This is a genomic window from Sinorhizobium sp. KGO-5, from assembly GCF_036245905.1.
Classification (GTDB): Bacteria; Pseudomonadota; Alphaproteobacteria; order Rhizobiales; family Rhizobiaceae; genus Sinorhizobium; species Sinorhizobium meliloti_A.
Map to the genome: position 1 here is coordinate 67,501 of NZ_BDIZ01000001.1, position 57,671 is coordinate 125,171.

The window sequence follows — 57,671 nt, forward strand, 5'->3', positions numbered from 1 at the left end:
AGTGTGACATGCAAGCTTAAGCCGGTAGGTGTAGGCGTAGCGAAAGCGAGTCTGAACAGGGCGTTTAGTATGTCGCATTAGACCCGAAACCGAGTGATCTAGCCATGAGCAGGTTGAAGGTTGGGTAACACCAACTGGAGGACCGAACCCGCATCTGTTGCAATAGATTGGGATGACTTGTGGCTAGGGGTGAAAGGCCAATCAAACTCGGAAATAGCTGGTTCTCCGCGAAAACTATTTAGGTAGTGCGTCGACCGAATACCCTCGGGGGTAGAGCACTGGATGGGCTATGGGGACTCACCGTCTTACTGATCCTAACCAAACTCCGAATACCGAGGAGTACTAGTCGGCAGACACACGGCGGGTGCTAACGTCCGTCGTGAAAAGGGCAACAACCCTGACCTCCAGCTAAGGTCCCCAAGTCATGGCTAAGTGGGAAAGGATGTGAGGATCCCAAAACAACCAGGATGTTGGCTTAGAAGCAGCCATCATTTAAAGAAAGCGTAACAGCTCACTGGTCTAAATAAGGGTCTTTGCGCCGAAAATGTAACGGGGCTGAAGCCATGCACCGAAGCTGAGGCTTATACACTTAGGTGTATAGGGGTAGCGGAGCGTTCCGTAAGCCAGTGAAGGGATACCCGTGAGGGGTCCTGGAGGTATCGGAAGTGCGAATGTTGACATGAGTAACGATAAAGAGGGTGAGAGACCCTCTCGCCGAAAGACCAAGGGTTCCTGCTTAAAGTTAATCTGAGCAGGGTTAGCCGGCCCCTAAGACGAGGCGGACACGCGTAGTCGATGGGAACCACGTTAATATTCGTGGGCCTGGTGGTAGTGACGGATTGCTCAACTTGTCCGGACTTATTGGATTGTCCGGGCGGGGACGCGGTTCCAGGAAATAGCTCCACCGTATAGACCGTACCCGAAACCGACACAGGTGGTCAGGTAGAGTATACCAAGGCGCTTGAGAGAACTATGTTGAAGGAACTCGGCAAATTGCACGCGTAACTTCGGAAGAAGCGTGACCCTTTTCTACGCAAGTAGGATGGGGTGGCACAGACCAGGGGGTAGCGACTGTTTATCAAAAACACAGGGCTCTGCGAAGTCGCAAGACGACGTATAGGGTCTGACGCCTGCCCGGTGCTGGAAGGTTAAGAGGAGGGGTGCAAGCTCTGAATCGAAGCCCCAGTAAACGGCGGCCGTAACTATAACGGTCCTAAGGTAGCGAAATTCCTTGTCGGGTAAGTTCCGACCTGCACGAATGGCGTAACGACTTCCCCGCTGTCTCCAACATAGACTCAGTGAAATTGAATTCCCCGTGAAGATGCGGGGTTCCTGCGGTCAGACGGAAAGACCCCGTGCACCTTTACTATAGCTTTACACTGGCATTCGTGTCGGCATGTGTAGGATAGGTGGTAGGCTTTGAAGCGGGGACGCCAGTTCTCGTGGAGCCATCCTTGAAATACCACCCTTATCGTCATGGATGTCTAACCGCGGTCCGTCATCCGGATCCGGGACAGTGTATGGTGGGTAGTTTGACTGGGGCGGTCGCCTCCGAAAGAGTAACGGAGGCGCGCGATGGTGGGCTCAGAGCGGTCGGAAATCGCTCGTCGAGTGCAATGGCATAAGCCCGCCTGACTGCGAGACTGACAAGTCGAGCAGAGACGAAAGTCGGTCATAGTGATCCGGTGGTCCCGCGTGGAAGGGCCATCGCTCAACGGATAAAAGGTACGCCGGGGATAACAGGCTGATGACCCCCAAGAGTCCATATCGACGGGGTTGTTTGGCACCTCGATGTCGGCTCATCGCATCCTGGGGCTGGAGCAGGTCCCAAGGGTTTGGCTGTTCGCCAATTAAAGCGGTACGTGAGCTGGGTTCAGAACGTCGTGAGACAGTTCGGTCCCTATCTGCCGTGGGTGTAGGAATATTGACAGGATCTGTCCCTAGTACGAGAGGACCGGGATGGACATATCTCTGGTGGACCTGTTGTCCTGCCAAGGGCATAGCAGGGTAGCTATATATGGAAGGGATAACCGCTGAAGGCATCTAAGCGGGAAACCCACCTGAAAACGAGTATTCCCTTGAGAACCGTGGAAGACGACCACGTTGATAGGCCGGGTGTGGAAGTGCGGCAACGCATGAAGCTTACCGGTACTAATCGTTCGATCGGCTTGATCGTTCCCATTGCTTATGCTCATCAAAGATGAGCATCATTCTTCTGTCCTCACGCTGTCGCGATCGCAAGATCGCTGCGCTGCGGACGGCGCGCCGGACAACCGGCGGCTCGGCTCTGCCGGCTGCTGGAATGATCCGGACAAGACATCAAAAAGACGTGTTCAAAAGAAGTCGAGCGTTAAACCGCCCGCTTCACCAGCTTCTCAATTCGGTTTGCGCCCATAAGGCGCAAATCTTGCGCTTTGCCGACCTGGTGGTTCTGGCGGGGTGGCTGCACCCGTTCCCATTCCGAACACGGCCGTGAAACGCCCCAGCGCCGATGGTACTTCGTCTTAAGACGCGGGAGAGTAGGTCGCTGCCAGGTCTGCAAATCGCAAGAGAAACAAGCCGATCATCTTCTCTCACACGGCCGAAACAAAACGGCCAACAAACCGACCTTTTTACTGCGCAAAACTCGGACGAATAACGAGATTTTGCCGCGCAAAACTCGGATAACGCGGGGTGGAGCAGCCCGGTAGCTCGTCAGGCTCATAACCTGAAGGCCGCAGGTTCAAATCCTGCCCCCGCAACCAAACACATATACATACGCATACACACAAAAAGGCCCGCATCAGCGGGCCTTTTCGCGTTTTGGGTTTCCCCAGCGCCAATGCGGCGGCCGTCTTGCAATGCGGATTCCAGTCAATCACCTCTGCAGCATCGCCATGGCGCTGTCGGCGTCGGTGATCATGATCGTCGGCAGCCTCGCCCGTGCCAGGGCCAGGAGAATGTCGTGCTTGTGCGAACCGCCCGAGGCGACGATGCGGCAGGGGATGCGGCGGTATTCGTCGAACTCGGGCGAGAGCACCTGACGGTTGAGCGGGTGATCGACGGGATTTCCTTCGGAGTCGACATACCGGCCGAGGAGATCGCCGACCGCACCGAGGGCTATGAGGTCGCTGACCTTCGTCCCCTCCGGGAGGCCATAGCGCACCTGCAGGGAGTGCTGCGACATGTCGCCGGCGCTGAGATAGGATATGTCGACGTCGCATATCTGGCGGAAGGTCTTGCGGAACACCGACTGGGCAATCACGGCCTCGCGCGATTGCGGCGTTTCGGCATAGATCGGCGCAACGAAATAGTGGCATTGCGCCTTCAGCACCTCCGCGAAGCCGCGGACGATCTCGAAGGTGTTGATCTCCGAACCATGCGTCAGCCCGCCCATCATCGATCGGACATCGATCCGGGGCTCGTTGGCGGGCGTCATATGCTGCATCGTCTCGCGCAAGGTCGCGCCCCAGCCAACGCCAATGGAGTGTGGTTTCCGCGTCTGGATCAGGCGATCGAGATAGGCGGCGGCTCCGCGCCCGATAACGGCATGAACAAAGCGCGGATCGGCAGGGGTGGGCATGACCACGGCATCATCCAAGCCGAAACGGTCACGCAGCCGCGATTCCAGTTCGACACTCTCGACAAGGGGCGAACTGAAGCTGATCCGGACGACGCCCTGCTCCAGCGCCGCGGCAAGAAGCTCGTTCACCCTCCGGCGTGTGAGATTCATGCGCTCGCCGATCTGGGCCTGCGTCAGTCCTTCCACATGGTAGAGCCAAGCGGCCTTGGCCATCAGTTTCTGCTGCCCCATGCACCCCCCTGCAACGTTGCGCGTCTGTTCAGACCGCATGTCATCCTTAATCGGGCAAGGTGACATGGAGAAGAGTTACATACGTCACATCAGTGTTACACATGTGAACTAAACGGCTTCTGACGAATTCAGTTGGACGCCTTACTCCCCATGACTGCAGCTTCATTCCCTGTCGCTTTGCACCGCGCGTCGACCGGCTGCGCGAATGCGCAGGCGATGCCTCCGAAGGAGCTGAGGTGCCTCACAGTTCGCCGTCGAGCCCTTGTCACGAAAGTTTCACCCAAACATCAGGAAGACGACGTCTGGCGGAACTAGACCCGACGCTGAACGGCATCCGCGCGGGTGCTCGATTCCATCCAAAAGGAGAGTCTCATGCTTTCAATCAATCGGCGAGCCGCGCTCGGCCTCATGGGCGCGGCTGCGGGCAGCTTGATCTTGCCGCGCTTCGCGTTCAGCCAAGGCAAGCGCCCGTCCGTCACCATCGCGGTGCAGAAGATCACCATCAACAATACGCTCGACGTCTGGAACGAGCAGTCGAATGTCGGTGAGCGCGTGTTCTTCCCGAACCTTTGGGAGGGCCTGATCCTGCGCGACTGGATGGGCAATCAGGGTCCGGTCCCCGGCCTTGCGACGGAATGGAAGCGTATCGACGACAAGACTCTCGAGCTGAAGCTGCGCCAGGGTGTGAAATTCCACAATGGCGACGAACTCACGGCCGACGACGTCGTGTTCAGCTTCTCCGCGCAGCGCGTGTTCGGGGACACTCAGCCCGCAGGAGGCAAGACCGTTTTCGAGGATGAGCACAAGCCCGCAACCGCCAAGGAGCTGCCGGCAGTCGTGCCGGGCACCGGGCGGCGCCTGTGGCCGGCGCTTGCAGGCGTGGAGGCCGTCGACAAATATACCGTTCGCTTCCACAACGCGACGCCGGACGTCACCATCGAGGGCCGCCTTTATGCCTTCGGCAGCCAGATTGCCAACCGTCGCGCATGGGACGAGGCGGCGACCTATATGGACTGGGCACGCAAGCCGATCACCACCGGCCCCTATATGGTCGGCGAACATAAGCCGGACGTTTCCCTGACGCTCGTCGCCTTCGACGACTACTGGGGCGGCCGCCCCCCGCTGGAGCAGATCCGCTTCGTCGAGGTTCCGGAGGTTTCATCCCGCGTCAACGGCCTGCTCTCCGGCGAATACGACTTCGCCTGCGACCTGCCGCCGGACCAGATCGCCGCGGTTCAGGCCGCACCCGGATATGAGGTCCAGGGCTCGACGATCCACAACCACCGCATTTCCGTCTTCAATGTCCAGAACCCGACCCTTCAGGACCCGCTCGTCCGCCGGGCGATGACCCATTCGATCGACCGCCAGGCGATCGTCGATGCGCTCTGGTCCGGTCAGACGACCGTGCCGGCCGGCCTGCAGTTCCCCTTCTACGGTGATATGTTCGTCGAAGGCTGGACGGTTCCGGAGTATAATCCGCAACTCGCCAAGGACCTCCTGAAGCAGGCCAATTACAAGGGCGATGCGATCCCGTTCCGGCTTCTCAACAACTACTACACGAACCAGACTGCCAACGGCCAGATCATGGTCGAGATGTGGAAGCAGGTCGGCCTCAATGTCGAAATCCAGATGAAGGAAAACTGGGGCCAGATTCACGACCCGTCCGGCACGAAAGGCGTGCGCGACTGGTCGGCCGGCGCCTCCTTCAGCGATCCGGTCTCCTCGATCGTCGCCCAGTTCGGCCCCAACGGCGAGGTTCAGCAGAAGAAGGACTGGGCAAATGCCGAGGCCAACCAGATGGCCCAGATCCTCGAAACGGAAACCGATCATGCGAAACGCAAGAAGGCATTCGCCCGCATGCTCGAGATCTGCGAGCGGGAGGACCCGGTCTATCAGGTGCTTCACCAGAACGCGGTCTTCACCGGCATGAAGTCTTCGTTGAAGTGGAAGGCGGCGCCCGCCTTCGCCATGGACTTCCGCGCCGCCAACTGGGCGAGCTGAATTCGATCCAGCCGTGTTCCGGCAGCCCGGCGGCTTCCGGAATTCCTTGAGGACCGAGCGGCGATGCCGCGGTCGAAACACCGGGAATGACAAATGGGCGCTGCCAAGCCGGATCTCGTAGCGTTGCGGGACCTGAAGGTCGCTTTCGATGGCGTTCAGGTTCTGCATGGCATCGATCTCAATGTTGCCAAAGGAGAGGCTGTCGGCCTCGTCGGCGAGTCGGGATGCGGCAAGTCCGTGACCTGGCTCGCGGCTCTCGGGCTGCTTCCGGGCAAGGCGGCGGTCACGGGTTCTGTCCGGATCGACGGCCGGGAACTGTGCGGGGCACACCGCGCGGCTCTCGAGGAGGTCCGCGGCGGGCGGATAGCAGTGATTTTCCAGGACCCTTCGAGCTCTCTCAATCCCGTATTGCGCATCGGCCGCCAGATCGCCGAGGCGCTTTACATTCACCGCGGTCTTCGCGGGGATGCGCCGCGCCTTGAGGCCCTGCGGCTGATGGACATGGTCGGCATTCCCGATGCGGCGCGGCGCTTCGATCTCTATCCGCACGAATTTTCCGGTGGGCAGTGCCAGCGCCTGATGATCGCGATGGCGCTCGCGGGCCAGCCGGACCTGCTGATTGCCGACGAGCCGACCACGGCGCTCGACGCGACCATCCAGGCGCAGATCCTCGATCTTCTGAACACGCTTCGGGCCGAGACCGGCATGGCGCTGGTCTTCATCAGCCATGATCTGGGCGCGGTCTCGCAGGTTTGCGATCGCGTATGCGTCATGTATGCCGGCCGGATCGTGGAAGAGGGAAGCGTGGCGCAACTCTTCTCGGAGCCGCGGCATCCCTATACGCGGGGACTGTTCGATGCCATTCCGCGCATCGACGGGCCGCGCGACCGGCTGATCCCTATCCGGGGGACTGTACCGAACCCGAAACATCTGCCTGCGGGCTGTTCCTTCTCGCCCCGCTGTCCCCGCGCCGTCGACGCCTGCGGGAGAGATTACCCGCATCTCGAGCCCCAGGGCGACGGGCGCCGCCTTGCCTGCATGCGCCCCGTACCGACGGTCACGCGCGGCGACGCCGAGAGAAGAATTCCCGAAGGGCTGATGTCGTGACTGCGCTCATCGAAGCGGACGAACTCGTGCGCATCTACGAAGTCCGACGCGGGCTCTTCGGCCGCCCAAGCCCCGTGCGTGCCGTCGACGGAATTTCGCTCGCGGTCATGCCCGGCGAGACGCTCGGGATCGTGGGCGAATCGGGGTCCGGCAAATCGACATTGGGGCGGATGCTTCTGGGGCTCGATCCGGCGCAGGCCGGCGAGGTGCGCTTCGCGGGAAGCCCTATGCCGAAATACGGCACCGCCGGGTGGCGGGCGCTGCGTGCCAAGATGCAACTCGTCTACCAGGATCCGCTTGCGGCACTCGACCGGCGCCTGACGATTGCCGCGCAAATCGGCGAGCCGCTCGATATTCACGGGCTCGTCCCGAAAGAACACCAGGCCGCCCGCATCGCCGAGCTGATGGCGGCTGTCGGGCTTCGTCCCGACCAGGCCGGGCGCTTCCCGCACGAGCTTTCCGGCGGCCAGCGGCAGCGGGCCGTCATCGCCCGCGCCCTTGCTTCGCGGCCGAAGCTCCTGGTCTGCGACGAGCCCGTCTCCGCCCTCGACGTTTCGATCCAGGCGCAGGTCGTCAATATGCTGCGCGACCTCCAGGAAAAGAACGGCATCGCCATGATCTTCATCAGCCACGATCTGAAGGTCGTACGCAACGTCGCCGATCGCGTCGCGGTCATGTATCTCGGCCGGATCGTGGAGGAGGCTTCTTCCGACGTGATCTTCCGGTCGCCGCAGCATCCCTATACGAAGGCGCTGGTTTCGAGCGTCCCGGTCCCGGGCAAGCCGCTCGAAGGCCGGGTGATCCTGCAGGGCGAGCCGCCGAACCCGGCCGACCGTCCCTCGGGCTGCGCCTTCCATCCCCGCTGTCCCGTTGCGCGCGACATTTGCCGCACGAGCGTGCCTTCACTTCTCCGGACCGGCAACGGCCGGACGGCCGCCTGTCATGGCGTGGCGGGCGAAACCGCCTCGGTCGAGACCATGAGGAGACGGGCATGATCCGCTTCGTTCTCGTGCGTCTGATGCGCGCCGTGATTACCATCCTGGCCGTGGTGACCTTCGCTTTCGTCGTGCTGCGCATGTCGGGCGATCCGGCCCAGGTGATGCTCGGTCCCGATGTGCCTCAGGACGCCGTCGATGCGTTCCGCAAAGCCTGGGGCCTCGACCAGCCGATCTGGATACAATACCTCGCCTATATCAAGTCGATCTTCACCGGAGATTTCGGCGTGTCCATGCGCGACAAGGCCTCGGCGCTCCACCTGGTTCTGGAGAGGGTGCCCGCGACGCTGCAATTGACGCTTCCGGCGCTGATCCTGAAGCTGATGATCGGTATCCCCGCCGGCGTCTATGCCGCGCTCCACCGCCAGAGCTTCGCCGATCGCGGCGTGATCACGCTGGCGATCATCGGCTTTACCGTTCCGTCCTTCGTCATGGGCCTCGTGCTCGTACTGATCTTTTCGGTTCTTCTCGGCATGCTGCCCTCCGGGGGCCAGGATACCTGGATGCATGGAATTCTGCCCACGATCACGATGAGCATCGGCGGGATCGGCATTCTTGCCCGTTTCTCGCGCAGCGCCATGATCGAGGTGCTTGGGCAGCCCTATATCCGCACGGCCTCGGCGAAGGGGCTGAAATGGCGCGACGTCATCTGGAGCCATGCGCTTCCCAACGCCGCAGTCCCGATCGTCACCATCGTCGGCTTCATGGTCGGCTCGCTGATCGCCGGCGCGGTGGTGGTGGAGTCGATCTTCTCCTGGCCCGGTATCGGGCGGCTGCTGATCGTCTCGGTCAGCAACCGCGACCTCGCCGTCGTTCAGTGCATCCTGCTGATCATCGCTGCAGCAATGGTGATGTCGAACCTCGTCGTCGACCTGCTCTATGGCTGGCTCGACCCGCGGCTGCGTTCGCATGCCGGGCATTAGATCCAAGGAGATGCGCTATGGCTTCCATTGATCTGGCAGAGAGATCGCCTCTTGCAGGATGGCTACGAGGCTCCCTTTCCTTCCTTCGCCGCAAGGTGCCGCTTTCGGTGGCCTTCGGCTTCCTCTGGCTCGCGGCGATGATCGTCATCGCGCTTTTTGCCGGCTATCTGCGGCCCTACGACATTACGGCGATGGATCTGACGAGCCGGCTGTCGGCCCCCGGAACGCTCAAGCACTGGCTCGGCACCGACGAGCTCGGCCGGGACGTGCTGTCGCGGCTGATCCAGTCGATCCGCGTCTCGCTGATCATCGCCTTCGGTGCGACGCTGCTTTCGGCGGTCTTCGGCACGGCGCTCGGTTTCGCGGCAGCGCGGTTTCGGGGCGTGACCGAGCATCTGGTCCTCGCGCTTGCCGATTTCCAGGCGGCCCTGCCATTTCTCATCATGTCGCTGGCGGTGCTGGCCTTCTTCGGCTCCTCCATGGTGCTGCTCGTCTGTCTCATGGGCTTCTACGGCTGGGAACGCTACGCGCGCATCGCCCGCGGCCTTGCGATCTCGGCCGGGGCGCAGGGCTATGCTGCCGCGGTGGTCCAACTCGGCGCCACCCCGGCGCGGGTCTATCTTCGCCATATCCTGCCCAATGTCGCATCGACGCTGATCGTGTCGATGACGCTGACGTTTCCGGAGATCATCCTGATGGAAAGCGGGTTGTCATTCCTCGGTCTCGGCGTGCAGCCGCCGGAAACGAGCCTCGGCAACATGGTCGGCTTCGGGCGCGAATATCTGACCCGCGCTCCCTGGATCATGCTCGCTCCGGCTGCCGTCATCATGCTCACGACCCTTTCCATCTCGCTTGTCGGCGACTGGCTTCGCGACAAGCTCGATCCCACCGTGCGTTAAGGACCAATCCCATGACGAAAATCATCGGCCACCGCGGCGCCCGCAATCTCTGGCCGGAAAACTCGCTGACGGGTTTTCGCAATGCGCTGCGGCTCGGCGTCGATGCAATCGAGTTCGACGTGCACCTGACCGATTCAGAAGAGCTGGTCGTCATCCACGACGCCACGCTGGACAGGACGGTACACGCGACCGGGCCGGTGCGCCGGATGACACCCGCGATGCGGCTCGCGACGCCGTTGCGCGATACGGACGAGAGTATCCCGACCTTGAGCGACGTGCTGGGCATACTTGCAGCCAGGGACGGACTTCACTTGCATGTCGAGATCAAGTCCGACGAAACGGGAACGCCTTACCCTGGCATCGCCGCCCGAGTAGCGCAGGAGCTGCGCCGCTTCGGCGTCGACCACCGCTCCCATCTCACGTCTTTCGACAGATCGGTCCTCGAGGATTGCCGCCTCCATGCGCCGCATGTCGCGCGTCTCGTCTCCGTCAATGCCGACTGGGCGGCGCGGCAAGGCGGTCTCGCTGCCTTTCTCGCGGCTACCGACGGCCTCGTGGATATCGTAGCGATCCACCACGAATTGATGGCGGACGAGTGGGAACTCATCCGTAGCTCGGTGCCTATGGAGCGGCTTTGCGTGTGGACCCTCAACGAGGAAGCGGGCGTCCGCCGCTGGCTCGAAAGGGGAATCGGGCATCTGACCTCGGACAGTCCCGATCTGGCGCTCGCTCTACGTGACGCCGAAGTCGCATCGATGCGCTTAGAGGAAAAGGTGTAGCGGTTTCCGACAGCGTGTATTTTCCAGTCCGGTCGCAGCCGGTCATCTCAATGGGGACAGTCAATGAGCAATATCATCGCAACCGGCTTCAGTTCGGGATCCGTCGACGGCGAACTGGAGAGCCTCGAGGCCGACCTGCGCCGACTGAGGGAACTCGGCGTCGACACGGTCGAACTTGGCCTGACCAGCATCGACCTCATCGCCGGCGGAAGATTGATCAAGGAGCGCGTGGAGCGGCTTGTGGCGCTGACCCGCCGGTTTCCCTTTCGCTACACGGTTCACGGTCTCGTTTCCTCGAACTTCATGGATCCGGCAACGGCGGGCTATCAGCTGGGGGCGGCAAAGGCCCTGGTCGAGATCTGCGATCGCATCGGCGCCGGCATCATCGTTCAGCACGGCGGTCACCTGCGTGCCGAGCAGCTTTTCGAGCGGGCGGAGGCAGACCGGCGCGAGCGTGACGCTTTGTTCGAGCTCGCGGAATTCGCACGGCCCTACGGCGTGCGCATAGCGCTCGAAAATATCTTCTCGACGGCACCGGGACAGTATCGCCAGACACCGGCCGAGATCGCCGAGACGGTGAGAGCCGTCGACCATTCCAACCTGGTGGCGCTGATCGACTTCAGTCATGCCTATATCGAGTCCACCTATCGCGGTTTGAATTTTCGCGATCAGATCCGCGCCATGGCGCCCGTTGCCGGTCATCTCCACGTCCACGATTCCTTCGGCCGCCCGCAGGCCTTTTACCAGGCGTTCTATCCGCAGGAGGCGACGGCACTCGGCATCGGCGACCTGCACATGCCGCTCGGCTGGGGCGACATCGACTGGGAGGATATCTTCCGTGAACTGACTTTCCTCCCGGAGACCGTGTTGATGATGGAGATCGGGCCGCGCTATCGCAACGAACAGGCCGAATGCCTGAAACGTGCGCAAGGGCTGATGCAGTCCAATGACGGCCGTACCGCAACGGCCGCCGAGTGATCCCTATGTGAAGTGCTCGTCACATGTGAGGCGGGGCTCAGGCGGAAGCCGCCCCCCGCCTCTCCGCGTCCACTCCTTGGCGCGCTTTCGGGACAGTGTGTAGAGCCTGCTCCACTCCGTCGCTCTCAACACCGCCTTATCCGTCGCGCTCCGGCGGAGTCCATCACCGATTCGCATCGTCTCATCATTTCGTTTCATGGACCCGTGCGCCATGCGGCCTTGACACCGCGTCAGTAGGATTTACTAATTCAGTTGTCAGACATCTTATAACTGGGAGCACGCTGCATGTTCCGCAGATCATGCAGCAAAGTCGACGTGCTACAGCGACTTTTCCGTGCTTGCGAGGCAAGCGACGCTGTAGGACTGACCGATCGAAGAGGAGGATTGCGTGAAAGGACTAATTGCAAAGGTCGCTATCGGCGTTGCCGCACTGGCGTTCGTAACCGCCGCACAGGCGGGTGAGACGCTCGACCGCGTCATGGGCAAGAAGGCCATGGTGGTCGCCACCAATAGCGGCTGGCCGCCCCAGAGCTATCTCGACGACAGCAACGAGCTGGTCGGTTTCGATATCGACGTCTCGAAGGAGATCGCAAAGCGCCTTGGTGTCGAAGTGAGCTTCGAAACGCCCGACTGGGCGACCTTGACCGGCGGCCGCTGGCAAGGGCGCTACGATTTGGGTGTTGGCTCCGTCACCCCGACAAAGGCGCGTGCTCAGGTCATCGATTTCGTCGGTATCTATTACTTCAGCCCCTATGTTTACGTGCTGCACAAGGACAGCCAGGCGAAATCCGTCGCAGACCTGAACGGCAAGATCATCGGCGTCGAAACGGCGACCACGTCGGAAGATTTCATTCGCCGCCGGCTTGAGATCGATGCGCCGGGCCTGCCGCCGATCGAATACAAGATCGAGCCGGGCGAGGTCCGCACCTTTGCCGATTCCATGCTGCCCTTCGACGATCTGCGTCTTGGCGACGGTGTGCGCCTCGATGCCGTCATCGCGCCGGAGCAGACAGCGCTCAACGCGATGAAAAACGGTTATCCGCTGCGCGTCCTCGAGGGCGAATATGCCTTCAGGGAGCCGTTGGTGGTCATCGCCGAAAAGGTCGATCCGGAGTGGACGAAGAAGGTTGGCGCCATCATCGACGAGATGAAGAAGGACGGCACGCTCGCGACGCTGACCACCAAGTGGTACGGCAAGGACTATAGCGCCGACTGAACCGATACCTGCGGGGGGCGGCTCGCTGCCCCTCCGCCTTGCCACCGCGGTCGACGGGCGAGAGAAAATGTCCTATCCCAATACCTATTACAAACAGACAATAGCCGAAACGAATGTCAGGCCGGCCCTCTCCGGGATGGTCGAATGCGATAGCGTAATCATCGGCGGCGGGCTCGCCGGCCTGACGACGGCGCTGCAGCTGGCGCGCGCCGGACAGTCGGTCATCGTTCTCGAAGCCGAAAGCGTCGGTTTCGGGGCCTCCGGCCGCAATGGCGGTTTCGTCAGCCCGGGTTTTGCCACCGGCAGCGACAACATCGCCCGGATGGCCGGGACCGAAGCGGCGCGACAGATACACCGGCTTTCGATCGAAGGCGTCGAATTCGTTCGCGAAACGATCGAGACGTTGAAGATCGAGGAGGCGAGGCCGCAGCCCGGCATCACGAGCGTATTGCGCTACGACGAGGGCGGCAGCCTGAAGGCGCATGCCGACGAGATGAGACGCATTTACGGCTATGAACTCGACTATCTCTCCACCGACGAGGTCCGTTCGGTGTTGAAGTCGGACCGGTATTTCCACGCATTGCGCGACCGCAAAGCCTTCCACATGCACCCGCTCAACTATCTTCGCGGACTGGCGCGCGAGATCGAACGCCTTGGCGGCCGGATCTATGAGGGGTCGGCCGCGACCGGAAGCGTGCTCGACAGTGCCGAGAAGACGGTGTCCACGTCGGGTGGAAGTGTCAGAGCGCGTCATGTCGTGTTCACCACCGGCGGTTACACGGGTCCTTTGAACGGCCGGCTGAAACGTTCGTTCCTGCCGATCGCGACCTACGTCATGCTGAGCGAGGAAGCGCCGGAACTCATCCGTACCGCCATCGCCACCACGGACGCGATCGGCGACAACCGCCGCGCCGGCGACTATTATCGCGTCGTCGAAGGCGGGAAACGCCTACTTTGGGGCGGGCGCATCACCACCCGCGCGGCTTCGCCGGCAGCCTTGGCCGGCGAACTGCGGCGCGAAATGGTCGGGACCTATCCGCAGCTCAAGGATCTGAAGACCGAGCTCGCCTGGTCGGGACTGATGTCCTATGCGCGCCACCTCATGCCACAGATCGGCGAGATGCAGGCCGGAGTATGGCATTGCACGGCCTTTGGCGGTCACGGGCTGAACACGACCGCCATCGGCGGAAAGCTGGTGGCCGAAGGCATCCTGGGTCAGTCCGACCGCTACAAGCTGTTCAAGCCCTTCGGGCTCGTCTGGGCCGGCGGCTATGCCGGGCTGGCGGTGGCCCAGCTCACCTATTGGAAACTGCAAGCTCAAGACTGGTGGCGCGAGCGCGCGGCCTGAATGCCGGAGAGAACCAAATGATCGGTCGTATGATTCTGACGTATCCGGATGCAGCGCGGCGCACCGGGACGTTTCTCCTGCTCGCGCTGATAACCCTGACGATCTACAGCCTGGGTGTAAGCCCGGCCTGGATCGGGCTCGTGCTGCCGACAAGCTCGGAGTGGCTGGCCGCCAATCCCGCGCTCGGGCGGCTGGTCAGCGCGGTGATGATCGCCGTGATAGCGGCGCTGAACTGGAAGGCCCTGCGGCAGCTGCCTCGCCCCTGGCAGGTGGTCGGCGTCTGGCTGGAGCTCTTCGCGCTGCTGATGCTCTTCTTCTATTCCTTCAATCTTTCCTTTGCCTTCATCGCAAAGAAGATCAGCTTCCTGATTTCGCAGGGCGTCGTCACCACGCTCTACATCTCGGTGATCTCGATCGCCGTCGCGACAGTCATCGCGCTTGTGGGCGCGATTGCGAAACTGTCGAAGAACGGTGTTATCTACGGCCTCGCCACCTTTTACACGTCGCTGTTTCGCGGCCTGCCGCTCCTGATGCAGATCTATATCATCTATCTCGGTTTGCCGCAGGTGGGCTACGTCATCAGCGCCGTGCCGGCCGGCATCCTCGCGCTCTCGCTGTGCTACGGCGCCTATATGACCGAAATCTTCCGGGCCGGGATCGAGAGCATCCCGCGGGGGCAGACGGAAGGCGCGACCGCGCTCGGCTTGAACCCGAGCCAGACGATGGGCCTGGTGATCCTGCCGCAGGCGATGCGTGTGATCATCCCACCGACCGGGAACCAGTTCATCGCGATGCTGAAGGATTCCTCGCTGATCTCCGTCGTCGGCGTCTGGGAGCTGATGTATCTCGCCCGCACCCAGGGACAGACCGAGTTCCGCCACATCGAAATGCTGATCACGGCCTCGATGATCTACTGGATCCTTTCGATCGGCCTCGAATATATGCAATCGCGCATCGAAGCACGGTTCGGACGCTTCAATGTCCGTTGACGCGACGGTCGCGCCGGCCGCGGCCGGCATGCCGCGCAACCTGCGCGCTGCCGCCCTGGGTCTCCTGGCGTTCGCCGTCTTTTCGGGCACGGATGTGCTGGTGAAGCTTCTCGCAGAGCGCTTCGACGTGCCGCAGGTAACCTTCATGGTGACGCTCGCGGCGCTCGCGATGCTTGCCGTCTACGCCGGCGTCACCGGCACCACGGCATCGCTCAGACCGCGTCATCCGGGGCTTGCGCTCTTGAGGGCGTTCCTGCTCGCCGTCGATACGCTTCTGATCCACTACGCATTTTCGGTGCTGCCGTTATCGGAAGCCTATCTGCTCGCCTTCCTCACTCCGGTTCTTGTGGCGGTGCTGGCCTTCGCCCTGCTTGCGGAACGCCTGTCCATCGTTGCCTGGTGTGGCGTGGTCGTCGGCTTCCTCGGCGTTGCGGTTGCGCTCAGGCCGGGGATCGCGCCGCTCAATCCGGGCCACGCCGCGGCGGCGGGGTCGGCTCTCGTCTTTGCGCTCTCGCTCGTGCTGCTGCGGCGCGCCAGGGCGACGGAGAGCGACCTTGCCCTCGTCTCGACGTTGCTCGTCGTGCTCGCGGCGGTCGCGCTGGCGGTTGCGTCGATCGGCGGCGGATTGGCGCCGGTCGGGCCGGGCGATCTGCTGATCGCCTTCTTCGCCGGCCTCTTCATGCTCGGCGGTCATCTGTTGCTGGTGCGCGCCTTCCGCATGGGCGACGCCTCGGTGGTTGCGCCTTTCCAATACAGCCAGATCGTCTGGGGCTGCCTTTACGGGGCGCTGTTCTTTGCCGCCCCCATCGAACTGCACACGGTCGCGGGCGCCCTCGTCATCGTACTTTCCGGCTGGCTCGTCCTGAAATAATCCTGGAGACAACAATGCCCACATCGATCGACATCGCTTCGCCGGAGATCACGCTCAGCGGCGTACATAAGTGGTACGGCCAGTATCATGCCCTTGACGATATCAACCTGTCCATCGCGCCGCGGGAGAAGGTCGTCATCTGCGGACCCTCCGGTTCCGGCAAGTCGACGCTGATCCGCTGCGTCAACCGGCTCGAGGCGCATCAGCAGGGCCGCATCGTCGTCGGTGGCGTCGAAGTCGGCGAAGATGAGCGCAAGGTGGATGCCATCAGGCGCGAAGTGGGAATGGTGTTTCAGCAGTTCAATCTCTTCCCGCACCTGACGATCCTCGAAAACTGTATTCTGGCGCCGATGTGGGTCAAGCGCTTGCCGCGCGCCCAGGCGACGGAGATCGCGATGGACTATCTCAACCGCGTGCGCATTCCGGAGCAGGCGAACAAATATCCGGGCCAGCTTTCGGGCGGACAGCAGCAGCGCGTCGCGATCGCGCGGGCGCTCTGCATGAATCCGAAGGTCATGCTCTTCGACGAGCCGACCTCTGCACTCGACCCTGAAATGGTCAAGGAAGTGCTGGACACCATGGTGGCGCTCGCAAACGAGGGCATGACGATGGTCTGCGTGACCCACGAAATGGGCTTCGCACGCCAAGTCGCCGATCGGGTGATCTTCATGGATCAGGGCCGCATCGTCGAAGAGGGCGAACCGGACGAATTCTTCGCGCATCCGAAGACGGATCGGGCGAGCCTGTTCCTCAGCCAGCTCCTGCACTGATGCATATCGCAGGACTGTGCGCTGCCGTCGCCGCTGGCGGTGCCGGTTGTCGGTGCAGGCACAGAGGGCGATACGGGGTCACGCATCGCCTCCCTCGGACCATGGGTTGAACAAACGCACTCCGGTCGTTTCAAAGTCTTTGGTGTTGCGGGTGACCAGGGTAAGTTGGTGTTGCGCGGCGATGGCGGCGACGCGACCCCATTGATCCGCCGTTCCCGGCGATGGCACCGGCAACGCAGGCAAGCCGACGTCAGATCGATTGCGGTTCCTGCGGGAAGCCGCCGACATGCGTGCAGGTATTCGCGGCCAGGTCCCTGCCGGCTGCGAGGCATGCGGCAAGGGTGCGCCCTTCCAGGCGGGCGGCGATGAAGCCGGCGATAAAGCTGTCGCCGGCGCCGGTCGTGTCCACGACTTCGACCGGACGAATGCCGGCAGATGCGATATTGGTGCCGTCGCTCGCGAGCGAGCCGAGCGCACCACGCGTGACCACCGCAAGGCGGGCTCCCCGCGCGAGAAATTCGCCGGTCAGCCTCTCTGCACTGCTTTCGTCCTCGCCGGCCGAACCGAAGGCGATCGAAAGGCCGTCGACGTCGAGATCTGCAGCTGCCGCATTGACCGAGACGTCCTGGGAGATGCTGACGCCTGCGGCAGATAGCGCACGGCGCAACAGGCCGCCGTCGTCCAGCCAGCCGATATGCACATGGTCCATGGTCTTCAGCAGCTCGATCTCGCCGGCATCGGGGCGGTATCCGGCACAGGCGCCGAAGTCTTCATGAACGAAGATGCGGTCGCCGGCAGGTGTCACGTCGATATCCGTGTAGGCCGTGTTGGTGTCGCGCACGAGCAAGTGGTCGACATTGACGCCGTTCGCGAGCAGCAGGCGGCGAACCTGGGCGCCGTCGGAATCGCGGCCGACGGCGCCGAAATAGAAGGATCCGTGGCCGAGCCTTGCAAGTTGAACGGCGACATTGATAGCGTTGCCGCCGACATAGGATTGGCTAAGCGGCGCGCGATAGCGGTCGATGCAATTGTCGCCGACGGCCGCAAATCGGAATCTGGTCATGGAATTCTCTTGTTTCGCCAGCAGGGCCGCGAATGCCGGAGCAGTCGCGACCGTGCTAGTTCATTGGGCGTCTATGCTCAATAGGCTACGCGCTTGTAGTAACGCCGCGTCGTCAGCGGGTGGTTGCGCATCACTTCGAGATGCGCGCTGATGCGCTCGAGCACGGTTGCGAGAACGATGGGCGAAACGAGGCCGCGCACCTCTTGCGAAATGCCTGGCAGCGCAAAGTCCGCCGTGTCGAGGACGGTCAGCCTGTCCGTGTAGTTGGGCGCGAAATTCTGCACCCGGTCGGCCAGCGGCCGCAGGGCGTCCTCGCCCTTGAAGAGGATGACGCTGACGCCCTTTTCCACGAGCTCGAGCGTTCCATGGAAAAAGTCCGAGGCATGGACCGGGCGTGTCCGGATCCACTGCATCTCTTCGAGGATGCACATGCCGTAGTAGAATGCCTCGGGCCAGGCGTTTCCGGCGCCTGTGATGATGTGGTAGTCGGAGCCTGCCAGAACACGGGCGAAGGCCTCGGCCTTGTCCTCGTAGCCGCGCTTCACTTCGAGGAGAAGCTCAGGAAGTCGTTCCAGTTCAGCGGCGATCTGGTCGTAGTTCTCGATCTCGCCGCGGTGACGCATGATAGACAGCGCGATGAACAGGGACTGCAGGTAGAAGGACTCGCAGGACGTGTCGTCTTCGGCGAAGTTGACGAACGCATGGGTGCCACCCTTGCCGAGGGGCGTTTCCTCGTGACCCACCAGCGACAGGACTGTCGCGCCGGCCTCCTTCGCCTTTGCGAGCAGAGCCACGCTCTCCTTGGTCGTGCCGGAGAGCGAGGGTATGACGACGATCGACTTTTCCGTCAGGTTGACCGAACCGGTAATGAAGAGCTCGGCCGGCAGGTCGATAAACGCCGGAAAGCGCGACCTGCGCTGGAGCAACTGGGCGGCCGGCTGCATGAGAATGGCGGCACCGCCGGTCCCGAGGAAGAAGACGTTCTCCGCGCCCTTTTCAAGGCAGGAGACGACGACGTCGTCCAGGCGTTGACGCAGGGCGACGGCGCCCGACTGGATGCGTAGAAATCTCTGTTCGTCAAAATTCAGCATGGTTCTCTCTCGACAGGTGGTGGCGATCGCCGGCTGCCGCCGACAATGTTGTAAGACAACTGACAACATTGGCTGAAAATGTCAAGGGAGATAATCGGCCGGATGCGCCTTCTGCCAGCGAGCTCCCGCAAGGATATAGGGTAGATGAACTGTCCCTTGACCTTCCTGGATTTGTCAGACAAGAAGGATCATATTTTGCAGTCATTTGGAGAGAGGAATTGCCCGAGCCGCTTCGCGACACGCGCACCCTGGTCATACAGCTTCGCGACCGCATCGCCGATCTGATCCGGGAGCAGGGGCTCGCTCCGGGCGACAAGCTTCCGACGGAGGCGCAACTGACGGAGCGTTTCAGGATCTCCCGCCCGGCGCTGCGGGAGGCATTGAAACTACTGGAACAGGATGGCGTCATCTATGTCGAGCACGGCCGTGGCCGGTTCGTGTCGGCGATGTCTGCGGTCCATGTCGAAAGGCCGATCACCGTCTTCGAGAGCGTCACCGACATGACGCGCCATTATGGCTATGCGACCGTCAACAAGGTACTCTCGATCGCCGAGGAAATGCCCGACGCGGTCACGGCGGCGCAGTTGCAGCTTGCAAATGGCGAACGCGTCATCCGTCTCGAGCGGCTGCGTCTGCACAAGGACGAGCCGATACTCTATTGTCTCGACTACATCCCGCGCAGCATCATTCCAAACCGCCTTTATGACATCGAATGGGGCGGCTCCCTGCTCGATCTGCTCGAGCAGTACAGACACCGGCCGCGCATGTCCGCTGCTACGGTCACGGCAGTGATGCTTCCTGAGGACGTGGTGGAGCGCAACGATCTGCGGGATTTTGGGCCGGCGCTGCTGATCCGCGAGACCTGTTTCAATGCAAGCGGCGTGCCGGTCGTTTATTCCGTCGACTACCACCGCGGCAGCCATTTTTCCTTCAGCCTCGCGCGGAAGTAGCGGCCCGCGGTCGTACAGCGGTTGCGAAGAGGATGGGGGCGTCCCCTCCGCCCTTGCCGGTCGGCCCGATCAATGCGGCCCCGCGCGGGTCCGGCGCTTGTCCGTCGGTGGGGGCGGCTGGAAATTTCGCGCAGGCGCGGGTCGCCCGACATGGAAACCCTGGACGTGGTCGATCCGGAATTGCCGCATGAGCGCGAGCTGTTCCTCCGTCTCGACACCCTCGACCAGGATCTTGTGCCCGCGGTTTCGCACCAGGCCGATAATGTCCCTGAGCATCGCCTTGCCCTTGGGCGTGTCGCAATCGTGAAGGAACGATCGGTCGATCTTCACCGTATCGAAGTCGATCAGGCGCAGCCATGACAGGCCGGCGAAGCCGGTTCCGAAATCGTCGAGCCATATCCTGATGCCCAGCGTCTTCAAATCGGCGATGCAACGCAGGATATCGGAATGCATCTCCATCTCGAGCCCCTCGGTGATTTCGAAGGCGAGCCTGCTGCCGGCCACCCCGGTATCGCCGAGAATGGCTGCGACCGAAGCCGCGAAGCCTGGCGATCTCAGCTGGATCGGCGAGACGTTCACGCTGACGACGGGCACATGCTCGCTTGCCAGGAGTTCCTGGCACACCACGCCTATCACCCAGCGGCCGAGATCGAGGATGGCCCCGGTCCGCTCGGCAATCGGCACGAAGAGGCTCGGAGGGACGGACGTGCCGTCCAGCATCTTAAGCCGCATCAGGGCCTCGACCGCATCGACGCGGCCGGTGGCGACGTCACGTATGGGCTGATAGACGAGTGAGACGAGATTCTGGTCGATCGCAATTTTCAGGAGCGCGGCGATGTTCTCGCTCTCGTCGCTGCTTTGCGGGTCGTTCGGATCGAAGAGGCGCGCACAGTTGCGGCCGTTCGCCTTTGCCCCGTAGAGAGCGCGATCCGCCTCATGGATCAGTCTCTCGAGCTTCGAACCGATCTGGTTGCGGGTGAAACCCGCGCCGACGCTCACCGTCACGATCGACATGCCGTCGCGGCGCTGTTCGTGCGGCAGCGCGAGGGTCTCGACGCTGTGCCGTACGGCTTCCGCCAGATCGGCCGCCTGCTCCCGCGTCTTCAGCCGTGCCAGCACGATGAATTCCTCGCCGCCATAACGGCCGATCGACCCATCGTAGGGCGCGATCGACTCCTTCAGCGCATTGGCAACGAGAACGAGGCAGCGATCGCCTTCCTGATGGCCGTAAAAGTCGTTGTACCTCTTGAAGAAATCGACGTCGATAAGGATTGCCGCAAAGCTCTTCCCGCCTCTTTGCCAGTCGCTCCAATAGTCCCGGAGCTTCTGGTCGACCGCGCGGCGGTTGTCGAGGCCCGTGAGCGAATCGGTATGCGACAGCCGAAGCAGCGCTTTTCCGCGATCGGAGGCCTCCTTCTGCTGGATCTTCGCCTCGAAGGCATTGAGAAAGACCTTGTAGCGCTCCCGGTTGAGCTTCCAGTTCACATAGGACGTGAAGACGAAGCACGAGACGTAGAAGGTTCCGAAGGCGACCTGATAGGATACGCTTTTCGGTATATAGAATGCCAAGGCAAGAAAGAACGTGGCGAGGACGATTCCCGAGGTTACGACCGACAGGCGAAAGTGAAAACTGAAGAATAGATTGGCGCCCATCATGAATATCGCGCCAAAGATCATATAATAGGAGATACTCTCGGCCTGGCTGGTCATCAGCGACGGGAACAGCCAACCCCAATAACCCGCCACGAGTGCGCCTGCGCAGGTGAGATCGAACCACTTCGTCTCGGCACCCAGCCGAAACAACACCTCGATGGCGGCAATCGCCGTCGCGCCCACCGCAAGGCGCGCCAGGATCGCATAAAACGCGACGTCGGGAACGAGCAGGATATCCGTGGCCGCAAACAGCAGATAGACGGCCACGGCCACCCAGAGGCCCTGGCGGCTTGCCGCCCGGCGCGCGACGTCGCCTTCTCTGCGATAGAGCGTTTGCAGCTCCACAGATTGCAGTCTGGGCGGCTGCGCCTGCAGATCGATCTCAATTCCCTCGGCCAACGTGTGCCTCATGCACCGGTCCCAATCGCTTTGCGCCGCCCGCCGCGAGGCTGAAACTCCTTGCGGCGATCGACGCGTCCTGGATCACGATGATTTAGATCGGTTCGACCTGAAACCATGAGCGTAATCGATTCCAAAAAGTTGAGACGCGGGGTGCGGGCGGAAAACCGCACACACTTTTCCTTTTCCGGCTCTTGTCGCTTCACGCCCCATCCAATCCCAACAAGCACCCTACGAAGACAGTCAGGAACGTCCGGCACAATAGTCGAGGCAAATTAAGTTTTGCTGAATTGTCAAAGATCAGAAGAGTGCTCAATAGTGTATTGAAACAATCCAATACCTGTTTTTATTAACCATATTATTCGAAAACTTGGAACCCGGCTGGCGCGGTGCCGGGTCCTGGGCATAATGTTAACAAACAGTTAACGGATGAGTAACGCGTGAGCCAATTTCAGATCGTACTAGACGGCGAGAGCCTCATTACGCCCGCCGCCATCGCAACCGAATTCAATTCTCAGAGAATCGAGTTTTACGAAGAACAGCTGGCGACAGCAAAGGCCGAGATTGCGCTGATTCTGAACATCGCGCAGCAACAGTTTGGACAGCGGCGAGACCCTGCGGAGATAATACATCGGATTGCCGGGTCTCTTCATGATGTGCGCAACAAATATCAGCCGAGTGTCTGGCAGGAGCTGATACCACTGATCCAGAATCACACGGTGTCGGACTTCTTCCTGCAGGACCCGTTTACGCGCTGGTCGTTCGAAAAGCCCCGGGGTTATTCCGGCGATGCCCAGTTGCTCGACTTCATCTATGGACATCCGAGCATTGCCGGGGATGTGGCAAGGGCCACGCCGCTCGGGCGAGCGCTCTACGATTACACCAAGGACGCCTCATCTTCGGTGGCCGTGCGGGAGCGGCGCGACCTGCTGACGCGCCATGTCGACGAGATCGCGGCGACACGGGGAGGGAAGGCCGAGATCCTGACGATCGCCGCCGGGCACCTGCGTGAGGCCAACCGCTCGGCAGCCTTGCGGGAGGGGAGCCTGAAACGGTGGGTCGCCCTCGATCAGGATCCGCTGAGCGTCGGTTCGATCGCGCGCGACTTCACGGGAACTCGCATCGAGGCAGTCGACGGGTCGGTCAAAAGTCTTCTCACCAGGTCACAGGAGCTCGGCCAGTTCGATTTCATCTATGCCGCCGGGCTTTACGACTACCTGACCGAAAAGGTGGCGGTGAAGCTCACCCGGAGATGCCTGGAAATGCTGAAGCCGAACGGGGTCTTCCTCTTTGCCAATTTCGCGCGCGACATCCATGTCGACGGCTACATGGAAACCTTCATGAACTGGGCGCTGCTGCTTCGATCGGAGTTCGACATGTGGCAGATCATTCATGCCAGCGCCGACAGGGAAGCCATCGAAGCGCGCGTGCAGTTCGGTGCGAACCGCAACGTCGTCTACGGGATCATTCAGAAGCGTCCCTAAAGCTGAGCGGGATGCGGAAAAAGCGTGTGCCGTTTCCGCCCGCATCCCGCTCCAACCTGTTGGATTCGATCAACATGATCGAGATCCCGCAGCGACTGCGCGCGCCCCGGCAGCACGCGCCGCTGTGGCGGGGTGCGGACAGGAACCGGTTTCAGTGCTTCAATTTCGAGGCCTTCCAGCCATATGTCGACGGTTTCGCATGCAGATGGGCGGATGAGCCCGCGGGCAGCAGAGGTGTCAGGAGCGGCTGCGCAGCTGCCGTCAACCGAATCGCATCCTCCTGCGCCTGCGTCTCCTGCTCCGGCTCGGGCTCCTGCTCCTGCTCCTCATCCTGCTCCTCCATGCCGGCGACACCCCTCAGGCGGGTCAGGATCTCCTGTGCCCTCGTCTTGCAGAGCACGTGGTTCGCGTCATCGGATACGATGTCGTGGAAGCTCTGGAAGGTGGCGACAGCGGCATCCCTTTGGCCCGAAGCCAAGCGCGCGACCGCGAGTTTGTAGCGCAGGATGCCTCGATGCGGGTAGCGGGCAAGCAGCTCTTGAAACGTCTTGCCCGCCTTGCGGTAGAATGCCTGCGCCATTTGCGTGTCGCCGAGCCAATGAAGAACGTCGTCCGCGTTCGGCACTGCCGGCAGCAAAGTGCGATAAAGATGCTCCGCCTCCCCATATTCGCCCACGTCGCTCAAGAGATGCGCAAGGCGACAGCGCGCCTCGATATGTCCCGGAACGGTGCGGATCAACTGCCGATAGCCCGCTTCGGCTCCGTCGAAGTCGCCGAAGGCGTGCAGCGCCACCGCCCGCTCCAAGACGATGCCCAGGCTGCGGCGATTGAGGCAGTCGCGCAGGTTCCTGCCCGTGAGGGTTCTGAGAAGCATACTGCGGAGGCGACGCCCGCAGGCGTCGATCCTCTCTCCCTCGTCGGCGGGGTCGACGCGCGCAAACTCCCCTTCGGGAAAGGCATCGAGCAACCGTTCGAGCCGCGCCGAGGCCGCGCCGCAGCGGTCGAACCGGATGCTTGTCCAGTTTTCGGACGCGAGGATGCCGGCGAATGCGTCCGCCGCCTCGCTTTCAAGGCCAGGTGCGCAGAGAAAGCCGGTGCGTCCGGTTCCGTGATTGCCGATCATCAGAATTTCGTCGACGAAGAGACCCGTGTCCTCGTCCTGAGAGGTCGCCAGCTCGAGCGGCAGGAACGCGTCGTACCGTTTTCCGGCGGCGCGGTGTTTCCAGGCCAGAATGAGCCACCTCTCGCGGTGCGGAAGGTATTCCTGCAGCCAGGGCCAGGAGAGAAAAGCGTGCGCTTCCGGATCTGAACGATATATCTTGTTCCAGTTTCTATGATTTTTTTTAAATTCTTCGATGCAGTCGATAACGTGGACTGTCATTGTCGTCTCTTTGCGGCAATATACTCGATACGCGCCAAAATCGTTACGTTAGTGAATAATTGAATACAATAATGCTTCTGTTCAGTATACACCGTCCAACTGCGCAGGACAACTACCGAGTGCCGGTATTCGGCTGCTCCCCTATATCGAGCGCTCGTCGAAGTTCGGCCTCGATCGAATGAACGTCCACAGACGTCTGCTGATATCGGTGATCTCGCGAACCGCATTGTCGAGACGCGCCAACTCGCGGGCATCGAGCTGCTCGACCTTGCCGTAGCGCACGTCCTTCTCGCCTTCGACGAGCCGCATCAACTGCGTGCTCGAAATCTCGCCCTGCTCGTCGACGGAGTAGATGCAATGATTGTACTTGTTGCGCATCTTCGATTGCTGCTTCAGCCGCACGGTAATGGCGAGCACCTCGTCGCGAGTCGCCGCCGGGATCCGCGGCAGCTTCGCCAGGCGCTCTGTCAGATCGATTCGGGCGCGCGTCGTATTCAGCGTCAGGAAAACGACGATGGCCGCGTCCTTTTCCACCCCCAGAAGGTGGGCGATCACGTAGATGAGCAGGCTTTCGGTGTTGGTCCACACGTAGTTCAGGCGACCAACGAGCAAAAGCACATCCTGTGCAGCCGCCATGGCGATCTCCAAGCGGTCCCGAGAATGATGCGCCGGAACCGGATTTGCGCACTTGCATATTCCGCCGATCGAAACCGGCTTCCATAGACGTCCTGCATTCAGGTCTCCTTGAACGCGCGCGACATGCTGTCTGTGATGGGCTTCGTCAGATACTCAAAGAAGGTGCGCTCCGATGTGGTGATCAACACTTCGGCCGGCATTCCGGGCACGGGGTGAAAGCCGTGGATGCGTCCGATCTCGCTCGCCGGCACTTCGACGCGCACGATATAGACGTCGCGCTGCTGGCCGCCGGCTACTTCCTCCTCGATCGAATCCGCCGAGACGTAGAAGACCTTGCCTTTCAGCACCGGCGTCGTGCGGCGGTTGAGTGCCGAAAGCCGGATCGTGGCATCTTCGCCGACCTTGAGCTGATCGATGGCGGTGCGCAGCAGCTGCGCCTCGATGATCAGCGGCACATTGGCCGGCAGGATCTCCATGATCGGCTTTCCGCTTGCGATGACGCCACCGGCCGTGTGGAAATAGCTGCGTACGACGGTGCCGTCGACAGGCGAACGGATGGTGGCGCGGCCGAGCACTTCGGACGCCTCCCGAACCTGCTCGCGTACGCTGTCGAGATCGGCCTCGGCCGCTTCGAGGCCGTCGAGCGCCGCCTGTTTGTTGGTATTGACGGCGATGACCGCCTCCTGTCGGTAGCGGTCTATCTGCGTGTAGCTCTCCTTGACCTCGGATTCGAGCCGGCCGATCTCGCCGATCGCATCGGCGATCGCGCGGTCCAACGCCATGAGTTCCGGGCGCCGGATCAGGCCCTTGTCGGCGAGCTTGCTCTTGGCCTCCCGCTCCTCGTTGAGAATCTCCAGCTGCCGGTTGAACGATGCCTGCTGCAGAGCGTATCCCCTGGCCCGGAATTCAAGCGAACGAATGTTCTGGTCGATCAGGTTCAGCTGGTCGCGCAGCTTGATCTTCTTGCTCTGAAAATTGACGTTCTGGCTTTCCATGATGGCGCGAATGTCGGGGTCGTCGGCCTGCCGGGCGACGATTTCGGGTACGCTGAAGGCATCTTCGCCCACCGCCTCCGCCCTCAGCCGCCCGACGACTGCCTCCAGGCGGAGGCGCTTGAGGTTGAGCATACGGGCGTTGGCCCGGGCGACCGTCTGATCGAGCTTCACGAGAATGTCGCCGGCCTTGACCTTGTCGCCCTCGGCGACCAGCAGTTCCTCGATGATGCCGCCCTCCAGATGCTGGACGATCTTGTTGTTGCCGTTGGCGACGAAGCTTCCCTGGGCGATGATTGCCGCGGCGAGCGGTGCCGCGAAAGCCCAGTAGCCGAAGCCGCCGAAGGAGATCGCGATCAGCGCCAGGCCAACCAGACTGTGGAGCCGGATCGACCGGGGGACCTCGGCATACCACTCCGCCGGATTTCGAGGTTCGGTGCTCCGCCTGTCGCTTTGCATCGTCAGTCTCCGTGAATGCGGGATTGCCCGCGGTCGCCTTCGGCCTTTGCGCCAAGCGCGGCGAGCACCTCGTTTCGGGCGCCGAACATCGCCACGGTGCCTTCGTGCAGCACCATGATCTTGTCGACACATTGCAGGAGAGCAGGGCGCTGCGTGATGGTGACGGTGGTGATGCCCTCCTTCCTCGCATGCACCAGCGCGCGGGCAAGTGCGGCCTCGCCATTGCTGTCGAGGTTCGAATTCGGCTCGTCGAGGACGACGAATTTCGGATTGCCGAAGAAGGCGCGCGCCAGAGCTATGCGCTGTTTCTGACCGCCCGACAGCGGGGTGCCGTCAGCGGCGACCACGGTCTCGTAGCCCTGCGGAAAGGTTGCGATCAGTTCGTGCACGTCGGCGAGCACCGCCGCCTCATAAACCATGCCGTCGTCCACATCCTCGCGCATGCGGCAGATATTGGCCTTGATCGTTCCTGGAAAGAGCTGAACGTCCTGGGGAAGGTAGCCGATGCTTTCGCCGAACTGGCGCTGATCCCAGTTGCGCAGATCCATGAGATCGAGGCGTACACTGCCGGATGTGGGCAGGATCGAGCCGACCAGCATCTTGCCGAGGGTGGTCTTGCCGGAGCCGGAATTGCCGATGACCGCAAGCGATTCCCCCTTTGCCAGCGAAAAGGAGATGCCGTTCAGGATCACCCGCTTCTGCGGCGGCGGGACGAAGAGGATGCGCTCGACGTCGAGCCTGCCTTCCGGCTTCGGCAGGCGCAGCCGCGGGAAGTTCAAGGGCGAGGTGAGCAAGAGCTGCCTGATGCGCTGATAGGCGGCGCGGGAGTGATTGAGCTGGTTCCAGCCCTCGATGGCTCCTTCGACGGGCGCGAGCGCACGCCCGGCAATGATCGAAGCGGCGATCACCATGCCGCCGGTCAGTTGCCCTTCCATCGCCAGATGCGCTCCCCAGCCGAGAAGCGCCACCTGGGTGAACATCCGCACGGCCCTGGATGCGCCGGTGAAGATTATGTTACGGTCCTGGGCGTAGACCTGCGCCTTGAGCGAGGCCGCCGTCTCCTGGCCCCACATTCTCACCGCTTCCGGAATCATCGCCAATGCATTGATGATCTGGGCGTTGCGGGCCATCGAATCGAGATGGAAATTGGCCCGGCCGAGCGAGGCATTGGCTTCGCTGAATGGTTTTGTCGTCGCCTTCTGATTGAGATAGGCGATGACGATCAGAACCGTACAACAGAGGATGACGATCATGCCGAGTTGTGGCTGTATGAGGTAGACCACGACCACGAAGAGCGGTGTCAGTGGAGCGTCGAGGAAAGCGGTGAGCGTGCCGGAGGTGATGAAGGCGCGAAGCTGCTGCAGGTCGCCCAATATCTGGTAGTCCCGGCCGCTTCCGTGCAGCGAGGCCCGGGCTGCCGCACTGAGGATCGGTGTGCCGAGCTGGACCTCGATTTCGACGGCGGTGCGCATCAGGATGAAGCGGCGGATCGCGTCGAGAATGACTTGGAGCGCCACGGCGCCGAGCACGGCGACCGTCAACATGACCAGCGTGTCCTGCGAGCGGCTCGTCAGGACCCGATCGGAGATCTGGAACAAATAGATCGGGATGGCCAGGACGAGGACGTTGATGGCCAAAGTGAAAGCGATGACGATCAGCATGTTGCGCCGGACAGCGGCCATGCCGTTGTGCAGGCTGGCGGCGAAGTTCGCCGGTCCCATGCGCTTGTGAAGCGTGCTCCTGGCACCGCCGTCTTCGCTCGCTTGCCCTTCACCTGTTGCGCTGCGTTCAACCGGGCGAATGTCGTCCTGCTTCATCGGGCCCGGGTCATTTTCGATTGTTCGCGGCAGCCCCGGAGCCTGCCGTCTTTCCACCTTGGAAACGTCGCCCTCGTCGCGGCACGCATCGGCCGATGCCGATGCTTGCTTTCGCTCCGAGAACCTTGCCGCGTCTGCCTTTCCGTTCGGCCCTGGCGGCCTTTCGAAGGGTGTCGCAGCCTCGGCTTCGGCTATCTCGGGCAGCTCCAGCCGTGCGACATCCTGGCGCTGCGGCTTGCCTCGCCCGGCATACCACTTCGACATGTCGTTCATGCTCGCTCCCCTGCGCTTGGCCCTTGAAGTCGTTTCGGTCAGGACCGTCCAACGGATCTCCGTTCGAAGCTGTGCAACCCTAAGAGCTCGAAGCGGATCGGCTTCAAGCCAGTATCGTATGCATGACGTCGCTCCACTGGCTGCCGGACAGGTCGGTGCCGTGATCGCCGTCCATGTCTCCGCCCTGCGGCGCCGTATCCTCGCCGATAAAGGCGATGAGTTCGGTCGTCAGACCGTCACTGTCCCGCTGAAGGTCCGGCATTCCGTCGACTATTCCCGATTGGATGAGCACTGCGTCGGAATAGGTCTCGCCGCCGACATAGGTCGTCCCGCCGGAGTCGATGATCTCCGCGACATTGAAGACGCCATTGTTTCCCGTATGCACCGCGACCGAGGCCTCCGGTCCGTCTTCGAGCAACTTGCCCGCGGCAAACGAGACGGCGTCGGCGTCGCCGAGAATGCTGACCTGTTGGACGATCGTGACGTCATAGAGATTGCCGGTGATGAACAGGATGTGCAGGTCGGCATAGCCTTCGAAAGCATTGTCGCGCAGGAGTTCGTCCGGCAATGTGCCGTCGCCCTCGTGCATCTGGTCGGCGGCCTCATGAAAGTAGTCCGGCATCGCCTCGAAGCGGACGCCGGAGCTCACGTTTCCGATCGAGGCCATGTTCCAGACGAGATTGCCGCCGGTGTCCAGCGCGATGCCTTTGCCGGCGGATACGCCTGCGATCTCGTCATTGTCGTAGAGGATGGAGATCTGGCTGATGATGTCGAGATCGACCAGGCGGCCGCCGACGAGGATCAGATCGTAGTGCTCGGCAATGCCGAGAAACGACGCGACGTTCACTGCCGTGTTGCCGCCGCTGAGCACGGTCGTCTCCGCACCCGTCCTGGTAACGGTCAGGCTGTCATTGTCGCTGGCGAAGTTGTACTGCTCGACCCAATGGACGATGGAAAGATCGCCTTCGACGACGTTCACGCGCCAGCTTGTCGGGAATGTCGAAGATTCGGCCGGAATCTCCGCTTCCTGGGGCAGGCATGCCCCGGTTTCTCCGCCACCGAAGCTTGCTATGTTCAGTGCGACGGTCGTGGTCATCGTCGCGCATGTACCGGAGATCGCGCCGTCGAGCGTGTCCCTGTCGGCATAGACGTAGGATTGCGAGATGACATCGATTTGATGGTAGTCACCCATCACGGCGGTCACGGGTGGGGCCTCCACAGCGCCGACGACGCTGGCAACATTGGCGACGACATTGGTTCCCGCATGGATGTCGAGGTCGCCGTTCTGGAGCGGCTTGGCTAGAGGCGTCCCGGCGGGGTGAGCAGTGTGCTCTCGCCCCGGAAGGTTGTCGCGCAGTTCCGGCGCGGCGTCGGCGCGGGTGCCGTTGACATAGGTGCCCTCGATGCGTTCTGCGATGAGAACGGCATCGCCCGCCTCGTTCTTCACCAATTCGTCCGGAGAGGCGGCCTGCGGAAGGTTTTCCGGTCCGCCTGTCGCGGGCGCGGGCGGAACGGCCTGTTGGCTGGCGCCCGCCAGGGAGGCAAGTGCTTCAAGTTTCGCAGCCACCGCGGCGAAAGAGGCGGGCGCTTCGGCGGCGCCGATCTGCGCGAAGGGCGAGGCTTCAAGGGCTTCCGCGAGAAAGCCTTCGAGCGTCTGGTCCACATGCGTCAGGTTGCGCGGCTCCCCAAGCATTCCGGTCAGGTTCACGACATCGTCGTCATGGAGGGTGCTTGCCTGATAGATATGGCTGAAGCCCGGGTCGGGACCCGCAGGAGGCATCGTATCCGTGGCCTCGGGGCCGTTGCCGGAGATGCCGTGGTCCTCCCTGGACCGGGCATCCACCTGTCCGGCTTGCGCTGCGGCGGCCGGTTGGTCGAGGTGATGCCGTGACGGGGCGGCATGATCGGCGGAGTCGAGCCGGGCAATGTCGTAAGCCCGGAGTTCGTAGGAGATCTCGGGATCGTAGCTTTTCAACGCGAAGTCAGACCGGAAATCAGGCGACTGCACGTAGTCGGAGTCGTCCTTTTGCGCAGTCTTCGGGGTTTCATATCCCTGCAGGTATTCAAATCTTATACGCGCGTCATCGATCGCCGTGTTGAACAGCCCTATGAAATGCGCAACGATCTCGTTGATCTTCTCCGAATGCATCGTCCGATCCTTCCCCTTTCCGCAGCAAAGGGTGCCTTAAACCTCATTTTTTCTTCAAACGGATACGATTGAAGGAAACGTGCTGGCTTTCGCCCGCGGTCGATATCCAGCACGGCCGGTGCATCCGGTCGTTCATTCAAGGTCGCTATCCGACCCCGCCGGGGTCACGCCCGGATCGCCAACGGTGGTGCTGACGTCGGCGTTGCTGAGAAGGTTCGCGCCCTGGACGATTTCGTGGTGGAAGTCCGGACTTGCCTGGCCTGGCGGCGTCTCCGTCGAGGGGTGGGATGCACCCTCGTCGCCCTTGAGATCCCAACCGTCCGTGGTGAGGCCGTCGCCACCAGGTTCTCCGCTGCCTGTGCCGGGATCGGTATTGCCGCTCTTGCCGACGTCATAAGCGCGGTCCTGATCAGCCAGGCTATTGGCCTGGGCCAGGCTGAACCCGGCTTCGTAGATGCTGGCGCCGTTGCCCAGAACATTGTCGACATTCAGGGAAAAGGAAAAGCCATCGCCGAGGGAGAAGGCAAAGTCACCCCCGGCGGTCTCGGTGAGACTGGTGCTGCCACCGGCAACCGACCTGCTGGACGTGTTCATCGCTACGCCATCGGCAAGCGCACCCGTCTTCAGCTCGTCATCGGCACTGAAGTTGTCGTGGAGCCCAAGATTCTTCTGTGAGGAATCGGGCATAAGCACTTCCTCATAAGAGGGGGAGCCAGCACCGAAACCCTTCATCTTTTATAGGATTCTTGAGGCGCTGGCTCTTTTGGCGGTTTAGCGGAAATGAATGTTCCGTCTCTGCTTGCAATATCATTTCAGCGCGATACAAAGCGCCTAAATTCCTACGTATGGTAACGAATAGTCATAATATTTGTCATATAAACGTAAGTATCTATATTTCCGATCTTCTACGCGAAACAATGATCGAAGACGCACAGAATGTTGGTGCGACCATTGGAGTGTGATCTGGAACGCAGTCGAGTGAAAGCTACCTATTGTGGTTATGAGACTCGGCACCGGCCCGTCTCGGATTTGTCGCTCAATATTCGCTGCGCGGCAACCGACGCACTCGTTTCGAGTGCAGCTCGCGATCGACTCGCCATGCCTGCGCATGTACCTCGATCGAGGCGCTCAGATAAACGACTGAAAATACTCGACAATCGCGATCTCAAATGTGCAGTTCGTTTGCCCCGGCACGCTTGGATTGCTGAGCGAAGGCCGGCTGCAGGGTTCCTTGGCGGAAAGTGCGTCGGACATCTGCCTCAGCACACGATCGACCGATTTGGCCGCGCCCGCATTACCTTCGCGATAACCCGATGTGAGTATCGACCTCGTCGGGCGGAGTGGCGAATACTTGTCCGAGTTACTACGAAGACCATCCGGGTCTGACGAGCGCAGGGTGCGGTGCACCCCTCAAAAGCGAGGGTACGGCGAAAGGCGCGAGTGGCGTCGCCGATCCGGCACGAATTTCGCGGATTCGCCCAAAATTGGTTCGTTCTTGAACGATTTAGACAGGATTGTGGCCGCCACCTAATCCTTTTGGGCGGTTTTACATCCCCCATATTTACGATACATTAGCCAATATAAATTCTTTTTTTCGAGAAATTTTTTTAATCCAAGCAATTTTCACAACGCGGGCCTTTCTCCACCATGGGTAAAAAACCCGTAAAAACCAAGGGGAAGTCCGAGGAGGGGATAATGTATCGTGCGAGTTCGGGGTTGGGCGGGTTCGAAGACAGCAAAAGTGTTTTACCGAAAAAAAGCAAAATAGTCATGTTAGCCAGGACGGACCTCTTCGCCGAGTGTCTGACCCAGGCGATCGGCGCACGCTTTCAGGACCAGGAAGTGGTGCGGCTTTCGGACGCCGACAGCCTTCTGGACGGCAACCTCGTAGGTGTGACGCTGGTCATGCTCTACCGCGTGCCCATGGCGAACTTTCCATCGATCATCAGGATGATTCATGAGTTCCACCCGAAAGCGGCCGTCGGTCTGCTGGTCGAAAACGCGGAAGGGATCGACGCGTCGGTTTCGCATCTGGTCGAGGAGGGGATGATCCACGGCGTGTTGCCCCTGAATCTCCACCTCGACGTTTGCCTTACCGCCATCGACCTCCTGATGAAGGGCGGCGAACATTTTCCCGCCGCACTGCTCAGGCGCCTTGCGCCGAAGAATCCTGGAGAGCGGGACCTCGCCACCCAGGACGAGACGGCCTCTGAAGGCGTCGATCCGGAGCGCGGGAAAGGATTTGGCCAGGTCGTCCTCACGACACGCGAAATCCAGATCCTCGATCTCATCTGCATGGGCACGCAGAACAAGATCATCGCAGATCGCCTCGGACTGTCCGAAAACACCGTCAAGGTGCATGTGCGCAACATCTACAAGAAGATGAACGTGCGCAATCGCACCGAGGCGGCCTCCCGCTATTTCAGAAACGACGGAGGCGTGGGCCCTTCCCGCACGCCGTCGCCGACGCGCTGGCGCAACTGACCGTCAGAGCCTTGAGCAGTCCAAGGTGCTAATAGCCACCTTTGCGCGTCTGATAAGACGCGCGGCGCTGTAGGGAACTTTTCTGTGCTTGTCATCGGGATGAGAGCAGCGCCACGTCTGCGGCGCGGAAAGCGTTCTTTCAGCCCAACGACTTGGCCTGGCTGGATTCCTGTGACAAGCACAGGAATGAGGGGGACAGGGACGTGCGGCGACTACGACTTTCGCTTGCGAATATGCGAGGGAATGGTCAACCCGTGCAGCAATGAAAGACGACGTCTACATCTCGCATCGAAGCGAAGCGGGACGCTGTACACGGGCCTGACCCGCGACCTTCCGCCTCGCTATCTTCACGGTTTATGAAGCGCGGCGAGGGGCTGCACCCTCTCGACCCTCATCCCTGTGCTCGTCACAGGGATCCAGCAGCGCCGCGTCCGCGGCGCGGGAAGCGTTCTTTCAGCCCAAGGACTTGGTCTGGTTGGATTCCTGTGACGAGCACAGGGATAAGGCGATCAAGCAAGCGGCGGCGGGTGGCCGGAATCTCAACAGGCCTTGACGCGCGGGCTGCCGCGCGGCGTCTCTGCGGCGCAGCCGCTATTCCGCGGCCTCGTGGCCAAGGGCGCCGCGCCGGATTTGGTCGGCTTCGATCGATTCGAACAATGCGCGGAAATTGCCCTCGCCGAAGCCTTCGTCGCCCTTGCGCTGGATGAATTCGAAGAAGATCGGACCGATCACCGTTCGCGAGAAGATCTGCAGCAGGATCTTCGTCATGCCGCCATTCACCACGCCCTCGCCATCGATCAGGATGCCGTGTGTCTTCATCCGGTCGATCGGCTCGTCGTGTCCGTGAACACGCTGATGGGACATTTCATAATAGGTTTCCGGCGGCCCCGGCATGAACTTCAGACCGTTTGCGGCGAGCTTGTCGGTCGCATCGTAGATCGCCTCGGTACCGACGGCGATGTGCTGGATGCCTTCGCCCTTGTACTTCTTCAGATATTCTTCGATCTGGCTCGTGTCGTCCTTCGATTCGTTCAGGGGAATGCGGATCTTGCCGCAGGGCGAGGTAATCGCCCGGCTGACGAGGCCGGTGATGCGGCCATCGATGTCGAAGAAATGGATCTGCTTGAAATTGAACAGTTCGCGATAGAACGCCCACCACTTGTCCATGTTGCCGCGATAGACGTTGTGGGTCAGGTGGTCGAGATAGTAGAAGCCGACTCCGGCCGGCTTCGGATCACGCTCGCTCAGCCATTCGAACTCGGCGTCGTAGGCTGATCCCTTTTCGCCGTAGGTTTCCACGAAATAGAGAAGCGAGCCGCCGATGCCGACGATCGCCGGCACGTCCAGGCACTTGTCGCTGCCGGTATAGCCTTCGGCGCCCTTGGCAACGGCATGTTCGAAGGCATGCTTCGCGTCGACGACGCGCCAGGCCATCGACGGGGCGCAGGGCCCGTGCTCGCCAACGAAGCGCATGGCATGCGATCCGGCCTCCGCGTTCAGGACATAGTTGATATCGCCCTGCCGCCAGACGGTGATGTCCTTGGTCTTGTGCCTGGCGACCGGCGAATAGCCCATGCGGCCGAAGAGCTCCGCAAGCTTCTCCGGCTCCGGGTGGGCGAACTCCACAAACTCGAAACCGTCCGTCCCGGCGGGGTTTTCCGCCGAAATCGCCGGCGGCGGTGCGTCATGGGGGAACGGGCCCATCGTCAGTCTCCTCTTATCCTCCAAACTCTGCTGGATTATGGCGCAGTTCCGATGCATGGTGCTTGTATTCTTGCGCGATTCGCGAAGATCGGCGCATGAATTGTGCAGAGAATGGTTTGAGGGTGCATGAATGGAGCTGCTTGACGGATTCGACCTCAAGATCCTGAGTGAACTGCAGCGCGATGGTCATCTGACCAACAATGAATTGTCCGAGCGCGTCGCGCTGTCTCCGTCGCAATGTTCGCGCCGGCGTACGCGCCTGGAGGCGGAAGGGTTCATCACCGGCTATCAGGCGCAGATCGACCGTCAGAAGCTGGGGCTTGATCTGATGGTGGTGATTTCGGTCACGCTGGCCACGCATAACCGCGACAATGCCAAGCGTTTCGCCAATCTCGTCTCGGCTCTGCCGGAAGTGCTGGAGGCCTATGCGCTGACCGGCGAAATGGACTATCACCTGCGCGTCGTGACGCCGGATCTTGCCGGGCTCTCCCGCTTCGTCAACGAGGTCCTCCTGCCGCATGACAGCGTCCAGCACGTCAAGACATCGATCGTGCTGGAGACGCTCAAGAGCTTCGAGGGTCTGCCGATACCGGCGCGTATGAAGGGGTAGGCGGCAGCGCTAGGGAAGGGCCTCGCTAGAGATCGTTCATCGCCCGTTCCACGGCGCCCAGGCCCTGCGAAAGCGCCTCCATATTCTCTGCCCCAAGCACGGAATGCAGCTCCGTTTGATAGTCGCTCGCAAGCTCCGTCAGCTCCCTAAAGGCCTGCCGGCCCGCCGGCGTCAGCGCCAGATGCTCGAAACGGCGGTCTCGTCCGTCCTGCTCGCGCTTCAACCAGCGGCGCTGCTCGAGGCTGAAGACCGCGCGGCTTACTTTCGTCTTGTGCATGGCGGAGTGCGCGCCGATTTCGGTTGCCGTCATGCTGCGGCGGGAGCTGCCGAGTGCCGCAAGCGTTCGCCATTCCGGCCGCGTCAGCTGGTAACGCGCTTTGTATTGTGCGGCAAAGCGCAAGGCGACGAATTCCGCCGCCCGGTTCAGCCGATAGGGCAGGAAGTTCTCCAGTTCGAACCGCTCTTCGGCCACGGCCTTCCTTCCTTGATAGTTACAAAATCGATAGTTACGATTGTAACTAATATAGCGAAGAGAAGAGGAGGCTCAAGCCATGTTGGAGAAGGCGGAAAAACAGCGGCGGGTAGGTTCGGGTCAGCAGCGCACAGCCGGCTATATGCCTGGATTCGGCAACGACTTCGAGACGGAAAGCCTGCCCGGGGCGCTCCCGCAGGGGCAGAACAGCCCGCAAAAATGCAATTACGGCCTTTATGCCGAACAGCTGTCCGGCTCACCCTTTACGGCACCGCGCGGCACCAACGAGCGCTCCTGGCTCTACCGTATCCGACCGAGCGTCCGCCACACCGGGCGTTTCCGCAAGATCGACTATCCGCATTGGAAGACGGCGCCGCATGTGGGCGAGCATTCCCTGGCGCTCGGGCAGTTGCGCTGGAGTCCTTTGCCGGCGCCCCCGGAGAGCCTGACCTTTCTTCAAGGCATCCGCACCATGACGACGGCGGGCGACGCGCTGACGCAAGCCGGCATGGCCGCGCATGCCTATGCCTTCAATGCCGACATGGTGGACGACTACTTTTTCAACGCCGACGGCGAGCTGCTGATCGTTCCGGAAACGGGCGCGATCCAGGTTTTCACCGAACTCGGCAGGATGGAGGTCGAGCCGTCGGAAATCTGCCTCGTACCGCGCGGCATGATGTTCAAGGTCACGCGCCTCGGAGAGGAGAAGGTCTGGCGCGGGTACATCTGCGAGAATTACGGCGCGAAGTTCACGCTCCCGGATCGCGGCCCGATCGGCGCCAATTGCCTCGCCAATCCGCGCGACTTCAAGACGCCGGTCGCCGCCTACGAGGACAAGGAAACGCCCTGCCGGGTACAGGTGAAGTGGTGCGGCTCCTTCCATATGGTCGAGATCGGCCATTCGCCGCTCGACGTCGTCGCCTGGCACGGCAATTACGCGCCCTACAAATACGACCTCAAGACCTTCTCGCCGGTCGGCGCGATCCTGTTCGACCATCCCGATCCGTCCATCTTCACGGTGTTGACGGCCCCTTCCGGAGAGGAGGGGACGGCCAATGTAGACTTCGTCCTATTCCCGCCCCGCTGGCTGGTCGCCGAGCATACGTTCCGCCCGCCCTGGTATCACCGCAACATCATGAGCGAGTTCATGGGGCTGATCTACGGGCGCTACGACGCCAAGGAGGAAGGATTCGTTCCGGGCGGCATGAGCCTGCACAACATGATGCTGGCGCACGGACCGGACTTCTCCGGCTTCGAGAAGGCGTCGAACGGCGAGCTGAAGCCGGTGAAGCTCGACAACACCATGGCATTCATGTTCGAGACCCGCTTCCCCCAGCAGCTGACGACGTTTGCGGCAGAGCTCGAGACTCTGCAGGACGACTACATGGATTGCTGGTCCGGCCTCGAACGGAAATTCGACGGCACGCCGGGAATCAAGTGACTTCCGCCGCCGAACCGTGACATGCTGCAATATCCGCGCCGCCCCGGCGAGAATCAACAACGCATCGGGAACACCACTCTATGAAACTCGCAACGCTGAAAGATTCCACCCGCGACGGCAAGCTCGTCGTGGTCTCGAAAGATCTGACCCGCTGCTCGGAGGTCGGTCATATCGCCCGCACGCTGCAGGCGGCGCTTGACGACTGGGCGCATGCGGGTCCGCGGCTGGAGCGCGTCGCCGAGGGGATCGAGACCGGAGCGCAGCCGACCATGCGATTCCATGAGCACGACGCAGCCTCGCCGCTGCCGCGCGCCTTTCAGTGGGCGGACGGTTCGGCCTATGTCAATCATGTCGAGCTCGTCCGAAAGGCGCGCAATGCCGAGATGCCGGCAAGTTTCTGGACCGATCCGCTGATCTATCAGGGCGGTTCCGACAGTTTCCTCGGCCCACGCGATCCGATCCTTATGGCCGACGATGCCTGGGGCATCGATATGGAAGGCGAAATTGCTGTCATCGTCGACGACGTGCCCACGGGCGCGACGCTCGAGGAAGCAAGGGCCGCGATCCGCCTCGTCATGCTCGTCAACGATGTCTCCCTGCGCGGCCTCATTCCTGGAGAACTCGCCAAGGGTTTCGGCTTCTATCAATCGAAGCCGTCTTCCGCCTTCTCGCCGGTCGCCGTGACGCCGGAGGAACTCGGCGAAGCCTGGGATGGCGGGAAGCTGCATCTGCCGCTCCACGTCGATCTCAATGGCGAGCCTTTCGGGCGGGCCAATGGCGGCATCGACATGACCTTCGATTTCCCGCAGCTGATCGTGCATGCCGCGCGAACGAGGCCGCTTTCGGCTGGCACGATCATCGGCTCGGGCACCGTTTCCAACAAGCTCGAGGGCGGGCCGGGCAGGCCGGTTTCCGAGGGCGGGGCCGGCTATTCGTGCATCGCCGAATTGCGCATGATCGAGACGATCGAAGGCGGGTCACCGAAAACGCAGTTCCTGAAATTCGGCGATGTCGTCCGCATCGAGATGAAGGATCGTACCGGCCATTCGATTTTCGGTGCGATCGAACAGAAGGTCGGAAAATACGAGCGCGGATGAGGTCGGACAGCGTGGAGACGGGTGTGGCGAACGAAACCGTGCTTTATGACTATTGGCGCTCGTCGGCGAGCTACCGGGTGCGGATCGCGCTCAACCTGATCGGCGAAGCCTATCGCTCCGTACCGGTCGACCTGCTCGCAAAGGCTCATGGCGCGCCGGAGCATCTCGCCCGGAATCCGCAGGGACTGGTGCCGGTGCTCGACATCGACGGAGAGCGCCTCACCCAGTCGCTCGCCATCATCGAATATCTTGCGGAGACGCGGGATGGGACGGGTTTCCTCCCGTCCCATCCCGTCGACCGGCAACGCGTCCGCGCGCTTTCCTATGCCGTGGCGATGGATATCCATCCCGTCTGCAATCTCGGCGTCGTCGCTCATGTGATGGCGGGCGCGGGCGACGGCGGGGCCGCGCGGCGCGAGTGGATGCAGAAATTCATCGGCGAGGGTCTCGCTGCCTTCGAGCGTATGCTGGACCGCCCCGCGACCGGTGAATTCTGCCATGGCGATCGTCCGACGATGGCGGATCTCTGCCTCGTGCCGCAGGTCTACAATGCGCGGCGCTGGGATGTCGATCTTTCGGCGTGCCCGCGGATCGTTGCCATAGATCGCCGCTGCGCCGCCATCGACGCCTTCCGCAGGGCGCATCCCGACCGCGCCAAACCTTGACCCCCGTTTCGGATGCGATTTCGTCATTCGCACATCGGTGTGGCCTGTTCCGCCAAGCCGATGTCGCGAATGGATCGGCGGGCCGCAGATCGCCAAGCTAGTTTTTGCGCGACTGCCCGTGTAAGGGCGTGGGAACACCTCAAAACGAGAGATTCATCGATGAAAAGCTATGTGCTGACCGTCAGCTGCAAATCCACTCGCGGCATCGTCGCCGCCATCACCGGCTATCTCGCCGAAAAGGGCTGCTATATCAGCGACAGCTCGCAGTTCGACGATTTCCAGACGGGCCTGTTCTTCATGCGTCTCACCTTCATCAGCCAGGAAGGCGCCAAGCTCGAAGAGCTGCGCGAAGGCTTCGAACCGGTGATCAAGCGCTTCGAGATGACGATGGAGATCCGTGATTCCGAGGAGCGCATGAAGGTGCTGCTCATGGTGTCGCGCTTCGGCCATTGCCTGAACGATCTTCTCTACCGCTGGAAGATCGGCGCCTTGCCGATCGACATCGTCGGGGTCGTCTCCAACCACTTCGACTACCAGAAGGTGGTCGTCAACCACGACATCCCCTTCCACTGCATCAAGGTGACGAAGGAGAACAAGCCGAAGGCCGAAGCCCAGCTGATGGACGTCGTCGAGCAGACCGGCGCCGAGCTGATCGTGCTTGCCCGCTACATGCAGGTGCTTTCCGATGCGCTCTGCAAGAAGATGTCGGGGAAGATCATCAACATCCACCACTCCTTCCTGCCGTCGTTCAAGGGGGCGAACCCCTATAAGCAGGCCTATGAGCGCGGCGTGAAGCTGATCGGCGCGACGGCGCATTACGTCACCGCCGATCTCGACGAGGGTCCGATCATCGAGCAGGATATCGCCCGCATCACCCATGCGCAGTCGGCCGAGGATTACGTCTCGATCGGCCGCGACGTGGAAAGCCAGGTGCTGGCCCGCGCCGTGCACGCCCATATCCATCATCGCTGCTTCATCAACGGCAACCGCGTCGTCGTCTTCCCGCCAAGCCCGGGTTCCTACGCGTCGGAACGGATGGGCTGAGGCCTGGTCGCCGGGCTCCGCTGGCAAGGCCCTCCCACCGATTGGGAGGGGCTTGGGACGCCGGGGCCGCTCACATATGCAGAGCGTGCCCGAGCGTCTTGAAGGCCGCCTCCTGGAAGGCTTCCGATTGCGTCGGATGCGCATGGATGGTGCCGGCGATGTCCTCCAGCCGCGCACCCATCTCGATCGCCAGCGCAAAAGTCGCCGACAGTTCCGAAACGCCATGGCCGACAGCCTGGATACCGAGGACAAGGTGATTGTCGGCGCGGGCGATGACCCGCACGAAGCCGTCCTCGGACAGCGTCGTCATGGCGCGGCCGTTCGCCTGGAAGGGAAATTGGCCGATCTTGACGTCGATGCCGGCAGCACGCGCCTCTTCCGGCGAGAGGCCGGAGGAGACGATTTCCGGGTCGGTGAAGCAGACCGCCGGAATGCAGCGCTTGTCCCAGCTGCGCTTATGACCGGCGACGATTTCCGCGACCATTTCGCCCTGTGCCATCGCCCGATGCGCAAGCATCGGCTCTCCGGCCACATCGCCGATCGCATAGATGCCGCGCATCGAAGTGCGGCATTGGTCGTCGATGCGGATGGACCTGCCCGACCGGTCCAGATCGATCTCTTCAAGCCCCCAGCCGTCGGTCACCGGCCGGCGGCCGACGGTGACGAGAACCTTCTCCGCCGGGACCTCGAAGGCGCGGCCGTTCTCCTCGGCAAGCAGGCCCCGCCGATCGGCGGAGAGCCGTTTGGCCGTGGTGCGGGTGAAGACCTCCACACCGAGTTCGCCGAGCCGCTTCATCACCGGCTTTGAGAGGTCGGCGTCGTATTGCGGCAGGATCCGGTCCAGCGCTTCGAGCACGGTGACCTTGGAGCCCAGCTTGGCAAAGGCGGTTCCGAGTTCGAGACCGATATAGCCGCCGCCGATGACTGCGAGCGTCTGCGGCACGTCCGTCAGCGCCAGCGCTTGAGTCGAGGAAATAATGCTTCCGCCGAAGGGAAGGTCGGGAAGCTCGACCGGCGCCGAACCGGTCGCGATGACGATCGCTTCCGCCCGAATGCGCTGAAGCCCGGTTTCCGTTTCCACATCCACCGTCTTGCCGTCGACGAAGCGTCCCTCGCCGATGACCGCCTTGACGCCCGCCTTCTTCAGGAGCCCCGTGACGCCGCCGTTCAGCCGTCCGACGATGCCGTCTTTCCAGGCGATCGTTCGCCGGAGGTCGATCGCCGGAGCACTCAACGAAAGGCCGAGCGGGTTCTTGCCCGAGGCAGCCGTGCGGAGCTTGTGATATTCGTCCGCCGCATGGATCAGCGCCTTCGACGGAATGCAGCCGACATTCAGACAGGTGCCGCCAGCCTTGGCTTTCTCGACGATCACCGTGTTGACGCCGAGCTGGCCGGCGCGGATCGCCGCGACATAGCCGCCGGGTCCGGCACCGAGAACCAGGAGCTTGCAGGAGATTTCCTTCATGGATGCCTATCCTTCAACGAAAATCAGCGCCGGCGTTTCGAGCAGCGTCTTCAGGCGCTGGACGAAGACCGCGGCATCCCAGCCGTCGATGACCCGGTGATCGAAGCTCGACGAGAGATTCATGATTTTGCGCGGGACGAATTGTGCGCCGTCCCAGACGGGCCGGACGGCGATCTTGTTGACGCCGACGATCGCCACCTCCGGATGGTTGATGACCGGCGTCGTGGCGATTCCGCCGATGGCGCCGAGCGAGGAGATGGTGATGGTCGAGCCGCTAAGCTCGTCGCGCGTCGCCGTTCCGGTGCGGGCCGCCTCCGCCAGCCGGTTGAGCTCGGCCGCGCAGTCCCATATCCCGCGCGCCTCGGCATGGCGCACCACCGGGACGGTCAGCCCGGCGGGCGTCTGGGTGGCGATGCCGATATGGACGGCAGCGTGGCGGTGAATGACGCCGGCATGGTCGTCGAACGTGGCGTTGACGCCGGGCTGCTCGGCGACGGTCTTCACCAGCGCGCGCATCAGGAAAGGCAGGATCGTGAGCTTGGCCTGCTCCTGCTTGCGGTCGCGGTTCATCGTCGCGCGCAGATCCTCGAGCGCCGTCATGTCCACCTCTTCCACATAGGTGATGTGGGGGATGCGTGAGGTGGAGAGCGACATCTTTTCGGCGATCCGGCGTCTGAGGCCGGTCATCCTGACCTCCTCGACGGCGGTCTTGCGGACGAGGCCGGCCTGAGCCGGCAGCGGCCCGGCGCCGCGGCTGATGAAGAGATCGAGATCCTCATGGGTGATCCGGCCGGCCGGCCCGGTGCCGGCCACCTGCCTGAGATCGATGCCGCTCTCTCTGGCGCGCAGCCGCACCGCCGGGGAGGCGAGTGGCCTTGGCGAAATATCCGTCGTTTCGCGCGGCGCCGGCGCGGTTCTCGGTGCAGGTTTTTCGGGCTGCGGCGGCGCCTTGGCCGCAGGCCGGGAGGAGACGGCGACGGGCTCGTCCAGCACGTTTTCGGCCAGCGCCTCCGGGACGCTGTCCGGGACAGCATCGCCCGCCTCGCCGGCGGTCTCGATCCTGACCAGCGGCGCCTTCACCGCAACCGTGTCGCCGACTTCCGCTCCGAGCCACAGGACCTTGCCGGTGACTGGCGAGGGGATTTCGACCGTGGCCTTGTCGGTCATGACGGCGGCGAGCACCATATCCTCGCGCACCGGATCGCCGGGCTTCACATGCCACTCGACGAGCTCGGCCTCCGCGACACCCTCGCCGACATCCGGCATCTTGATGATGAATTCACCCACCGGTCAGGCCTCCATCGCTTCGGCGAGCGCACGCCCGACGCGTGCCGGACCGGGGAAATAATCCCACTCCTGCGCGTGCGGATAGGGCGTGTCCCAACCCGTTACCCGGACGACCGGAGACTCGAGGTGATAGAAACAATGCTCCTGAACGAGAGCGGCGAGCTCGGCACCGAATCCCGAGGTCAGCGTCGCCTCGTGCACGACCACGCACCGCCCGGTCTTCTTCGCGGATTGCACGATCGTCTCGAGGTCGAGCGGCAACAGACTGCGCAGATCGATCACCTCCGCGTCGATACCGGTCTCCTCGGCTGCCGCGAGCGCCACGTGCACCATCGTACCATAGGCGATAACAGTCACGCCTGAGCCCTTGCGGCGTATCTCGGCCTTGCCGATCGGGATCGCATAGTGGCCATCCGGAACGTCGCCGAGTTCGTGCTTGGACCAGGCCGTGACCGGGCGTTCGTGGTGGCCGTCGAAGGGGCCGTTATAAAGCCGCTTCGGCTCCAGGAACATCACGGGATCCGGATCCTCGATCGCCGAGATGAGCAGGCCTTTGGCGTCATAGGGATTCGAAGGCACGACGACCTTCAGCCCGCAAACATGGGTGAAGAGCGCCTCCGGGCTCTGGCTGTGGGTCTGGCCGCCGAAGATGCCGCCGCCCGTCGGCATGCGCACGACGATCGGGCAGGTGAAGTCGCCGTTCGAGCGGTAGCGGATCCGCGCGGCCTCCTGCGTGAGCTGGTCGTAAGCGGGATACATGTAGTCGGCAAACTGAATCTCGACGCACGGTTTCAGCCCGTAGGCGGCCATGCCGATGGCCGTGCCGACGATACCGGACTCGCTGATCGGCGTATCGAAGCAGCGCGTCTTGCCGTATTTCGCCTGAAGCCCCTGGGTGCAGCGGAAAACGCCGCCGAAATAACCGACATCCTCGCCGAAGACGACCACATTTTCGTCGCGCGCCATCGAGACGTCCATGGCGCTGCGCACCGCTTCGATCATCGTCATTCTGGCCATGTCAGTACCCCGCCTTCTGCCGTTGACGGCGGATATGCGGCGGCATCTCTGCATAGACACCTTCGAAGATATCCCGCACCGACGGCCTGCCGCCGGCATGCAGCGTTCCGTGGCGTTCCGCTTCCTTCTGCGCCTGGATCACTTCGTCCATGATTTCCGCCTCCGCCTGCGCATGCCGCTCTTCCGACCAGGCGCCGCGTAGGATCAGGTGTTTCTTCAGGCGCAGGACCGGGTCGCCGAGCGGCCAGGCTTCCGATTCGGTTTTCGGGCGATAGGCGCTCGGATCGTCGGAAGTCGAATGGGCGCCGACGCGGTAGGTCACGTATTCGATCAGCGTCGGACCGAGATTGAGCCGCGCCCGCTCGGCCGCCCAGCGCGCCACCGCATAGACGGCCAGGTAATCGTTGCCGTCCACCCTGAGCGCCGGAATGCCGAAGCCCAGGCCCCTTGCGGCGAAGGTGCCGGAACCGCCTCGGGCGATGCCCTGGAAAGTGGAGATCGCCCACTGGTTGTTGACGATGTTGAGAATGACGGGCGCCTTGTAGGTGGAAGCGAAGACCAGCGCGGAGTGAAAATCCGACTCGGCGGTCGAGCCGTCGCCGATCCAGCCGGCGGCGATCCGCGTATCGTTCTTGATGGCGGATGCCATGGCCCAACCGACGGCCTGGACATATTGAGTGGCGAGGTTGCCCGAGATCGTGAAGAAGCCGTGCTCCTTGGAAGTGTACATGACGGGCAGCTGCCGACCATGGCAGGGATCGAGTTCGTTCGAGAAGATCTGGTTCATCATCTCGACCATCGGGTAGTCGTCGGCAATCAGGAGCCCCGCCTGGCGGTAGGTCGGAAAATTCATGTCGCCCTTGCGAAGCGCCTTGCGGAAGGCGCAGCTCACCGCCTCCTCGCCGAGATGCTGCATATAGAAGGATGTCTTGCCCTGGCGCTGCGCCATCAGCATGCGCGCGTCGAAGGCGCGCAGCAACATCATGTGCCTGAGACCCCTCAGCAGCTCCTCGTCGGAAAGAAAACCGGCCCAGGGGCCGACTGCCTCGCCCTCGCGGTTGAGAACCCGGATGATCGAATAGGCGAGGTCGCGGATCTCCTCCGGGTCCACATCGACTTCCGGCCGCGGCACCGAGCCCGCCTTCGGTATCTTCACGTTGGAGAAATCGGGCAGATCGCCCGGCCGGACGGCCGGTTCGGGGACATGCAGGCTCAATCGGCTGAATTCATCCATGCGGATTCCGGCCTCCCTTCCGGATTGCGCGTCGCGCAACTCCATTCCCGGAAGAACGGCGCCGCCGCCCGGCGGTTCCCGGCTGGCGCCTGGGGTGTCCTCCGCCCCGCCTGCCATACCGATACGGCATCCCGCTCTCCCGACAGGATATGGGCACAGACTGCCACGAGTCAGGGGCCAGATGAAGCGCTTTCGCCGCCGCGCCCGGCTGCTGCGCGAAGAAAGACAGATTCGTGCCGGCACGCATGCGGCACCGAACGCCGGGCCGGTGCCGGCGCCGGCGGCGGGCAATTTTCTTTCGTGAGGCGGGCGGGCGACCCGGCCTTCAGACCGGTGGCGCGATCTCTATCGGGCTGCCGTCGGAAAAGCGCGAAAGGCGGAACTCGGAGGGATCGACGATGGGCGGATCTCCGGTGACGAGATCGGCGACGAGATGTCCGGCCCCGGGGCCGATGCCGAAGCCGTGACCGGAGAAGCCGGTGGCGATGACGAGGCCCGGCACCTCTTTCGCGTGCGAAATGACCGGGACGACGTCCGGCGTGACATCGATCAGGCCGGCCCAGATCTGAACCGGCTCGACGGTACGCAGCTTCGGAAGAGCTTTTCTTGCTTCCTCGAATGCCTTGAGTACGGATTTCGGATCGGGCCGAGGATCGAGGATGCGGTGGCGCTCGAAGGCGCCGGGCCGATCGAGGGGCACGGATGCGATTTCGAAAAGCTCGCGCCAGCTCTGGGCGCTCAAGCCCGCCTGCACGGCCTCGCCCTCGGCCCTTCTCGCCGCGCGAAAATCGCGGAAGAATGCCAAGGTGTCCGGCACGAGCGGATGCAGATTGGCACCCGCGGTGGCGATCGTGTAGCCGCCGTCGAGGCGTTTGCGATAGGCGTAAGTCGCCGTTGCGCCTGCGCCGGCCGGGCCGCCCTCGACCGGAGCGGTCCTGAGCACGGTGTTGCGCACTTTTAGCTGCGGCAGCCGAATGCCGAGGCCCTTGCAGAAGAGCCGCGACCAGGCGCCGCCCGCAAGCACCACCGTCGAGGTTTCGATGCGGCCCTTTTCGGTGACGACGGCGCTTACCCGACCCGCACTCTTCTCAACCCCCCGCACCGCACAGCCGGTAACGATATGTGCGCCGGCTCGGCGTGCTCCGGCCGCGATTGCGGGAACGGCCTTCTGCGGCTCCGCTCGGCCGTCGCTGGGCGTATAGAGCGCGCCTTTGTAGCGGATCGCCGCCCCGGCCATACGCTCCCGGGTCTCGTCGGCGGTGAGCTGGCGGCTGTCGACGCCATGGGGTTTCGCAAGCGCGAGCCAGGCATCGCGGTTGGCGACGTCCTGCTCCGTTTCGGAAATATAGAGAATGCCGCTCCGGCGAAATCCGGTCTCGCCGCCGACGCGCGCATCGAGGGTATCCCAGATTTTCAGCGCCTCCAGCGCCAGCGGAATCTCGCGCCGATCGCGGCCCATGACGCGCACCCAGCCCCAGTTGCGGCTCGATTGCTCGCCGCCGAGATCGCCCTTCTCGCACAGGACGACTTTCACGCCGCGCTCGGCGAGAAAGAGCGCCGTGCTCACTCCGATGATACCGCCGCCGATGATGACGACGTCGGCACTACCGGGCAGTGAAGCATCGGTTTCAACGGGGTCGAGAGCGGGGCCGGGCATGATCATCTCTTGGGTTTGTTCAGTTATGTCTATCGCTGCATCCAATGTCGGCTTCGATCAAGCCTGCTTGGCCGGTTTCGGGCGGCGATGCACAGTTCCCGTGCCCGAAGCTCCCGCATCGTCTTTGAGCGGTCGCGCCTTCCCGTCTCCTGCGCCAGGCTTTATGTTCGCTCCATGCACGATACCGAAGCCGACCCCCGCCTGATCCTCCGCATCGACTTGCCGCCGAACAGCCGTCTCGGGCGCGGCAAGATCATGCTTCTGGAACACATCCGCGAGACCGGCTCCATTTCCGCTGCCGGGCGGGCCATGGATATGTCTTACCGCCGTGCCTGGCTGCTGGTCGACGCCTTGAACCGCATGTTCAAGGAGCCGGCGGTGGACTCGCAGCGTGGCGGCAAGCAGGGCGGCGGCGCCGTCGTCACCGCTTTTGGCGAGATGCTGATCGAGCGCTTCCGGGCGATGGAGGCCAAGGCGCAGGCCGCGATCGCGGACGATCTCGATTGGCTCGACGCCATGCGCGACTGCAAAGGTGCTCCGCAAGAGGAGCCAACCGGAAAGCCGCTCTAACCATTGGCTTCTCTAATAATCGAGCGCGACGGTCTTGATGATGGCGTGCACCTGCTTTCCCGGGCAAAGCGCGAGCGCATCGCGGGAGACGGTCGTCACGCGCGCGGCGATAACGTTGCCGCCGCAATCGACGCGCATGTCGACGCTTCCTTGCCGCGGCGACGAGACGCCGACGATCGTTCCCGGAAGCACGTTCAGGGCGCTGATGCCTTCCGGGCGACGGGTCGCCAGCATCACGTCGCGCGCGGCAATGTAGAGGCGTAGACTTTGCCCGGCCTCTGCGACGAGATGCGGCACGCGGATCAGGCAGTCTCCGGCGCGCACCACGGTCAGTTCGTGGCCTTCGTCATGACTGTCGACGGTGCCCTCGATCAACGTGCCCGCTTGCCGCCGGTCGGCGGCGGATGTCGGAAACGGCTCGTTCAGAACGGCCGCCGTTTTGCCGAAGGCCTTGACCCGGCCGTTTTCCATGACGACGACGCGCTCCGCCAGCCGCGCCACTTCAGCCACCGAATGACTGACATAGACGATCGGAATCCGCGTCTCGTCGCGCAGCCGCTCCAGATAGGGCAGGATTTCGGCCTTTCTGGCGTCGTCGAGCGCGGCGAGCGGCTCGTCCATCAGGAGCAGGCGGGGGGAAGCGAGCAGCGCCCGGCCGATGGCGACGCGCTGCCGCTCGCCGCCCGAGAGCGTCGAGGGCATCCGATCGAGCAGATGTCCGATGCCGAGCATTTCCACGATCCTGCCGAATTCGGGCCCCGATCGGGCCGCGCCTGCGAACCAGCGGCCATAGGCGAGATTTCTGCGGACGCTGAAATGCGGAAAGAGGCGGGCTTCCTGGAACACATAGGCAAAGCGGCGGCGGTGGACGGGGGTGAAAAGCCGGCGCTCACTGTCGGCGATCGTGTCGCCGTCGAGCACGACGCGGCCCTGATCGGGCCGGAGGAGGCCGGCGATGATGTTGACGAGCGAGGTCTTGCCGGAGCCGGAGCGGCCGAAAAGGGCGGTCACGCCGCCCTCCGAGCCGAAGGCGGCGTCGACCGCGAAGGAGCCGAGACGAAGGCGCGCTTCGACCTCGAGCCTCATGCCGCCACCGTCCGCCGCGCCGCGGCTGAAGCCATGGCTTCCGAAAGCATCAGGGCCGCCATCGAAATAACGACGGAGATCGCGGCAAGGCGCATCGCGCCGGCGTCGCCGCCCGGCACCTGTGTGAAGGTATAGATCGCGGCGGAAAGCGTCTGCGTCTCGCCGGGGATATTGGAAACGAAGGTGATGGTCGCGCCGAACTCGCCCATGGCCTTGGCAAAGGAGAGGACCATGCCGGCGAGAATGCCGGGAAGGATCAGGGGCAATGTGACCGTCAGGAAGATCCAGGCGGGGCTCGCGCCAAGCGTTCCCGCCGCTTCTTCGAGCTTGCGGTCTACTGCTTCGATAGACAGCCGGATGCTGCGGACCATCAATGGGAAGCCCATCACCGCGCAGGCGAGCGCCGCTCCCGTCCAGCGGAACGAAAAGACCAGCCCGAAATTCTCAGCGAGAAATGCACCGATCGGGCCGCGCCGGCCGAAAAGGAGCAGCAGAGCGAAGCCCGTGACGACCGGCGGCAGGATCAGCGGCATATGGACGAGGCCGTTCAGGAGCGACTTGCCCCAGAAGCGGCCGCGCGCAAGCATCATCGAGACAAGGAGCGCCGGCGGCAAGCTCGCAAGCATCGCAACAGTGGCGACCCGCAAGCTCAGGCGGACGGCGGTCCACTCCGCGTCGCTCAATGCCATCCAGTCCAAGCTCGTACTCCCGTTCCTGACGCGCCGTGTCGTGCAATCAATCGGCAAATTCTATTCCAGAACGGTGAAGCCCTCGGCCTGGAAAAGCGCCGCCGCCTTCGGCGAGCGGACGAATTCGAGGTAGGCGGCGGCATCGGCGTTCCTGCTGTCCGCGGTGATCGCGATCGGGTAGACAATTGGGGGGTGGCTGTCCTCGGGGAAAGTGCCGACCACTTTCACATTGGCGTCCGCTGCAGCGTCGGTTCGGTAGACGATGCCGTAGGGCGCCTCGCCACGTGACACGAGGAGGAGGGCGGCGCGCACGCTTTCGGCGCCGGCGACCTTTCCGGCAACGTTCGGCCACAGCCCGAGCTTTTCCAGCGCGGCCTTGCCATACTTGCCGGCGGGGACGGATTCCACGGCTCCCATGGCCAATCGTCCGTCGCCGAGAAGACCGGCAAGGTCGAGACCCGGCTCGATCTCGACAGCCCGGGCATCCGACTTGCCGGAGACGAGGACGATACGATTGCCGAGCAGGTTGGAGCGCGTGCCGGCCTTGATCAGCTTCTTGTCTGCGAGGTAATCCATCCAGGCGAGGTCGGCCGAGATGAACACATCGGCGGGCGCGCCCTGTTCGATCTGTTTCGCCAGCGCCGAACTCGCCGCATAGGAAACGGTGGCTTCCTTGCCGGTCTGTTTGAGCCATTCGCCGTTGATCGCATCGAGCGCATTCTTGAGACTCGCCGCGGCGAACACGGTGACCTTCTCCGCCGCCTGAGCCGGTGCAAAGGTCGTTCCCGCCAGAACCACGCCGAGCACCAGTGACACGCCCTTGAGCCAATCTCTTCTCGTTGTCACACCCAAGTCTCCCGGTTCGTGATATTTTCCAAGATATAGCGCTCCGGTATTTTGGTTACCGCTATATTCGTGGAAATACAATGCGGCCGTTGCGCTGCAGTCAAAATCGGTGAACCGATGGGGCGGAGACGACGCGAGCGCTTGCGATAGGCGCTCATGCGTCTAAATTCCGGAACGAGACCCAAGGAGGTGGACGATCCACATGGACGCGACGATCAGGCTGGAAGAAAGCTGGAAAGCCGTTCTGGGCGGGGAATTCCGCCACGGTTACATGGCCGAGCTCAAGCGGTTCCTGCTGGAGGAAAAGCAGCAGGGTCGGCAGATTTTTCCGAGGGGCGTCGAATATTTCCGTGCGCTCGATCTGACCCCGCTCGACAGGGTACGCGTCGTCATCCTCGGCCAGGACCCCTATCATGGCGACGGGCAGGCGCATGGGCTCTGCTTCAGCGTTCGTCCGGGCGTGCGCACGCCGCCCTCCCTCGTCAACATCTACAAGGAATTGCAGGAAGACCTCGGCATTCCGCCGGCGCGCCACGGCTTCCTCGAAAGCTGGGCGCGCCAGGGCGTGCTGCTTCTGAACAGCGTGCTGACGGTCGAACGCGGCCGCGCGGCCTCGCATCAGGGCAAGGGTTGGGAGCGCTTCACCGACGCCGTAATCCGGGCGGTCAACGAGCAGGCGCAGCCCGTCGTCTTCATGCTCTGGGGCTCTTACGCGCAACGCAAGGCCGCTTTTGTCGATCGTTCGCGTCATCTCGTGCTCACCGCACCGCATCCGTCACCCTTATCGGCCCATGCGGGGTTCTTCGGCTGCCGGCATTTCTCCAAGGCGAATGCGTTTTTGACGTCCAAGGGGCTGGATCCGATCGATTGGCGGTTGCCGGAAGATCCCCCTTTGGCCGTCGAGCGGCAGCTGGCGCCGAACTGCTGACGCGGCCGTAGCGCTTGCCGTCGCGAATGGGCCTTGCACCCGCCGCGGCGATCCGTCAAAGACTGGCCCGATAATGCGGGCGGGACTGGCCCGATTATGCGGGCGGGACTGGCCCGATTATGCGGGTGTGACTGACGCGATTATGCGGGTGGGATTGCCCGACTATGCGGGTGGGGCAATGGGAGACGGCATGCGACACATCCTGATCATCGGTATCGGTGCCGGCAACCCCGAGCACATGACGGTTCAGGCGATCAATGCGCTGAATCGGGCCGATGTGCTCTTCATCCCCACCAAAGGGGAGAAAAAGACCGAGCTGGCCGAGCTGCGCCGCGCGATATGCGCCCGTTACGTGACGCGGGCCGGCAGCCGCACCGTCGAATTCGCGGTGCCCGTCCGCCGCACCGAAGGCCGCAGCTACGTGGAAAGCGTGGACGAGTGGCATGCGGGCATCGCCGCCGCCTACGAGGCGCTGCTGGAGAGCGAGCTTGCGAAAGGCCAGACCGGCGCCTTCCTCGTCTGGGGCGATCCGATGCTCTATGACAGCACGATCCGCATCGTGGAACGCGTGAAGTCGGGCGGCCGGGTGGCCTTCGGCTACGACGTCATTCCGGGCATTACCAGCCTGCAGGCGCTCTGTGCCAGCCATCGCATCCCGTTGAACCTCGTCGGCAAGCCGGTGGAAATCACCACTGGCCGGCGGCTCGCCGAAAGTTTTCCGCACAAAAGCGAGACGGCCGTCGTCATGCTCGACGGCGAGCAGGCGTTCCGGAAGATCGAGGATCCGGACGCCGAGATCTATTGGGGGGCCTATCTCGGCACGCCCGACGAGATCGTCATTTCAGGGCGCCTCGCCGAGGTGAAAGAGCGGATTCTCGAAGCGCGGGCCGCGGCGCGCGAGCGGATGGGCTGGATCATGGATATTTATCTGCTGCGCAAGGGCGCCGATTTCGAAGAGTAGTCGGGCGTTGCCCCTGCTCTCGGCGGCAGATCTTTGATCTCTCTCGACGCTCGCCCTGTGATATAGGCTCGATCGATCAAGCGTGCCGGGTTGGCTCGCAGATACCGAAGGATTACCGAGACGAATGAAAAGCTGCGCCGCTCCACGAGCCGACCGATCTGCGACCGGCGCATCGATGCGCCGCGGGAGCTGTCCTTCGCTGGCGGCGCCGATGCAGACCGGGGACGGCCTGCTCGTGCGGCTGCGACCGGCAGGCGACGGCCTCACGCCGGCCGAGATGAGGGCGATTGCCGGTGCGGCTGCGACATGCGGCAGCGGGATCATTGAGGTCACGGCGCGCGGCAACCTGCAGATCCGCGGCCTGACGCCGGAAAGCGTTGCGGCGCTCGCCGAAGCGATCGGGGCGGCGGAGATAGCCATTGCCGAAGGGGTGGCGATCGAGACGCCGCCGCTTGCCGGATTCGACCCGGACGAAGTCGCCGATCCTCGCCCGCTCGCCCGCGCGCTGCGTATGGCGATCTCCGGCGCGGGTGAGGCGCTCAGGCTCGCGCCGAAACTCTCGATCGTCGTGGATGGAGGCGGCCGCTTCCACCTGGGAAGCCTGACCGCCGACCTGCGTGTCTCGGCGTTCGGGCATGAGGACGGCGTGCGATGGCTGCTTTCGCTCGGCGGGACGGCGCGCTCGGCAAAGCCCGTCGCGCTCTTGGAATCGAACGAAATTGTCCCTATCGTTCTCGAAATCCTGGGAGATCTCGCTGCACTCGGCCCCGCTACCCGCGCCCGCGACCTTGATGCCGATCTTCTTCGGCAGCGCGCGGCGGCCGGCGATGCCCTGCCGCGCGCGCGCGGTCCCGCTATTTCGCCGCCACCGGCGGGCATCCACCACTTCGGCGGCGCCGGCACCGTGCTCGGCGTCGGCCTGACCTTCGCGCAAACCGATGCGGGCAGTCTCGTCGCGTTCCTCCGACAGGCGGAGGAGCTCGGCGCAAACGAGATACGCTTGGCACCCCCGCGCGGTCTGTTCGTCCTCGGTCTCTCGGGCGAAACGTCGGCCGTCGTGCAACGCCTTGCCTGCTCATACGGCTTTCTGGTCGCCTCCGACGATCCGCGCAATCACATAGCCGCCTGCGCGGGCCTCGCCTGCGCCTCGGCGCGCATGGACACAAAGGCGACGGCGAGGCTGTTGGTCGAATCCGCGCCGGATCTCCTCGACGGTTCGGTGACGGTGCATCTCTCCGGCTGTCCCAAGGGTTGCGCCAGACCCACGGCGTCGCCGTTGACGCTCGTCGGTGCGCCATCAGGATATGCGCTTGTCGTAAATGGCACTGCTTCCGTCGCGTCGAGTGCCTACAGGGATGAAAACGGAATAGGATCTGCGTTCGGCGCGCTGAACGCGCTCGTGCGGGAAAACAAAGACGCTGGCGAATCGGCGCTGTCCTGTCTTACACGGCTCGGGACCGCGCGCATCGCCGCCGCGTTTGAACAGGGATAGAAATGCCTGATTACGATTACATCCGCGATGGCAACGCCATCTATGAGCGTTCCTTCGCGATCATCCGCGCGGAAGCCGATCTTTCCGGCTTTTCGGAAGAAGAAGCCGATCTCGCCATACGCATGGTGCATGCCTGCGGATCGGTCGAGGCGGTGCGACAATTCGTGTTCTCGCCCGGCTTCGTCTCCGCCGCGCGCGCGGCGCTGAAAGACGGCGCGCCGATCTTCTGCGACGCCGAAATGGTCGCCCATGGCGTGACGCGCGCCCGGCTGCCCGCCGGCAACGAGGTGATCTGCACGCTTCGCGATGCGCGTACCGCGGAGATCGCCACCGAGATCGGCAATACGCGTTCCGCAGCGGCGCTGAAGCTCTGGGGCGAGCGGATGGCTGGCTCCGTGGTTGCGATCGGCAATGCGCCGACAGCGCTCTTCTATCTGCTCGAAATGCTGCGCGACGGCGCGCCGAAGCCGGCGGCGATCCTCGGAATGCCCGTCGGTTTCGTCGGTGCGGCCGAATCGAAGGACGCGCTTGCCGAAAATTCCTATGGCGTTCCCTTTGCGATCGTTCGCGGCCGTCTGGGCGGCAGTGCGATGACCGCCGCCGCGCTGAATTCTCTCGCGAGGCCGGGCCTGTGAGCGGCGTGGTATCAGGCCGGCTTATCGGCGTCGGAACGGGTCCCGGCGATCCTGAACTCCTGACCGTAAAGGCCGTCCGGGCACTCGGCGAAGCGGATGTCGTCGCCTATTTCGCCAAGGCCGGACGCAACGGCAACGGCCGCGCGGTGGTGGAAGGTCTTTTGAAGCCGGACATGACCGAATTGCCGCTCTACTACCCGGTGACGACCGAGATCGACAAGGATCACGACGCCTATAAGCGCCAGATCACCGATTTCTACGACGCCTCGGCCGAGGTCGTCGCGGCGCATCTTCTCGCCGGACGGACGGTCGCGGTGCTGAGCGAGGGCGATCCGCTTTTCTACGGTTCCTACATGCACCTCCATGTGCGGCTTGCCGGCCGCTTCCCGGCCGAGGTCATTCCGGGCATCACCGCAATGTCGGGCTGCTGGTCGCTGGCGGGGCTGCCGCTGGTGCAGGGCGACGACGTGCTCTCGGTTCTCCCCGGCACGATGGGCGAGGGCGAGCTTCAGCGCCGCCTCGCCGACACGCAAGCCGCGGTCATCATGAAGGTCGGCCGCAACTTGCCGAAGATCCGCCGGGCGCTGGCGGCGGCAGGCAGGCTCGAGGCGGCCGTCTATGTGGAGCGCGGCACCATGAGGAATGCGGCGATGGTTCCGCTCGGCGAGAAGCCGGACGACGAGGCGCCCTATTTCTCGCTGGTGCTCGTTCCTGGCTGGAAGGACAGGCCCGGCGGTAAGGACAGGCCCGGCCGGAAGGAAAGGCCCGGATCGGAGGGCAGCGCATGACCGGAAAGCTCTTCATCGTCGGCACCGGCCCCGGCAATCCGGCGCAAATGACGCCCGAGGCCGAGGATGCGATTGCGGTCGCGACCGAGTTCTTCGGCTACGGCCCCTATCTCGATCGCCTGCATCTTCGGGCGGATCAACGGCGCATCGCTTCGGACAATCGCGAGGAACTGGACCGTGCCCGGGCAGCACTCGCGCGCGCCGCAGCCGGGGCAGATGTCTGCGTCGTCTCCGGCGGCGATCCCGGCATCTTCGCGATGGCGGCCGCCGTCTGCGAGGCGATCGACAAGGGGCCGCAGGAATGGCGTGAGGTCGATCTCACGATCACGCCCGGCGTCACCGCGATGCTCGCAGTCGCAGCCCGGATCGGGGCACCGCTCGGACACGATTTCTGCGCCATGTCGCTTTCCGACAACCTGAAGCCATGGGATGTCATCACCAGACGACTGAGGCTTGCCGCCGAAGCGGGGCTCGTCATCGCGCTTTACAATCCGATCAGCAAGGCGCGTCCCTGGCAGCTCGGCGAGGCCTTCGAGGTTCTTCGGCAGGTGCTGCCGGCCCGCGTTCCGGTTATCTTCGGCCGCGCGGCCGGGCGGGCGGACGAGCGCATAGCAGTCATGCCGCTCGGTGAGGCCGATCCCGACCGCGCCGACATGGCGACCTGCGTGATCATCGGTTCGCCGGAGACGCGCACCATCGCCCGCGAGGGTAAGCACGACCTCGTCTACACGCCGCGGTCCTTCACCGGAGAAAGCCATTGACGGATGCGTTCGAGCGCCTCGTCGCAGTCGCCGACCGATTGAACGTCGGCAGGCTTGTGGCGCTCGACCATCACCACCTCGATTCCGAGGTGACGCGCCGCCGCTATCTTGCCGTAGGTGGCCGCACCGCCGCTGTTCTTGGCGACGATGACGTCGATCCCGTGGCGTTCGAGCAGTTCTGTTTCGTCGGTCTGCGCAAAGGGGCCGGAGGCGAGGATGGCGGTGACATCCGGCAGATCGAGCGGCGGCATCACCGGATCGACGCTGCGCACGACGTAGCTGTGCTGCGGCGCCTTCTCGAAATGGTAAGCCTCCTGCCGGCCGATTGCCAGCAAGACGCGGCGCGGCTCCTCGCCCAACGCGGACACCGCTTCCGCGACGCTTCCGACGCAGGTCCATCGATCGCCGGGCTCTGCCGCCCAGGCGGGGCGGCGGAGCGCAAGGAGCGGCGTTCCGGTCATCTTGGCCGCTGCGGCGGCGTTGAGCGAGATGCGGGCGGCGAAGGGGTGCGTCGCATCGATCAGCAGGGCGATATTTCGTTCGCGCAGAAAGGCGGCAAGCCCTTCGGCGCCGCCGAAGCCGCCGATGCGCGTCGGAAGCGGCTGCGGGCGGGGATCGGCGGTACGGCCGGCAAGCGAGATCGCCGCATCGTAATGCGGTTCGCAGACCAGACGTTCTGCGAGCTGCCGCGCCTCGGTCGTTCCACCCAGGATCAGAATGCGAGGTCTGCCCGTGGCTGACATGTCGAACAGTGGCTCGGCCATCGTCGCTCCCTGGCTCATCGTGATCGGTATCGGAGAAGACGGTGTAGCCGGTCTCGGCGACGAGGCCAAGCGCCTGATAAAGGCAGCTCCCGTCGTCTTCGGCGGGGCCCGCCATTTGGAACTCGCCGCGCCGCTGATCGGCGGCGAACGCCATAGCTGGCAGAGCCCGTTTGAAAAATCGGTGGAGGCGATCGTCGCCGGGCGCGGCAGCCCTGTCGTTGTGCTCGCCTCCGGCGATCCGTTTCTTTACGGCGTCGGCGCCACGCTGGCGCGCCGCGTCGATGCCGCCGAAATGCGCACCATCCCCGCGCCGTCCGCCTTCAGCCTCGCCGCTTCCCGGCTAGGCTGGGCGCTGCAGGAGGTCGCGACCGTTTCGCTGCACGGCCGTCCGCTCGATCTCATACGGCCGCATCTTCAGCCCGGCGCGCGCGTTCTGGCGCTGACCTCGGACGAGAACGGGCCGAAGGCGCTTGCCGGGCTGCTTGCAGAAAGCGGATTCGGTCAGTCACGGCTTACGGTTCTCGAAGCGCTCGGCGGCGCAAGCGAGCGTGTCTCCCGGCATCTCGCTTCCGGCTTCGCGATGGAGGACCTCGACGCTCTGAACGTCTGCGCGCTTGAGGTGGTGGCTGATGCCGATGCACGCGTTCTGACGCTTGCCAGCGGCCTGGACGATCGGTTTTTCGAGCATGACGGCCAGATCACCAAGCGGGAGGTGCGGGCGCTGACGCTCTCGGCACTCGCGCCGCGCAAGGGCGAACTCCTCTGGGACATCGGCGCCGGCTCAGGCTCGATCGCGATCGAATGGATGCTTGCCGATCCGGCGATGCGCGCCGTCGCCATAGAGGCGTCGTCCGAACGGGCTGCGCGGATCGGCCGCAACGCCGCCCGCTTCGGCGTTCCGGGGCTTGTGGTCGCCGAAGGGCAGGCGCCGGAGGCGCTGCACGGCCTTCCGCAGCCG

49 protein-coding genes, 1 tRNA gene and 2 rRNA genes (2 of these 52 only partly in view) are annotated in these 57,671 nt (G+C 63.0%); 31 read left to right on the plus strand and 21 right to left on the minus strand.

Annotation, left to right across the window (positions count from 1 at the left end):
- The 3 genes from BHD07_RS00285 to BHD07_RS00295 form a co-directional block, all read left to right on the plus strand.
- Positions 1–2,176, plus strand: a 23S ribosomal RNA gene (locus BHD07_RS00285); it begins 687 nt to the left of the window's first position.
- Positions 2,177–2,421: 245 nt separating this feature from the next.
- Positions 2,422–2,536, plus strand: a 5S ribosomal RNA gene (gene rrf, locus BHD07_RS00290).
- A 131-nt stretch (positions 2,537–2,667) separates the two neighbouring features.
- Positions 2,668–2,744 (plus strand) — tRNA-Met (locus BHD07_RS00295).
- A gap of 113 nt (positions 2,745–2,857) precedes the next feature.
- Here the strand turns inward: BHD07_RS00295 and BHD07_RS00300 are convergent.
- A complete protein-coding gene (locus tag BHD07_RS00300; RefSeq protein ID WP_100672814.1) occupies positions 2,858–3,793 on the minus strand; it encodes a sugar-binding transcriptional regulator in 936 nt (311 codons plus the stop codon).
- A 372-nt stretch (positions 3,794–4,165) separates the two neighbouring features.
- Between BHD07_RS00300 and BHD07_RS00305 the strand changes: the two genes are divergently transcribed.
- The 12 genes from BHD07_RS00305 (at position 4,166) to BHD07_RS00360 (ending at position 16,669) form a co-directional block, all read left to right on the plus strand.
- Positions 4,166–5,794, plus strand: coding sequence for an ABC transporter substrate-binding protein (locus tag BHD07_RS00305; RefSeq protein WP_100672815.1), 1,629 nt, complete (start codon positions 4,166–4,168; stop codon positions 5,792–5,794).
- A 93-nt stretch (positions 5,795–5,887) separates the two neighbouring features.
- The gene (locus tag BHD07_RS00310) at positions 5,888–6,901 is read left to right on the plus strand and encodes an ABC transporter ATP-binding protein (RefSeq protein ID WP_100672816.1); all 1,014 of its coding nucleotides are present in this window, start codon (positions 5,888–5,890) and stop codon (positions 6,899–6,901) included.
- A complete protein-coding gene (locus BHD07_RS00315; protein ID WP_100672817.1) occupies positions 6,898–7,896 on the plus strand; it encodes an ABC transporter ATP-binding protein in 999 nt (332 codons plus the stop codon). The genes BHD07_RS00310 and BHD07_RS00315 overlap by 4 nt, the downstream gene beginning before the upstream one ends.
- Positions 7,893–8,819: an ABC transporter permease gene (locus BHD07_RS00320; protein WP_018099332.1), complete on the plus strand. Its 927-nt coding sequence runs from the start codon at positions 7,893–7,895 to the stop codon at positions 8,817–8,819. Before BHD07_RS00315 ends, BHD07_RS00320 begins: the two co-directional genes overlap by 4 nt.
- Positions 8,820–8,836: 17 nt before the next feature.
- The gene (locus tag BHD07_RS00325) at positions 8,837–9,718 is read left to right on the plus strand and encodes an ABC transporter permease (RefSeq protein WP_338276938.1); all 882 of its coding nucleotides are present in this window, start codon (positions 8,837–8,839) and stop codon (positions 9,716–9,718) included.
- A gap of 11 nt (positions 9,719–9,729) precedes the next feature.
- Positions 9,730–10,497 (plus strand): glycerophosphodiester phosphodiesterase family protein, encoded by a 768-nt coding sequence (locus tag BHD07_RS00330; RefSeq protein ID WP_100672819.1) that lies wholly within the window; start codon positions 9,730–9,732, stop codon positions 10,495–10,497.
- A 63-nt stretch (positions 10,498–10,560) separates the two neighbouring features.
- On the plus strand, positions 10,561–11,475 hold the full coding sequence (locus BHD07_RS00335; RefSeq protein WP_338276941.1) for a TIM barrel protein: 915 nt from the start codon (positions 10,561–10,563) through the stop codon (positions 11,473–11,475).
- Positions 11,476–11,863: 388 nt separating this feature from the next.
- Positions 11,864–12,691, plus strand: coding sequence for a transporter substrate-binding domain-containing protein (locus BHD07_RS00340; RefSeq protein WP_100672821.1), 828 nt, complete (start codon positions 11,864–11,866; stop codon positions 12,689–12,691).
- Positions 12,692–12,758: 67 nt separating this feature from the next.
- On the plus strand, positions 12,759–14,039 hold the full coding sequence (locus BHD07_RS00345) for an NAD(P)/FAD-dependent oxidoreductase (protein ID WP_338276944.1): 1,281 nt from the start codon (positions 12,759–12,761) through the stop codon (positions 14,037–14,039).
- Between the two features lie 17 nt (positions 14,040–14,056).
- Complete coding sequence (locus BHD07_RS00350) at positions 14,057–15,028, plus strand: amino acid ABC transporter permease (protein WP_026169099.1); 972 nt, start codon at positions 14,057–14,059, stop codon at positions 15,026–15,028.
- Positions 15,018–15,899, plus strand: coding sequence for a DMT family transporter (locus tag BHD07_RS00355; protein ID WP_275597273.1), 882 nt, complete (start codon positions 15,018–15,020; stop codon positions 15,897–15,899). Before BHD07_RS00350 ends, BHD07_RS00355 begins: the two co-directional genes overlap by 11 nt.
- A gap of 14 nt (positions 15,900–15,913) precedes the next feature.
- On the plus strand, positions 15,914–16,669 hold the full coding sequence (locus BHD07_RS00360) for an amino acid ABC transporter ATP-binding protein (RefSeq protein ID WP_018099340.1): 756 nt from the start codon (positions 15,914–15,916) through the stop codon (positions 16,667–16,669).
- A 250-nt stretch (positions 16,670–16,919) separates the two neighbouring features.
- Here BHD07_RS00360 and BHD07_RS00365 read toward each other — a convergent pair whose 3' ends face one another.
- Both BHD07_RS00365 and BHD07_RS00370 read right to left on the minus strand, forming a co-directional pair.
- On the minus strand, positions 16,920–17,732 hold the full coding sequence (locus tag BHD07_RS00365) for a fructoselysine 6-kinase (RefSeq protein WP_338276950.1): 813 nt from the start codon (positions 17,730–17,732) through the stop codon (positions 16,920–16,922).
- Between the two features lie 77 nt (positions 17,733–17,809).
- On the minus strand, positions 17,810–18,823 hold the full coding sequence (locus BHD07_RS00370; RefSeq protein ID WP_100672825.1) for an SIS domain-containing protein: 1,014 nt from the start codon (positions 18,821–18,823) through the stop codon (positions 17,810–17,812).
- A 218-nt stretch (positions 18,824–19,041) separates the two neighbouring features.
- On the opposite strand from BHD07_RS00370, the gene BHD07_RS00375 reads away from it, so the two are divergent.
- The gene (locus BHD07_RS00375) at positions 19,042–19,773 is read left to right on the plus strand and encodes a GntR family transcriptional regulator (RefSeq protein ID WP_338276952.1); all 732 of its coding nucleotides are present in this window, start codon (positions 19,042–19,044) and stop codon (positions 19,771–19,773) included.
- Between the two features lie 69 nt (positions 19,774–19,842).
- Here the strand turns inward: BHD07_RS00375 and BHD07_RS00380 are convergent, their stop codons facing one another.
- Positions 19,843–21,837 carry a putative bifunctional diguanylate cyclase/phosphodiesterase gene (locus tag BHD07_RS00380; protein ID WP_275597278.1) on the minus strand — a complete coding sequence of 665 codons (1,995 nt, stop codon included), beginning with the start codon at positions 21,835–21,837 and terminating at the stop codon, positions 19,843–19,845.
- A 428-nt stretch (positions 21,838–22,265) separates the two neighbouring features.
- Between BHD07_RS00380 and BHD07_RS00385 the strand changes: the two genes are divergently transcribed.
- Entirely contained in the window at positions 22,266–23,309 is a 1,044-nt protein-coding gene (locus BHD07_RS00385; protein WP_338276955.1) for a class I SAM-dependent methyltransferase, read from the plus strand.
- A gap of 151 nt (positions 23,310–23,460) precedes the next feature.
- On the opposite strand, the gene BHD07_RS00390 is transcribed toward BHD07_RS00385, so the two are convergent.
- The 6 genes from BHD07_RS00390 to BHD07_RS00415 form a co-directional block, all read right to left on the minus strand.
- Positions 23,461–24,690, minus strand: coding sequence for a tetratricopeptide repeat protein (locus BHD07_RS00390; protein WP_338276957.1), 1,230 nt, complete (start codon positions 24,688–24,690; stop codon positions 23,461–23,463).
- Between the two features lie 141 nt (positions 24,691–24,831).
- Entirely contained in the window at positions 24,832–25,326 is a 495-nt protein-coding gene (locus BHD07_RS00395) for a hypothetical protein (RefSeq protein WP_018099348.1), read from the minus strand.
- A gap of 98 nt (positions 25,327–25,424) precedes the next feature.
- Positions 25,425–26,777, minus strand: coding sequence for an HlyD family type I secretion periplasmic adaptor subunit (locus BHD07_RS00400; protein ID WP_100672830.1), 1,353 nt, complete (start codon positions 26,775–26,777; stop codon positions 25,425–25,427).
- 2 nt (positions 26,778–26,779) lie between these two features.
- Complete coding sequence (locus BHD07_RS00405; protein ID WP_338276961.1) at positions 26,780–28,867, minus strand: type I secretion system permease/ATPase; 2,088 nt, start codon at positions 28,865–28,867, stop codon at positions 26,780–26,782.
- Between the two features lie 103 nt (positions 28,868–28,970).
- A complete protein-coding gene (locus tag BHD07_RS00410; RefSeq protein ID WP_338276963.1) occupies positions 28,971–31,016 on the minus strand; it encodes a hypothetical protein in 2,046 nt (681 codons plus the stop codon).
- 132 nt (positions 31,017–31,148) lie between these two features.
- Entirely contained in the window at positions 31,149–31,703 is a 555-nt protein-coding gene (locus BHD07_RS00415) for a hypothetical protein (RefSeq protein ID WP_275597284.1), read from the minus strand.
- A 1,008-nt stretch (positions 31,704–32,711) separates the two neighbouring features.
- Here BHD07_RS00415 and BHD07_RS00420 point away from each other — a divergent pair.
- A complete protein-coding gene (locus tag BHD07_RS00420) occupies positions 32,712–33,500 on the plus strand; it encodes a helix-turn-helix transcriptional regulator (protein ID WP_338276965.1) in 789 nt (262 codons plus the stop codon).
- 591 nt (positions 33,501–34,091) lie between these two features.
- Here the strand turns inward: BHD07_RS00420 and hppD are convergent.
- Positions 34,092–35,204 carry a 4-hydroxyphenylpyruvate dioxygenase gene (gene hppD / locus BHD07_RS00425; protein WP_338276967.1) on the minus strand — a complete coding sequence of 371 codons (1,113 nt, stop codon included), beginning with the start codon at positions 35,202–35,204 and terminating at the stop codon, positions 34,092–34,094.
- 130 nt (positions 35,205–35,334) lie between these two features.
- Between hppD and BHD07_RS00430 the strand changes: the two genes are divergently transcribed.
- On the plus strand, positions 35,335–35,814 hold the full coding sequence (locus BHD07_RS00430; RefSeq protein WP_003536762.1) for an Lrp/AsnC family transcriptional regulator: 480 nt from the start codon (positions 35,335–35,337) through the stop codon (positions 35,812–35,814).
- A 25-nt stretch (positions 35,815–35,839) separates the two neighbouring features.
- On the opposite strand, the gene BHD07_RS00435 is transcribed toward BHD07_RS00430, so the two are convergent.
- Positions 35,840–36,286, minus strand: a complete 447-nt coding sequence (locus BHD07_RS00435) for a MarR family winged helix-turn-helix transcriptional regulator (protein WP_338276981.1) — start codon at positions 36,284–36,286, stop codon at positions 35,840–35,842.
- 79 nt (positions 36,287–36,365) lie between these two features.
- On the opposite strand from BHD07_RS00435, the gene hmgA reads away from it, so the two are divergent.
- The 4 genes from hmgA (at position 36,366) to purU (ending at position 40,533) form a co-directional block, all read left to right on the plus strand.
- The gene (gene hmgA, locus BHD07_RS00440) at positions 36,366–37,727 is read left to right on the plus strand and encodes a homogentisate 1,2-dioxygenase (protein ID WP_127709199.1); all 1,362 of its coding nucleotides are present in this window, start codon (positions 36,366–36,368) and stop codon (positions 37,725–37,727) included.
- Positions 37,728–37,807: 80 nt separating this feature from the next.
- Entirely contained in the window at positions 37,808–38,824 is a 1,017-nt protein-coding gene (locus BHD07_RS00445; protein WP_275597287.1) for a fumarylacetoacetate hydrolase family protein, read from the plus strand.
- An 11-nt stretch (positions 38,825–38,835) separates the two neighbouring features.
- Positions 38,836–39,489 (plus strand): maleylacetoacetate isomerase, encoded by a 654-nt coding sequence (gene maiA, locus BHD07_RS00450; protein ID WP_198516781.1) that lies wholly within the window; start codon positions 38,836–38,838, stop codon positions 39,487–39,489.
- 159 nt (positions 39,490–39,648) lie between these two features.
- Entirely contained in the window at positions 39,649–40,533 is an 885-nt protein-coding gene (gene purU / locus BHD07_RS00455; protein ID WP_100672842.1) for a formyltetrahydrofolate deformylase, read from the plus strand.
- A gap of 70 nt (positions 40,534–40,603) precedes the next feature.
- On the opposite strand, the gene lpdA is transcribed toward purU, so the two are convergent.
- The 5 genes from lpdA to BHD07_RS00480 all read right to left on the minus strand — a co-directional run bounded on the left by lpdA (position 40,604) and on the right by BHD07_RS00480 (position 47,199).
- Positions 40,604–41,998, minus strand: a complete 1,395-nt coding sequence (gene lpdA, locus BHD07_RS00460) for a dihydrolipoyl dehydrogenase (protein WP_338276985.1) — start codon at positions 41,996–41,998, stop codon at positions 40,604–40,606.
- A 6-nt stretch (positions 41,999–42,004) separates the two neighbouring features.
- A complete protein-coding gene (locus tag BHD07_RS00465) occupies positions 42,005–43,285 on the minus strand; it encodes a dihydrolipoamide acetyltransferase family protein (RefSeq protein WP_338276986.1) in 1,281 nt (426 codons plus the stop codon).
- A 3-nt stretch (positions 43,286–43,288) separates the two neighbouring features.
- The gene (locus BHD07_RS00470; protein WP_100672845.1) at positions 43,289–44,302 is read right to left on the minus strand and encodes an alpha-ketoacid dehydrogenase subunit beta; all 1,014 of its coding nucleotides are present in this window, start codon (positions 44,300–44,302) and stop codon (positions 43,289–43,291) included.
- Position 44,303: 1 nt separating this feature from the next.
- Positions 44,304–45,536, minus strand: a complete 1,233-nt coding sequence (locus BHD07_RS00475) for a 3-methyl-2-oxobutanoate dehydrogenase (2-methylpropanoyl-transferring) subunit alpha (RefSeq protein ID WP_026168781.1) — start codon at positions 45,534–45,536, stop codon at positions 44,304–44,306.
- A gap of 325 nt (positions 45,537–45,861) precedes the next feature.
- On the minus strand, positions 45,862–47,199 hold the full coding sequence (locus BHD07_RS00480) for an NAD(P)/FAD-dependent oxidoreductase (protein WP_338276990.1): 1,338 nt from the start codon (positions 47,197–47,199) through the stop codon (positions 45,862–45,864).
- A gap of 168 nt (positions 47,200–47,367) precedes the next feature.
- Between BHD07_RS00480 and BHD07_RS00485 the strand changes: the two genes are divergently transcribed.
- Positions 47,368–47,763: a winged helix-turn-helix domain-containing protein gene (locus tag BHD07_RS00485; protein ID WP_100673049.1), complete on the plus strand. Its 396-nt coding sequence runs from the start codon at positions 47,368–47,370 to the stop codon at positions 47,761–47,763.
- Between the two features lie 12 nt (positions 47,764–47,775).
- Here the strand turns inward: BHD07_RS00485 and modC are convergent, their stop codons facing one another.
- Genes modC through modA form a run of 3 tightly spaced genes read right to left on the minus strand, consistent with a single transcriptional unit; the run spans position 47,776 to position 50,384 of the window.
- Positions 47,776–48,849, minus strand: coding sequence for a molybdenum ABC transporter ATP-binding protein (gene modC / locus BHD07_RS00490; RefSeq protein WP_338276993.1), 1,074 nt, complete (start codon positions 48,847–48,849; stop codon positions 47,776–47,778).
- A complete protein-coding gene (gene modB / locus BHD07_RS00495) occupies positions 48,846–49,538 on the minus strand; it encodes a molybdate ABC transporter permease subunit (protein ID WP_338279270.1) in 693 nt (230 codons plus the stop codon). The genes modC and modB overlap by 4 nt, the downstream gene beginning before the upstream one ends.
- A gap of 60 nt (positions 49,539–49,598) precedes the next feature.
- Positions 49,599–50,384 carry a molybdate ABC transporter substrate-binding protein gene (gene modA, locus BHD07_RS00500; protein ID WP_100673050.1) on the minus strand — a complete coding sequence of 262 codons (786 nt, stop codon included), beginning with the start codon at positions 50,382–50,384 and terminating at the stop codon, positions 49,599–49,601.
- Between the two features lie 202 nt (positions 50,385–50,586).
- Between modA and ung the strand changes: the two genes are divergently transcribed.
- The 6 genes from ung to BHD07_RS00530 all read left to right on the plus strand — a co-directional run bounded on the left by ung (position 50,587) and on the right by BHD07_RS00530 (position 55,949).
- Positions 50,587–51,312, plus strand: coding sequence for a uracil-DNA glycosylase (gene ung / locus BHD07_RS00505; RefSeq protein WP_018096646.1), 726 nt, complete (start codon positions 50,587–50,589; stop codon positions 51,310–51,312).
- Positions 51,313–51,502: 190 nt separating this feature from the next.
- Positions 51,503–52,273, plus strand: coding sequence for a precorrin-6A synthase (deacetylating) (gene cobF, locus BHD07_RS00510; RefSeq protein WP_338276997.1), 771 nt, complete (start codon positions 51,503–51,505; stop codon positions 52,271–52,273).
- A 124-nt stretch (positions 52,274–52,397) separates the two neighbouring features.
- Positions 52,398–53,765, plus strand: a complete 1,368-nt coding sequence (gene cobG / locus BHD07_RS00515; protein ID WP_338276998.1) for a precorrin-3B synthase — start codon at positions 52,398–52,400, stop codon at positions 53,763–53,765.
- Positions 53,766–53,767: 2 nt separating this feature from the next.
- Positions 53,768–54,400, plus strand: a complete 633-nt coding sequence (locus tag BHD07_RS00520; protein WP_018096649.1) for a precorrin-8X methylmutase — start codon at positions 53,768–53,770, stop codon at positions 54,398–54,400.
- Positions 54,397–55,188, plus strand: coding sequence for a precorrin-2 C(20)-methyltransferase (locus BHD07_RS00525; protein ID WP_324762401.1), 792 nt, complete (start codon positions 54,397–54,399; stop codon positions 55,186–55,188). Before BHD07_RS00520 ends, BHD07_RS00525 begins: the two co-directional genes overlap by 4 nt.
- On the plus strand, positions 55,185–55,949 hold the full coding sequence (locus BHD07_RS00530; RefSeq protein WP_100672853.1) for a precorrin-3B C(17)-methyltransferase: 765 nt from the start codon (positions 55,185–55,187) through the stop codon (positions 55,947–55,949). The genes BHD07_RS00525 and BHD07_RS00530 overlap by 4 nt, the downstream gene beginning before the upstream one ends.
- Here BHD07_RS00530 and BHD07_RS00535 read toward each other — a convergent pair.
- A complete protein-coding gene (locus BHD07_RS00535) occupies positions 55,913–56,713 on the minus strand; it encodes a cobalt-precorrin-6A reductase (RefSeq protein ID WP_100673052.1) in 801 nt (266 codons plus the stop codon). The genes BHD07_RS00530 and BHD07_RS00535 overlap by 37 nt on opposite strands.
- On the opposite strand from BHD07_RS00535, the gene cbiE reads away from it, so the two are divergent.
- Positions 56,691–57,671 carry the 5' portion of a precorrin-6y C5,15-methyltransferase (decarboxylating) subunit CbiE gene (cbiE, locus tag BHD07_RS00540; protein WP_338277003.1) on the plus strand. Its footprint extends 252 nt past the window's final position, so only the first 981 of its 1,233 coding nucleotides appear in the window; the start codon lies at positions 56,691–56,693; its stop codon lies beyond the right edge, outside the window. The two genes, BHD07_RS00535 and cbiE, sit on opposite strands and share 23 nt — an antisense overlap.

Bases quoted from the DNA above. Each gene is read 5' to 3' on its own strand.
- BHD07_RS00300 (WP_100672814.1), bottom strand. From the start codon at position 3,793: ATGGGGCAGCAGAAACTGATGGCCAAGGCCGCTTGGCTCTACCATGTG.
- BHD07_RS00305 (WP_100672815.1), top strand. From the start codon at position 4,166: ATGCTTTCAATCAATCGGCGAGCCGCGCTCGGCCTCATGGGCGCGGCT.
- BHD07_RS00310 (WP_100672816.1), top strand. From the start codon at position 5,888: ATGGGCGCTGCCAAGCCGGATCTCGTAGCGTTGCGGGACCTGAAGGTC.
- BHD07_RS00320 (WP_018099332.1), top strand. From the start codon at position 7,893: ATGATCCGCTTCGTTCTCGTGCGTCTGATGCGCGCCGTGATTACCATC.
- BHD07_RS00325 (WP_338276938.1), top strand. From the start codon at position 8,837: ATGGCTTCCATTGATCTGGCAGAGAGATCGCCTCTTGCAGGATGGCTA.
- BHD07_RS00330 (WP_100672819.1), top strand. From the start codon at position 9,730: ATGACGAAAATCATCGGCCACCGCGGCGCCCGCAATCTCTGGCCGGAA.
- BHD07_RS00335 (WP_338276941.1), top strand. From the start codon at position 10,561: ATGAGCAATATCATCGCAACCGGCTTCAGTTCGGGATCCGTCGACGGC.
- BHD07_RS00345 (WP_338276944.1), top strand. From the start codon at position 12,759: ATGTCCTATCCCAATACCTATTACAAACAGACAATAGCCGAAACGAAT.
- BHD07_RS00350 (WP_026169099.1), top strand. From the start codon at position 14,057: ATGATCGGTCGTATGATTCTGACGTATCCGGATGCAGCGCGGCGCACC.
- BHD07_RS00355 (WP_275597273.1), top strand. From the start codon at position 15,018: ATGTCCGTTGACGCGACGGTCGCGCCGGCCGCGGCCGGCATGCCGCGC.
- BHD07_RS00360 (WP_018099340.1), top strand. From the start codon at position 15,914: ATGCCCACATCGATCGACATCGCTTCGCCGGAGATCACGCTCAGCGGC.
- BHD07_RS00365 (WP_338276950.1), bottom strand. From the start codon at position 17,732: ATGACCAGATTCCGATTTGCGGCCGTCGGCGACAATTGCATCGACCGC.
- BHD07_RS00370 (WP_100672825.1), bottom strand. From the start codon at position 18,823: ATGCTGAATTTTGACGAACAGAGATTTCTACGCATCCAGTCGGGCGCC.
- BHD07_RS00380 (WP_275597278.1), bottom strand. From the start codon at position 21,837: ATGAGGCACACGTTGGCCGAGGGAATTGAGATCGATCTGCAGGCGCAG.
- BHD07_RS00390 (WP_338276957.1), bottom strand. From the start codon at position 24,690: ATGACAGTCCACGTTATCGACTGCATCGAAGAATTTAAAAAAAATCAT.
- BHD07_RS00395 (WP_018099348.1), bottom strand. From the start codon at position 25,326: ATGGCGGCTGCACAGGATGTGCTTTTGCTCGTTGGTCGCCTGAACTAC.
- BHD07_RS00400 (WP_100672830.1), bottom strand. From the start codon at position 26,777: ATGCAAAGCGACAGGCGGAGCACCGAACCTCGAAATCCGGCGGAGTGG.
- BHD07_RS00405 (WP_338276961.1), bottom strand. From the start codon at position 28,867: ATGAACGACATGTCGAAGTGGTATGCCGGGCGAGGCAAGCCGCAGCGC.
- BHD07_RS00410 (WP_338276963.1), bottom strand. From the start codon at position 31,016: ATGCATTCGGAGAAGATCAACGAGATCGTTGCGCATTTCATAGGGCTG.
- BHD07_RS00415 (WP_275597284.1), bottom strand. From the start codon at position 31,703: ATGCCCGATTCCTCACAGAAGAATCTTGGGCTCCACGACAACTTCAGT.
- BHD07_RS00420 (WP_338276965.1), top strand. From the start codon at position 32,712: ATGTATCGTGCGAGTTCGGGGTTGGGCGGGTTCGAAGACAGCAAAAGT.
- hppD (WP_338276967.1), bottom strand. From the start codon at position 35,204: ATGGGCCCGTTCCCCCATGACGCACCGCCGCCGGCGATTTCGGCGGAA.
- BHD07_RS00430 (WP_003536762.1), top strand. From the start codon at position 35,335: ATGGAGCTGCTTGACGGATTCGACCTCAAGATCCTGAGTGAACTGCAG.
- hmgA (WP_127709199.1), top strand. From the start codon at position 36,366: ATGTTGGAGAAGGCGGAAAAACAGCGGCGGGTAGGTTCGGGTCAGCAG.
- BHD07_RS00445 (WP_275597287.1), top strand. From the start codon at position 37,808: ATGAAACTCGCAACGCTGAAAGATTCCACCCGCGACGGCAAGCTCGTC.
- purU (WP_100672842.1), top strand. From the start codon at position 39,649: ATGAAAAGCTATGTGCTGACCGTCAGCTGCAAATCCACTCGCGGCATC.
- lpdA (WP_338276985.1), bottom strand. From the start codon at position 41,998: ATGAAGGAAATCTCCTGCAAGCTCCTGGTTCTCGGTGCCGGACCCGGC.
- BHD07_RS00470 (WP_100672845.1), bottom strand. From the start codon at position 44,302: ATGGCCAGAATGACGATGATCGAAGCGGTGCGCAGCGCCATGGACGTC.
- BHD07_RS00475 (WP_026168781.1), bottom strand. From the start codon at position 45,536: ATGGATGAATTCAGCCGATTGAGCCTGCATGTCCCCGAACCGGCCGTC.
- BHD07_RS00480 (WP_338276990.1), bottom strand. From the start codon at position 47,199: ATGATCATGCCCGGCCCCGCTCTCGACCCCGTTGAAACCGATGCTTCA.
- BHD07_RS00485 (WP_100673049.1), top strand. From the start codon at position 47,368: ATGCACGATACCGAAGCCGACCCCCGCCTGATCCTCCGCATCGACTTG.
- modC (WP_338276993.1), bottom strand. From the start codon at position 48,849: ATGAGGCTCGAGGTCGAAGCGCGCCTTCGTCTCGGCTCCTTCGCGGTC.
- modB (WP_338279270.1), bottom strand. From the start codon at position 49,538: ATGGCATTGAGCGACGCGGAGTGGACCGCCGTCCGCCTGAGCTTGCGG.
- ung (WP_018096646.1), top strand. From the start codon at position 50,587: ATGGACGCGACGATCAGGCTGGAAGAAAGCTGGAAAGCCGTTCTGGGC.
- cobF (WP_338276997.1), top strand. From the start codon at position 51,503: ATGCGACACATCCTGATCATCGGTATCGGTGCCGGCAACCCCGAGCAC.
- cobG (WP_338276998.1), top strand. From the start codon at position 52,398: ATGAAAAGCTGCGCCGCTCCACGAGCCGACCGATCTGCGACCGGCGCA.
- BHD07_RS00520 (WP_018096649.1), top strand. From the start codon at position 53,768: ATGCCTGATTACGATTACATCCGCGATGGCAACGCCATCTATGAGCGT.
- BHD07_RS00530 (WP_100672853.1), top strand. From the start codon at position 55,185: ATGACCGGAAAGCTCTTCATCGTCGGCACCGGCCCCGGCAATCCGGCG.
- BHD07_RS00535 (WP_100673052.1), bottom strand. From the start codon at position 56,713: ATGGCCGAGCCACTGTTCGACATGTCAGCCACGGGCAGACCTCGCATT.